This window comes from Flavobacterium aestuarii (assembly GCF_040049115.1).
Classification (GTDB): Bacteria; Bacteroidota; Bacteroidia; order Flavobacteriales; family Flavobacteriaceae; genus Flavobacterium; species Flavobacterium aestuarii.
In genome coordinates, this window is sequence record NZ_JBDLZZ010000001.1 from 115,344 (window position 1) to 173,014 (window position 57,671).

General features: G+C 34.0%; 44 protein-coding genes and 1 other RNA gene (2 of these 45 cut by a window edge). 18 read left to right on the forward strand and 27 right to left on the reverse strand.

The features are described 5' to 3' along the window. Positions 1 to 1,601 carry the final stretch of a PAS domain-containing sensor histidine kinase gene (locus ABEG11_RS00405; protein WP_348822219.1) on the forward strand. The gene continues 1,669 nt to the left of window position 1, outside the view, so the window shows 1,601 of its 3,270 coding nt (coding positions 1,670–3,270); the start codon falls outside the window, past its left edge; it ends in the stop codon at positions 1,599 to 1,601. A 35-nt stretch (positions 1,602 to 1,636) separates the two neighbouring features. Beyond that, entirely contained in the window at positions 1,637 to 2,026 is a 390-nt protein-coding gene (locus ABEG11_RS00410; RefSeq protein WP_348822220.1) for a response regulator, read from the forward strand. 274 nt (positions 2,027 to 2,300) lie between these two features. Here ABEG11_RS00410 and ABEG11_RS00415 read toward each other — a convergent pair whose 3' ends face one another. The 6 genes from ABEG11_RS00415 to ABEG11_RS00440 form a co-directional block, all read right to left on the reverse strand. After that, positions 2,301 to 3,917 carry an ABC-F family ATP-binding cassette domain-containing protein gene (locus ABEG11_RS00415; RefSeq protein ID WP_348822221.1) on the reverse strand — a complete coding sequence of 539 codons (1,617 nt, stop codon included), beginning with the start codon at positions 3,915 to 3,917 and terminating at the stop codon, positions 2,301 to 2,303. 106 nt (positions 3,918 to 4,023) lie between these two features. Continuing rightward, the gene (locus ABEG11_RS00420; protein ID WP_348822222.1) at positions 4,024 to 5,112 is read right to left on the reverse strand and encodes a glycoside hydrolase family 18 protein; all 1,089 of its coding nucleotides are present in this window, start codon (positions 5,110 to 5,112) and stop codon (positions 4,024 to 4,026) included. A gap of 202 nt (positions 5,113 to 5,314) precedes the next feature. Further along, positions 5,315 to 7,387, reverse strand: a complete 2,073-nt coding sequence (locus ABEG11_RS00425; RefSeq protein ID WP_348822223.1) for a beta-N-acetylhexosaminidase — start codon at positions 7,385 to 7,387, stop codon at positions 5,315 to 5,317. A 103-nt stretch (positions 7,388 to 7,490) separates the two neighbouring features. Beyond that, entirely contained in the window at positions 7,491 to 9,428 is a 1,938-nt protein-coding gene (nagB, locus tag ABEG11_RS00430; protein ID WP_348822224.1) for a glucosamine-6-phosphate deaminase, read from the reverse strand. A 533-nt stretch (positions 9,429 to 9,961) separates the two neighbouring features. Next, complete coding sequence (locus ABEG11_RS00435) at positions 9,962 to 11,542, reverse strand: RagB/SusD family nutrient uptake outer membrane protein (RefSeq protein ID WP_348822225.1); 1,581 nt, start codon at positions 11,540 to 11,542, stop codon at positions 9,962 to 9,964. Between the two features lie 12 nt (positions 11,543 to 11,554). Further along, positions 11,555 to 14,602, reverse strand: coding sequence for a SusC/RagA family TonB-linked outer membrane protein (locus ABEG11_RS00440; RefSeq protein ID WP_348822226.1), 3,048 nt, complete (start codon positions 14,600 to 14,602; stop codon positions 11,555 to 11,557). Between the two features lie 272 nt (positions 14,603 to 14,874). On the opposite strand from ABEG11_RS00440, the gene ABEG11_RS00445 reads away from it, so the two are divergent. The 3 genes from ABEG11_RS00445 to ABEG11_RS00455 all read left to right on the forward strand — a co-directional run bounded on the left by ABEG11_RS00445 (position 14,875) and on the right by ABEG11_RS00455 (position 18,344). Next, entirely contained in the window at positions 14,875 to 15,915 is a 1,041-nt protein-coding gene (locus ABEG11_RS00445) for a sensor histidine kinase (protein ID WP_348822227.1), read from the forward strand. Beyond that, entirely contained in the window at positions 15,905 to 16,606 is a 702-nt protein-coding gene (locus tag ABEG11_RS00450; protein ID WP_348822228.1) for a LytR/AlgR family response regulator transcription factor, read from the forward strand. The genes ABEG11_RS00445 and ABEG11_RS00450 overlap by 11 nt, the downstream gene beginning before the upstream one ends. A 298-nt stretch (positions 16,607 to 16,904) precedes the next feature. Beyond that, entirely contained in the window at positions 16,905 to 18,344 is a 1,440-nt protein-coding gene (locus tag ABEG11_RS00455; protein WP_348822229.1) for an MFS transporter, read from the forward strand. 206 nt (positions 18,345 to 18,550) lie between these two features. On the opposite strand, the gene fsa is transcribed toward ABEG11_RS00455, so the two are convergent. The 3 genes from fsa to ffs all read right to left on the reverse strand — a co-directional run bounded on the left by fsa (position 18,551) and on the right by ffs (position 20,484). Further along, positions 18,551 to 19,207: a fructose-6-phosphate aldolase gene (gene fsa, locus ABEG11_RS00460; protein ID WP_348822230.1), complete on the reverse strand. Its 657-nt coding sequence runs from the start codon at positions 19,205 to 19,207 to the stop codon at positions 18,551 to 18,553. A 237-nt stretch (positions 19,208 to 19,444) separates the two neighbouring features. Beyond that, a complete protein-coding gene (locus ABEG11_RS00465; protein ID WP_348822231.1) occupies positions 19,445 to 20,248 on the reverse strand; it encodes an SDR family oxidoreductase in 804 nt (267 codons plus the stop codon). Positions 20,249 to 20,386: 138 nt separating this feature from the next. Further along, positions 20,387 to 20,484, reverse strand: an RNA gene (gene ffs, locus ABEG11_RS00470) — signal recognition particle sRNA small type. An 87-nt stretch (positions 20,485 to 20,571) separates the two neighbouring features. Between ffs and ABEG11_RS00475 the strand changes: the two genes are divergently transcribed. Together ABEG11_RS00475 and hutI are read left to right on the forward strand one after the other, a co-directional pair. After that, positions 20,572 to 21,621: a glutaminyl-peptide cyclotransferase gene (locus tag ABEG11_RS00475; protein ID WP_348822232.1), complete on the forward strand. Its 1,050-nt coding sequence runs from the start codon at positions 20,572 to 20,574 to the stop codon at positions 21,619 to 21,621. Positions 21,622 to 21,739: 118 nt separating this feature from the next. Next, positions 21,740 to 22,975 carry an imidazolonepropionase gene (gene hutI, locus ABEG11_RS00480; protein WP_348822233.1) on the forward strand — a complete coding sequence of 412 codons (1,236 nt, stop codon included), beginning with the start codon at positions 21,740 to 21,742 and terminating at the stop codon, positions 22,973 to 22,975. Between the two features lie 56 nt (positions 22,976 to 23,031). Here hutI and ABEG11_RS00485 read toward each other — a convergent pair whose 3' ends face one another. Beyond that, entirely contained in the window at positions 23,032 to 23,907 is an 876-nt protein-coding gene (locus tag ABEG11_RS00485; RefSeq protein WP_348822234.1) for a DUF8428 domain-containing protein, read from the reverse strand. Positions 23,908 to 23,994: 87 nt separating this feature from the next. Here ABEG11_RS00485 and ABEG11_RS00490 point away from each other — a divergent pair, with 87 nt between their 5' ends. After that, on the forward strand, positions 23,995 to 25,035 hold the full coding sequence (locus ABEG11_RS00490; RefSeq protein ID WP_348822235.1) for a formimidoylglutamase: 1,041 nt from the start codon (positions 23,995 to 23,997) through the stop codon (positions 25,033 to 25,035). Between the two features lie 108 nt (positions 25,036 to 25,143). Next, positions 25,144 to 26,394: a DEAD/DEAH box helicase gene (locus ABEG11_RS00495; protein WP_348822236.1), complete on the forward strand. Its 1,251-nt coding sequence runs from the start codon at positions 25,144 to 25,146 to the stop codon at positions 26,392 to 26,394. An 83-nt stretch (positions 26,395 to 26,477) separates the two neighbouring features. On the opposite strand, the gene ABEG11_RS00500 is transcribed toward ABEG11_RS00495, so the two are convergent. The 10 genes from ABEG11_RS00500 to ABEG11_RS00545 form a co-directional block, all read right to left on the reverse strand. Next, on the reverse strand, positions 26,478 to 28,679 hold the full coding sequence (locus ABEG11_RS00500; protein WP_348822237.1) for an ATP-binding response regulator: 2,202 nt from the start codon (positions 28,677 to 28,679) through the stop codon (positions 26,478 to 26,480). A 178-nt stretch (positions 28,680 to 28,857) separates the two neighbouring features. Beyond that, positions 28,858 to 30,111 (reverse strand): dicarboxylate/amino acid:cation symporter, encoded by a 1,254-nt coding sequence (locus ABEG11_RS00505; RefSeq protein WP_348822238.1) that lies wholly within the window; start codon positions 30,109 to 30,111, stop codon positions 28,858 to 28,860. Between the two features lie 96 nt (positions 30,112 to 30,207). Then, positions 30,208 to 31,269: a chorismate synthase gene (aroC, locus tag ABEG11_RS00510; RefSeq protein ID WP_348822239.1), complete on the reverse strand. Its 1,062-nt coding sequence runs from the start codon at positions 31,267 to 31,269 to the stop codon at positions 30,208 to 30,210. Between the two features lie 261 nt (positions 31,270 to 31,530). Further along, positions 31,531 to 32,664 carry an N-acetyl-alpha-D-glucosaminyl L-malate synthase BshA gene (gene bshA, locus ABEG11_RS00515; protein WP_348822240.1) on the reverse strand — a complete coding sequence of 378 codons (1,134 nt, stop codon included), beginning with the start codon at positions 32,662 to 32,664 and terminating at the stop codon, positions 31,531 to 31,533. A 235-nt stretch (positions 32,665 to 32,899) separates the two neighbouring features. Beyond that, complete coding sequence (locus ABEG11_RS00520; RefSeq protein WP_348822241.1) at positions 32,900 to 33,514, reverse strand: phosphatase PAP2 family protein; 615 nt, start codon at positions 33,512 to 33,514, stop codon at positions 32,900 to 32,902. 16 nt (positions 33,515 to 33,530) lie between these two features. Further along, a complete protein-coding gene (locus ABEG11_RS00525) occupies positions 33,531 to 34,013 on the reverse strand; it encodes an ABC transporter ATPase (protein ID WP_348822242.1) in 483 nt (160 codons plus the stop codon). A 155-nt stretch (positions 34,014 to 34,168) separates the two neighbouring features. Then, a complete protein-coding gene (locus ABEG11_RS00530; protein WP_348822243.1) occupies positions 34,169 to 34,960 on the reverse strand; it encodes a (Fe-S)-binding protein in 792 nt (263 codons plus the stop codon). A gap of 122 nt (positions 34,961 to 35,082) precedes the next feature. Further along, complete coding sequence (locus tag ABEG11_RS00535; protein ID WP_348822244.1) at positions 35,083 to 36,414, reverse strand: 4Fe-4S dicluster domain-containing protein; 1,332 nt, start codon at positions 36,412 to 36,414, stop codon at positions 35,083 to 35,085. Positions 36,415 to 36,418: 4 nt separating this feature from the next. Beyond that, positions 36,419 to 37,378: an MlaD family protein gene (locus ABEG11_RS00540; protein ID WP_348822245.1), complete on the reverse strand. Its 960-nt coding sequence runs from the start codon at positions 37,376 to 37,378 to the stop codon at positions 36,419 to 36,421. A 49-nt stretch (positions 37,379 to 37,427) separates the two neighbouring features. Then, positions 37,428 to 38,585 (reverse strand): N-acetylmuramoyl-L-alanine amidase family protein, encoded by a 1,158-nt coding sequence (locus tag ABEG11_RS00545; protein WP_348822246.1) that lies wholly within the window; start codon positions 38,583 to 38,585, stop codon positions 37,428 to 37,430. 127 nt (positions 38,586 to 38,712) lie between these two features. Here ABEG11_RS00545 and ABEG11_RS00550 point away from each other — a divergent pair, with 127 nt between their 5' ends. Further along, the gene (locus ABEG11_RS00550) at positions 38,713 to 41,385 is read left to right on the forward strand and encodes a putative LPS assembly protein LptD (RefSeq protein ID WP_348822247.1); all 2,673 of its coding nucleotides are present in this window, start codon (positions 38,713 to 38,715) and stop codon (positions 41,383 to 41,385) included. An 81-nt stretch (positions 41,386 to 41,466) separates the two neighbouring features. Continuing rightward, on the forward strand, positions 41,467 to 41,847 hold the full coding sequence (locus ABEG11_RS00555; protein ID WP_348822248.1) for a RidA family protein: 381 nt from the start codon (positions 41,467 to 41,469) through the stop codon (positions 41,845 to 41,847). Here ABEG11_RS00555 and ABEG11_RS00560 read toward each other — a convergent pair. From ABEG11_RS00560 to ABEG11_RS00580, 5 genes are all read right to left on the reverse strand, one after another. After that, positions 41,828 to 42,202 carry a methylglyoxal synthase gene (locus tag ABEG11_RS00560; RefSeq protein WP_348822249.1) on the reverse strand — a complete coding sequence of 125 codons (375 nt, stop codon included), beginning with the start codon at positions 42,200 to 42,202 and terminating at the stop codon, positions 41,828 to 41,830. The genes ABEG11_RS00555 and ABEG11_RS00560 overlap by 20 nt on opposite strands. Positions 42,203 to 42,205: 3 nt before the next feature. Further along, positions 42,206 to 43,057, reverse strand: coding sequence for an N-acetylglucosamine kinase (locus ABEG11_RS00565; RefSeq protein WP_348822250.1), 852 nt, complete (start codon positions 43,055 to 43,057; stop codon positions 42,206 to 42,208). 122 nt (positions 43,058 to 43,179) lie between these two features. Beyond that, a complete protein-coding gene (gap, locus tag ABEG11_RS00570; protein ID WP_348822251.1) occupies positions 43,180 to 44,184 on the reverse strand; it encodes a type I glyceraldehyde-3-phosphate dehydrogenase in 1,005 nt (334 codons plus the stop codon). A gap of 46 nt (positions 44,185 to 44,230) precedes the next feature. Next, a complete protein-coding gene (gene pfkA / locus ABEG11_RS00575; RefSeq protein WP_348822252.1) occupies positions 44,231 to 45,217 on the reverse strand; it encodes a 6-phosphofructokinase in 987 nt (328 codons plus the stop codon). A gap of 259 nt (positions 45,218 to 45,476) precedes the next feature. Beyond that, positions 45,477 to 49,868, reverse strand: a complete 4,392-nt coding sequence (locus ABEG11_RS00580) for a translocation/assembly module TamB domain-containing protein (RefSeq protein WP_348822253.1) — start codon at positions 49,866 to 49,868, stop codon at positions 45,477 to 45,479. 251 nt (positions 49,869 to 50,119) lie between these two features. Between ABEG11_RS00580 and tsaD the strand changes: the two genes are divergently transcribed. The 7 genes from tsaD (at position 50,120) to ABEG11_RS00615 (ending at position 56,651) form a co-directional block, all read left to right on the forward strand. Next, on the forward strand, positions 50,120 to 51,142 hold the full coding sequence (gene tsaD, locus ABEG11_RS00585) for a tRNA (adenosine(37)-N6)-threonylcarbamoyltransferase complex transferase subunit TsaD (protein ID WP_348822254.1): 1,023 nt from the start codon (positions 50,120 to 50,122) through the stop codon (positions 51,140 to 51,142). A 2-nt stretch (positions 51,143 to 51,144) separates the two neighbouring features. Next, the gene (locus ABEG11_RS00590; protein ID WP_348822255.1) at positions 51,145 to 51,852 is read left to right on the forward strand and encodes a 16S rRNA (uracil(1498)-N(3))-methyltransferase; all 708 of its coding nucleotides are present in this window, start codon (positions 51,145 to 51,147) and stop codon (positions 51,850 to 51,852) included. A gap of 9 nt (positions 51,853 to 51,861) precedes the next feature. Continuing rightward, positions 51,862 to 52,500 (forward strand): DUF4159 domain-containing protein, encoded by a 639-nt coding sequence (locus tag ABEG11_RS00595; RefSeq protein ID WP_348822256.1) that lies wholly within the window; start codon positions 51,862 to 51,864, stop codon positions 52,498 to 52,500. A 282-nt stretch (positions 52,501 to 52,782) separates the two neighbouring features. Beyond that, positions 52,783 to 53,733, forward strand: a complete 951-nt coding sequence (locus tag ABEG11_RS00600) for a zinc metalloprotease (protein WP_348822257.1) — start codon at positions 52,783 to 52,785, stop codon at positions 53,731 to 53,733. 75 nt (positions 53,734 to 53,808) lie between these two features. Then, a complete protein-coding gene (locus ABEG11_RS00605; RefSeq protein ID WP_348822258.1) occupies positions 53,809 to 54,900 on the forward strand; it encodes an AI-2E family transporter in 1,092 nt (363 codons plus the stop codon). Position 54,901: 1 nt separating this feature from the next. Next, the gene (locus tag ABEG11_RS00610) at positions 54,902 to 56,083 is read left to right on the forward strand and encodes a THUMP-like domain-containing protein (protein WP_348822259.1); all 1,182 of its coding nucleotides are present in this window, start codon (positions 54,902 to 54,904) and stop codon (positions 56,081 to 56,083) included. A gap of 1 nt (position 56,084) precedes the next feature. After that, positions 56,085 to 56,651, forward strand: coding sequence for a hypothetical protein (locus tag ABEG11_RS00615; RefSeq protein WP_348822260.1), 567 nt, complete (start codon positions 56,085 to 56,087; stop codon positions 56,649 to 56,651). A 90-nt stretch (positions 56,652 to 56,741) separates the two neighbouring features. On the opposite strand, the gene ABEG11_RS00620 is transcribed toward ABEG11_RS00615, so the two are convergent. Then, positions 56,742 to 56,879 carry a hypothetical protein gene (locus tag ABEG11_RS00620; RefSeq protein ID WP_348822261.1) on the reverse strand — a complete coding sequence of 46 codons (138 nt, stop codon included), beginning with the start codon at positions 56,877 to 56,879 and terminating at the stop codon, positions 56,742 to 56,744. A gap of 369 nt (positions 56,880 to 57,248) precedes the next feature. Further along, positions 57,249 to 57,671, reverse strand: partial view of a M15 family metallopeptidase gene (locus ABEG11_RS00625; protein ID WP_348822262.1) — the 3' portion only. It continues 231 nt past the right edge of the window; the window shows 423 of its 654 coding nt (coding positions 232–654); its start codon lies beyond the right edge, outside the window; its stop codon occupies positions 57,249 to 57,251.

The window sequence follows — 57,671 nt, forward strand, 5'->3', positions numbered from 1 at the left end:
TCTCGGGCAGAAAAGCCCTTCTAGAAAGCCAAGAGAGAATCAGCCTCATGATAGAACATTCTCCCGTTGCTATCTGCCTGTTTACAGGAATAGATATGAAAATTGAAATCGCCAATGATATCATGATCAGGTATTGGGGAAAAGACAAATCTGTTATAGGCCAGAATTTAGAGGAAGCAGTTCCTGAATTAAAAGGACAGCAATTTTTAAATATACTAAACGAGGTTTACCATACAGGCAAAACTTTTCGTGGCAATGCAATGCCTGCCCAGTTAAAAGTTGATGGTGTTTTGAATACATACTATTTTGATTTTAACTATACTCCGATAAGAGATTCCAAAGGTGAAATTTATGGAATAATGGATATCGCCATAGATATAACCGATCAAGTCATTGCTTCAAAAAAACTTGAAGAAGCAAGGATTGCGCTCGCTGGAGCTATTGAACTTGCCGAACTGGCAACTTGGAAACTAAATATAAACACTAATATTATTTCCTGCTCTAACCGTTTTATAAACTGGTTAGGCTTAGCTGATCACAATCCTCACAAAGACATCGTCTTTAATTTAATAGCTGCCACACACCGTCAAAAAGTTATAGATTCTATAGATGACGTCATAAAACCTGGAGCATCAGGTTTTTATGATTCTGAATTTCCAATTATAAATGAAATTACAGGACAAATCAGGATTATACACGCAAATGCGCAGATGATTTATTCGAAGGATGGCATACCAGAATACCTTAGCGGTACGGCACAGGATGTCACAGAAGAACGCGAACTGCAGGAAGAACTGAAATTTAAAGTAAAAGAACGAACAGCCGAATTGCATGCTGCCAATGCAGAATTGGAAATCAACAATCAGGAGCTGCAGCAGTTTGCTTATATCGCATCGCATGACTTACAGGAGCCAGTAAGGAAAATAACGATATTCACTGAAATACTTGAAAACAGCTTCGAAAAAGATCCTGTTAAAGCAAAAGTGTACATCAAAAAAATCATGGATTCTACCAAAAGAATGGAGAATCTGATTAAAGATGTTTTAGGATTTTCACAGCTTTCCAATCCTTCAGAAAAATTTGAGACAGTTGATCTTAATGATATAGTGAATGATATATTAAATGATTTTGATTTAACCATTGAACAAAAAGATGCAGTTATAACCACACAGGCTTTGCCGGTTATCGAAGCTATACCGCTACAGATGTCACAGCTGTTTGGCAACATCATTTCAAATGCGTTAAAATACAGCAAGGCAGATATTCCTCCAAAAATAAAAATTATTGGAAGTTCTGTATCTCATAGTTCTAAAAAAGAATTCAATCTGAATAAATCTGCCGATTATGTAAAAATTGCAATTGCGGATAACGGCATAGGTTTTAACCAAAGTTATGCAGAGCAGATTTTTAATATCTTTCAACGTCTTCATGGAAAAAATGAATTTGCAGGAACTGGTATTGGTCTCGCAATGTGCCGTAAAATAATGCAAAATCACAACGGAATAATCACTGCAGCATCAGAAGAAGGAGTTGGTACTGTTTTTACTATAATCATTCCTTTAATACAAGATAAAACAAAAACGGTTGACAATAATATATAAAAAAACTTATATTTGTTTTGATTTTAAATAAGAATATGAAAACAGTTTTTTTAATCGATGACGATTCTGATGACCGCGAAATATTTGAAGAAACTTTATTATCACTCAATATTGGTCTAAAATATGAAGAAGCAAAAAATGGTGCTGAAGCTTGGGAAAAATTAAATTCGGAGACTTTCCCCAAGCCTGATCTTATTTTTCTTGATCTTAATATGCCAATTATGGACGGAAGGCAATTTTTGAAACATCTGAAACAGGATAAAAAATTCAGTAATATTCCTGTAATAATCTATACTACTTCGTCCAATCAGCCTGATAAAGATTTCGCTTTACAAAATAATGCCCTATTTATGACTAAACAATATTCTATGACCTTGCTTCGTGCCGATTTGACAGATGCAATTAAAAAATTCATGGAACTGTAATTCTTCAAAGAAATTTGCCAAAAATTAATTAAGATACTTTACAGATAAATATCTAAAGTACCGCAGTCATCACTTAAAAAACAAATCCCAAAACGAGCTTCTACAGCCACTGTTTTGGGATTTGCTTTTTGAGATATTGCTTTGGGTTTTCTATTGCTAAATGCAGCAGAAAATCTTTGATTTTAAAACCCTAAGCAATATATGATCAAACAAAAAACTCCCGCAAAGCAGGAGCAGGAGTTCATTATTATTTTAGATACAGATAGTGTCATCTTTAAGAATACATCTTTTTTCTTTGTTCCTGAATTTTTTCATCATCCAGATATTCATCAAATGTCATGTAACGATCAATAACACCATTTGGCGTTAACTCCACTACTCTATTACCAACTGTTTGCGCAAACTCGTGATCGTGTGTTGTGAAAATTACCGAACCTTTATAATTTTTCAATGAATTATTGAATGCCGTGATTGACTCCAGATCCAAGTGATTAGTAGGTTCGTCCAGCATTAATATATTAGCGCGCTCCATCATCATTCTGGATAACATACAGCGTACTTTTTCTCCTCCAGATAATACTCTGCTTGTTTTTAAGGCCTCTTCTCCAGAGAATATCATTTTCCCCAAGAACCCTCTGATATAAACTTCGTCACGTTCTTCTTCCGTTTTAGCCCATTGGCGTAACCAATCCACCAATGTCAAGTCATTTTCAAAAAAAGAATGATTTTCTGCTGGCAAATACGCTTGATTAGTTGTAATTCCCCAATCAAATTCTCCAGTATCTGGTTTTTGATTTCCGTTTAATATTTCATAAAAAGCAGTTGTAGCACGAGAATCTTTAGAAAAAAGAACAATCTTATCGCCTTTTGCCATATTTAAGTCCACTCCTTTAAACAAAACTTCTCCATCAATAGAAGCACTTAAATTCTGTACATTCAGAATCTGATCTCCTGCTTCACGATCCTGATCAAAAATAATCGCTGGATAACGACGGCTAGAAGGCTTAATTTCGGAGATATTTAATTTGGAAATCATTTTTTTACGAGAAGTAGCCTGCTTAGATTTAGCCACATTCGCAGAAAAACGACGGATGAATTCTTCCAGTTCCTGTTTCTTTTCTTCGGCTTTCTTGTTTTGCTGGGCACGCTGTTTAGCAGCTAATTGGCTTGACTCGTACCAGAAAGTATAATTTCCTGAATAGTGATTTATTTTACCAAAATCAATATCAGAAATATGTGTACAAACAGCATCTAAGAAGTGCCTGTCGTGAGAAACCACAATAACAGTATTTTCATAATTAGCCAGAAAATTTTCCAGCCAGGAAATTGTTTCAAAATCCAGGTCGTTGGTAGGCTCATCCATAATCAATACATCGGGATTTCCAAAAAGGGCTTGAGCCAAAAGTACTCTCACTTTGATTTTTCCTTCCAGATCTCCCATCATGGTATAATGATTATCCTCTGTAATACCAAGATTGGAAAGCATTGAAGCAGCATCCGAGTCGGCGTTCCAGCCATTCATCTCTTCAAACTGAACTTGTAATTCCCCTATTCTATCAGCATTTTTATCATTATAATCCAAATAAAGCTCGTCCATCTCTTTTTTAACAGCATACAGCACTTTATTTCCCATCATTACAGTTTCCAATACCGTATGTTCATCAAACATATTGTGGTTCTGATTTAAAACTGACATACGTTTTCCTGGCTCCAAATGGATATGGCCTGAAGTAGGATCGATATCTCCTGCTAATATTTTAAGAAAAGTTGATTTTCCAGCACCATTGGCTCCAATTACACCATAAATATTTCCGTGTGTGAAGGTAGTATTTACTTCGTCGAACAAAATTCGCTTGCCAAACTGAACTGATAAATTATTGACTGTTAACATGAATGTCTTTTAATTAAAATTTTGTGCGAAAGTATGAAAAAATTACGAATTACGATATGAGATATACGAATTACAAATCCTAAATCGCAAATTTAGTCTTTACTTTTTATCTAGATTTTTTCACGCTGTTAATTGCATCAACCATTCCATTTTGATTTTTATCTAAAGTAAGCTCCCAAAACATAATTCCTCCTAGTTTCTTTTTGATGGCGTATTCTGTTTTTTCCTTTACAGACGAAATATCATCACCTGTGGCAAATAATTTTTCTTTCTCATTGTACCAGTAAGGAGCCTTAGCTTTATCATCCCAATAATAATTCCATCCGTTTTCTTTTGTAAAAGAAGTCTCAAAATCCTTAAAATCAACACTATTTGTTGCTACACCAGACTGATACAGCCCATTATTAACACTATTTACCTCCTTCCAAACACGGGTATAAAATGCGGCTCCAATTACCAGTTTTCTGGATGGTATTCCCAGCTTCAATAAATAATTGACAGCATGATCTGCTGAATCACCGCTTGAATTGGCGCTGAACAAAGGCGTATGATGCCCTGTAACTTTAGAATATCCATTGACTAAATCATAACTCATGATATTTACCCTATCAACTAATGGCATTATTTTTTCCCATTCGACAGCTTCATTTAAATATTTTTGAAAACCTCCTGCCGCAAAACTCAGCTCATTTCTGGTTCCTAATTCTTTGCGGAGTGATATAATTAATTGTGTAAAATTTTCCTTGTCGGCAGTTTGATATAAATGCCCAGGATAACCTTCGATTGCTGGATATTCCCAATCTAGATCTAAGCCGTCAGTTTTAAAATAATCATTAACATTCTTTACTGATTTTGCAAAAACTGTTCTTTTTTCAGCAATTGAAAAAACTTCCGAACAAGGCTCACAGCCTCCCCAGCCTCCTAAAGACAGCATAATTTTCAGCTTAGGACTTTTATCTTTTAAGGAGACCAGATGTTTTATTGCAAGTGAATCTTTTGCACTGTCTACGCTTAATTTTCCATCTTTTAGATGACAGAAACTGAAAATAATATGAGTCAGTTTTGACACATCAAATTTGTCAATTTGCTTGTCATCGCCCATATAATAAGCAATTACAGATAAATTCTGTTTGTTTTGGGCATTCGCACATAAAGGAAGTAAAAACAATAAAATATATATTTTTAAGCTTTTCATTTATTATAATTTAAAAGATTAACAGTCCATACTAAAAGCGATAGTTTAAAAACTTCAAGTAAAAAAACCTGATAACGAATTATCAGGTTCAGTATATTGTTTCTACAGAAAACAATACCAATTCAAAATAAAGAAATCATAGTAAAATATAAATAACCAAACTCAATCTTAACAATTTCAACTTTAATTTTTGAATTAAACTTTAGACTTGAACTAATTTTTTCAAGCTGTTATATACCGCTAATTCAACATCAGCGTGTTCTTTAGAATTACATCTCTCCAATAACTCATTCAATAGTGTGGCATTGACATTTTGCTTTTTTTCAATTTTCAGCAGCAGCTGCTGAGAAATATCATTCAAGTTTCTGGCCAATGGCAAAAGCGGCTGTACAAGAGGTGCATTATTGCTTAAAGCATTTAAATCAGAATTCATTTTTACCCATTTATTCAAATAACCTGTGACTACAGCTTGATTTTCGGCCGACTTATCATTTAAATAAGCAGCAACTGCTTGGTTAAAATCTAATGCATCAGATGCATCCGAAGTACAGGCATCTGCAAATAATGTTAATGGCGAGTACATTTTATATTCGGTGCCTTCACTATTACGAGTATAACCTTTTAGCGGTTCGCAAACATTTGACAAATCCAGCAAAGCATCATTTTTTTGATTATTACTGATGTTTCTTAACAATGCTTCCTTGCTTTTTAGATGTGTCAGTCCCAGTTCTTCTAATCTAAAAGAAATAGTTTTGAGCCTTTTGCGCAAGCTATTTATATCAGTAATCTTTTCATTAGACCAAAAACGTTCAGCAATTGCTGCTGTTCTAGGCCAAATACGGGAATCTATTGTAGCGGGGGTAACCAATTCGGTCCACATAGTAGCTTCGCCTCCCAAAATCCTGGCTTTTTGTTCACTAGTCAATGTGACACTCTTTGGCATTGGATCTACAGTATAATGATCCTCCACTGGATACATCAAATCAATATAATACCCATTGGACAAAACGGTTTTGTAACCGCCAGTTACTGCCTCAATTAATGATTTTCCTGCCGCAAGGCCTTCATTTGTGCCTTTCCAAGAATGAATTATTGCCTCTTTGGACATATTTTTGGTCATAATTTCTTCCCAGCCCATTAATTCTTTATTATGCTTTTTCAGCATCGGAATTAACTGCATGGTAAAATAAGTCTGCAATTCGTGATTATTTGCTAAATTATGTTTCTTTTTGAATTCCTGGATTTTTGGATTGGCGTCCCAGTCCTTTCCTTCATTTTCATCACCTCCTATGTGGAAAAATTTACCAGGAAATAATGGGCAGACTTCATCAAATATAGAACTCAACAGCTCATATGTTTTGGGGTTTGAAGGATCCAGCGTGGGAGTAAAAATTCCTGCGTTCCTTTCAAGATCATACTTTTGTATCTGTTTTAACTGCTGTGCTTTCTCACCATTTCCAAAATTTAAAATTTCAACCTTGCTTCCTATCTCCGGATAAGCAGTTAAAATGGCCGACCCATGACCAGGTACATCAATTTCTGGAACTACTTGTATTCCCCTGTCTGAAGCATACTTAATTATATTCCTGATTTCTTCCTGAGTATAATAATTGCCATCAGATGCCATCTGAATCAGCTTCGGGTGTTTTTTCATTTCGATTCTCCAGCCTTGATCATCAACCAGATGCCAGTGAAAAACATTCATTTTTACCGCTGCCATTGCATCTAGATTCCGTTTTATAACATCAACTGGCATAAAATGCCGTGCTGCATCAATCATCAGGCCTCTCCATGTAAATCTTGGATAATCGGAAGTTTTTGAAACTGGAAAATAAAAAGAACTGCTATTGTTTTGCAAAAGCTGCAAGAGCGTTTCCAGCCCATGCAATGCTCCGACATCTGTAGTCGCATTTAGAGTAATTTTGCCTGAAGCAATATCCAATGAATAACTTTCGTCTTCATAAAGCTCTATTTTTCCGCCTCGGACGCAATTAATCTGCAATTGAGCATCAGGAAATTCATTTAATCCTGTTATAAAACCTTGGTCAAAAAACATTCCTGTCCTCCCATCCAGCCGTCTCAAAAAATTAGTTGCACCTACAAATATTCTTGCATTTGGAGCGCCGGTAATATTTATTTTAAAATTCTTTGTCAATGCAAATGTGCCTTCATTAAGACTAATATTTTGAGGCCATGGCATAACATTTAACTGCTCGGCAGTAATTTGAGCCGAAGCGATAAAAGAAGCGAAGAAAAAAAATATTACGTATTTCATTTATAGAAAAATTGGATTAGAAAAAAAATCAGTGCTATCCTCAAGCTTAAGAGTCTGCAAAAACTTAAGTCCAGCACTTATTATTACAAAACAAAAACAAGTACTAGTACTCAAAACGTTTGAAAGCTTCGATAGCTTCATATTCGGCCAAACCTAAATCATCATATAGCTTGGCGGTATTTTTATTCCTGTCTTCGGCTCTAACCCAGAATTCTCTCGAATCATTGCCTTGAAACATTACTCTGTCTTTTTGTGACTGATGATACAAAATTGCCTGTCTTTTTAACAGCACTTCATCTGGACTTAACGGAACTGCCATATCAATTTCGTGAATATCCCATTCGTGCCAAGCGCCCCTGTATAGCCATAACCAGCAATCATTCATAAATGGTTTTGATTTTAATTCTTTCATTGCTGCAAAAATGGCATTCAAGCACACTTCGTGCGTACCGTGTGGATCGGCTAAATCTCCTGCAGCAAAAACCTGATGAGGCTTTATTTTCTCAATAATATCTTTTACAACGGCAATATCATCCGGCCCTAAAGGTTTCTTTTGAACCATTCCTGTTTCATAAAACGGCATGTCCAGGAAGTGAGTATTTTCATCTTTCAGTCCAATATATCTCGTAGCGGCATAAGATTCGCGTCTTCTTATCAATCCTTTTAACTTTCGGACTTCCAATGTATCGCTTTGCCCAATTGATTTTGAATTAATTGAATCTATTACTGATTGAAAATTAATCCCTGAATTATTCCCCTCAGTAAAATCATTGCAGACTTCGGCAAATTTTAAAGCCTCATCATCAGTAACTGCAATATTTCCAGAAGTCTGATACACCACATGTACATCATGTCCTTGCTTAATTAATTTTGCAAAGGTTCCCCCCATAGAAATAACATCATCATCTGGATGCGGACTAAACAGAATTACTCTTTTTTTAGCAGGATCAGCTCTCTCAGGGCGGTGGGAATCATCAGTATTTGGTTTACCGCCCGGCCAGCCAGTAATAGTATGCTGCAGTACATTGAACATATTAATATTCAAATCATAAGACGAACTGCCCGAAGCTAATAGATCAGACATTCCGTTATTGTTGTAATCCCTGTCAGTGAGTTTTAAAATCGATTGATTAGTATGCTGGCAAAGCCAGACGATTGCTTTATTCTTTAACTGTTCTGTCCAGATACACTCACCTACCAGCCAAGGTGTTTCCAATCGGGTTAAACCAGATGCGGCACCTTCATCTAAAACAAAAGTAGTATTATTATGATTCTGCAAAAATGTTGCAGGAACCTCAGAGCTGATATCGCCTTGAATCGTTCTTTTGATAATAGAAGCTTTGTTCTGCCCCCAAGCCATCAATACAATTCTCTTGGATCTAAGAATTGTTGAAACCCCCATCGTAATTGCTCTTTTAGGAACGTTGCTGATTCCGTTAAAATCTCCTGAAGCATCCACTTTGGTAATATGATCCAATGTAATAATTCTTGTTCCAGAGTTGATGTGTGATCCAGGCTCGTTAAATCCTACGTGACCTGTACGCCCGATTCCTAATAACTGAAAATCAAGTCCGCCAGCATTTTTAATATTCATTTCATAATCAACACAAAACTGATTCAGGTCTTCTAAAGCAACAGTTCCATCAGGAATATTAACATTTTCGGGTCTGATATCTACGTGATTAAAAAGATGCTGATGCATAAAATAATGATAACTCTGATTGCTTTCCTTGGGCATTGGATAGTATTCATCTAAATTGAAAGTAATAACATTATCAAAACTCAAACCTTCTTCCTTGTGCATGCGCACTAACTCCTGATACACTTTTATAGGAGAAGATCCAGTAGCCAAACCTAACACACATTTTTTATTTTTTTCTTGTTTGGAGCGAATTAAGTCCGCAATCTCCTGAGCAACGATTATTGAAGCATCTGCTGCATTTTTAAAAATTACGTTATGAATTTTTTCGAAACGGGTGTCCTCAAACTGACCTGCTTTTTTGAAGCTTATGTCATTACCTAAGTTTGATGTAGTTCTCATGATTTTGTTATTATATATTTAAATGGTGCAAAAATTATTGTATCTCTATTTTTTTATGTTAATTTTTATAAAGATACACATATCTTTTACATTTATAATTAATTCTTAATTAGGTTTTTTGATGCAAAACTGCTTGAGTTTTGCCTGTATATAAATTTTATTTAAAAAATAAAAAGAAATTTCGATAGTTATAAGCTCTTAAAAAATTAAGCAGAAATGCTTTTCAAATCGGAGCGGCTGGCTTTATTTGCCTTTGTTCAATTAAAAAATCCTGCAACATCATTTTTTAACTTTTTTTTGTTGATTGTAATGCAAATTTATAATGTCTTCAGTCTTCAGAAAAATAAATTAAACCAACACATCTTTTTTATAAACGAACGGCATTATTCAATCAACAATGCGTTTTTAATGATAATCTGCATCTTTTTAAATGCTTCATTAAAAACTTTCCCAACATCATTTTTCAATCTTTTTTTTAAAATCCAGACAGCCGATATAGACTGTCTGGAATAAAAAATAACTATTTGTGGTTATTAGAAATTAGGTCCGGTAGTATCCCACCAAAGCCTGGTTCCACCGTTATCAGGCCCTCCTAATTTTGCAAGGCCTGTTTCAATTCCACCAGGATTTCCGTCTTTTTCCGATTGTACAAAATTTACTCTTCGCGGTCCATATTGAGTAGTAATTGTTCCTCCGCTGGTATTATGCAATATTCTAAATAATTTAGGATATCCAGTTCTTCTATATTCAGACCATGCTTCCTGCCCTTCTGGGAAGTTTGCTATCCATTTTTGAGTAATAATTTTTTGCAGTTTCACCTCATTAGCAGCCGTACCATCCCAAGCGACAGTAACATTATTTACAGCTGCTCCATTATTTGCAGCATCTTTAGCATCAACAAATTTTTTGGCAGTCTTAACATTGTCAGCGATATAAGCTGCAGCACCAGAAGCACCATGCTGTGCGAATGAAGCCGTAATACCCGCTTCATATAAAGCCTGAGCTGTTCCCCCCATATTCCATCCTCTTAAAGCACCTTCAGCTCTTAAAAAATACACTTCAGCTGTAGTCATCAAGACTTTTTCATTTGATCCAACGATTGAACCAATTTCAGACATGCCCGTACGATCTGATTTTGCAATCATATTGATACCTGTACGGATTCCTCTGTACTGTCCAGGAAAATCTACAGATCCTTTAAAATATTTGGTAAGCCTTGGGTCTTCATATCCGCCCATTATCGATTCCATATCAGCAGACATTCTAATATCACCCCAATCTTTTGAAATTGTTAGAATAGGATCTATGAAATTTGGAATAATTATTTTAGCTATATCAGCATTTGTAGTCATCACTCCAAAAGTCTGGCTGATTGCTTTTTCTGCTTCAGTTTTAGCCAAAGCTGGTTTGATTTTAACAATTCTCATGGCTAAACGCAAACGAAGTGAATTTGCATATTTAATCCATTGTTTGTAATCACCTCCGTAGCCGCTCATATCTACTGATCCAAAAGTTGAAGCTTCACCAGCATTTACTCTTTTAGTTAGTTCAGTAACAGCAAAATCTAATTCAGAAAACATTTTAGTGTATACTTCTTCTTGTGAATCATATGGAATTGTTGCATCCGTAGTTCCAAATTGAGAATATACGATTGGTCCAAAAACATCAGTTACTCTGTGCATACCTTCCACTTTCAGAATCAATGAAATAGCATAAAACTGATCATATTTACCCTTTGTTCTCTGTTCGATTTTTAGAGTATTTGCCATTACATCAGTATAAGGCAGACTCCAGATAAAACCATTCCAGCCATCAACAAAATTATAATTTGAATTATCTCCTGCAGCTCCTTTAAAAGGAGTTGGTGTAGCCATATAACCTGACCAAATATCTGCGCTCAAGTTTTGCTGCAATTGGTATTTCCAGTGTGTTGTATTGAAAATACCTGTAAAAACTGTAGTAAAAGGAACTTTTACATGATTAAAATCCTGCTCAAGATCTTTAGCTGTAATCCCAGTGGGATTGGTATTAATTTCGTTGAAATCACTTGTACAACTTACTGCAGCTAGCAAGGAAGCACATATAGCAGTTGTTTTTATTTTATTTAGTATCATGATGATATAAGATTAAAAAGTTACATTTAAATTAAGACCGACACTTCTTGTTGATGGTGCAGCATAAACATCAATTCCCTGTAAACCATTCCCTGTACTCAAAGAAATATTTGGGTCAAATGGTGCATCTTTGTAGAAGAAAAATAAATTTCTACCAACTAAAGACAAATTAGCTGTCTTGAAAATTTTGCTGTTTTTAAGATCAAATGTATATCCTAATGACAATTCTCTTAAACTTACATTAGTAGCATCGTAAACATACTCTCCTGTAGCACCTTCTCTGCCTCCAACTTGGCTATAATAACTTTCTGCATTGTATTTTCCTGCAAAAGCTTGTCCAGCTTTTGTTGTACCTGGAGCATAAACTGCATCAATCGCTACACCTCCAGCGTCTCTAGCATCTCCTGTTGTTTTAGAAACTCCAAACTTATCATTTACAGCTTCAGTCAAGCTCATTACATCTCCACCAAAGCGTCCATCAATTGTAAAGTTTAAAAAGAAATTACCATATTTGAAGGAGTTAGAAAGCCCTAACATATAATCTGGATTTGCGTTTCCTACTTCTTCAAAACCAGTTTTTTGAATAGACCCATCTTCATTCAATAATACTCTGCCTTGAGCATCTCTTTTTAGGTTGATACCTTCAATAACTCCAAATGGACGGCCATTAATTAATGAATATCTATAGCTGTTTACACCTGGCTGTGTCAATATAACTGTTCCTCCCAATTCTTCTGGTAATCCAGAAACTTTGTTAGTGTTTTTTGAATAATTTACTGTAGCATCCCATTTAAACTTATCATTATCAATAATTTTAGCATTCAATAATACTTCAATACCATTATTTTCAATTACACCGCCATTGTAAGCGTAATTCTGGTAACCTTCAGCATTTGTAGACGGAGCTGGAATTGTTAGTAACTGATCTTCAGTTTTATTACTATAATAAGTTAACTCAATTCCGAATCTATTGTTAACAAATCTCCATTCAGTTCCTAACTCAAAAGAACCTTGACTTTCTGGCTTCAATGTGGTTCCTGGTCTTGGCCCTACAGTTGGATTTATATTTTGTGGGTTTGCAGCTGTATATGTATAAGTTGGTGAAGTGTAAAATGCAGGTACATCATTACCAACCTGCGCAAAAGAAGCACGAACTTTACCAAATGTAATTGCGTCTGGAAAAGTAAACATTTCGGATAAGATGGCTGTTGCCCCAACAGATGGATAAAAGAAAGACATATTTCCAGTATTAGCTAAGGTCGAAGACCAATCATTACGTCCTGTAACATCAAGGTATAACATGTTTTTGTAACCAAAATTTGCTGCTGCAAATACTGATTGCTGCTCTCTGCGATAGCCATAATTTTGATAATTACCAGTATTTGAATTAAAGTTATGAAGTGTAAACCAGTTTGCAATACCCAAACCAGATGGATCAGAATCTAAGACTGTTTCATCATTTATAGAAGTTTTTGTAAAACTAGTACCTATGTTTGCAAAAAAAGTAAAATCTTCATTGATTTTAGTATTAATTGTAGCAATCAAATCACCGTAATTTTGAGAACTCACATCATCAATACTGATATACCTGCCATTTGCATGAGACAGAGTTCCTTGTGTAGAAGCATAAATTTCTTTGTCAAATTGTGAAGTTACTCTATCATAATTATATCGTGATCCAATAGATAACCAGTTATTAACTTTATAGTTCAGACCTACAGATCCGTTTATGTACTGATTACCATCAACAGATTTATTACGATTCAATCCCCAATATGGATTCTGTTCAATGTCTCTGTTAGTCATCCAATTCTGAACCATCATGTTTCTTCCTGGATCAAATTTTTCAAAATTATTTTTATATTCGTTAAAATCATATCCTCTTGGCATCAAATATAAACCTGTAAGAGGATTAAAGTACAAACCGCTTGTTGGTCTGTTTGTTACATATTGAGAGGTATAATTTGCATTCGCATTAACTGTTAATTTATCACCGAAGAATTTCCCCATTTGTCTGATGCTAAAGTTATTTTTGCTCAAACTATTTGTAGGTATAACACCATTAGCAGTAGTATTGGCATACGAAAGATTAGTAGCTGAATTTTGAGATCCTGTAGAAAAACCAAAAGAAGATATTTGAGTCACTCCTGTTTCAAAAAAGTCTCTAGTATGATCTGGTGTGCTTTGAGCCGCTCCCCAAGACTCATCTGCACCTGGTTTTGCTATATACGAAGTCTGGAATTTAGGCAGATAAGCCGCAGTTTCAACTGTAGTATTAGAAGATGCTCTGAAAGACGAAACTCCTTCCTTTGCTTTTTTAGAAGTCAATAATACCACACCTCTAGCACCTTGGCTACCATATAAAGCCGTTGCCGATGCACCTTTAAGCACTGTCATACCTTCATAATCATCTGGATTTAATAACCCGATAACATCACCACCATCACGGTTACCACCTTGGGTAGAACCAAATGAATCATTTGGCTGAATAGAAGATATGTTCAGCATTGGAACTCCATCTACAACATATAAAGGATTGTTGTTTGTAGTAGATGAATTTCCACGAATAGTAACTTTTGTAGAACCTCCAGTACCACCAGCACTTTTAGTTACTGCAACTCCAGCTATTTTACCAGCTATAGTATTCATTAGATTCGGGTCTTTTGCTCTAACCAGATCTTCTCCTTTTAATTCCTGTGCAGAGTAAGTTAAAGACTTTCTGGATTTTTTGATACCCAATGAAGTTACAACTACTTCGGTCAAAGCTGTAGAACCTGCTTCATTCAATTTCACATTAATAGTCTGGGACTCTCCTACTGTTACACTTCTGGATTCATATCCTAAATATGAAATTTCCAGTACAGCTCCCGTTTTTGCCTCAATTGTAAAGCTTCCATCAAAATCAGTGGCAGTACTATTTGACTCTCCTTTCACGGTAACATTTGCAGATGGCAAAGGAACACCCTGTGCATCAGTAACCAGACCCTTGATTGTTTTCACTTGAGCAAGAGCAGCTTGCGTAGAAAAAATAACCATTGCGATTAAAAAAATTTTTCTCATTTTTAAATTATTTTGTTAGTTATTGGGTAAAATTATTCTTAACATACTGTTAAAAAAAATAAATTAAACCAACAGCACCCTTTTTTAAACCAACGACATAATTCAATCAATAATACGTTTCTCGAAAACGTTTTCTCTCTGAACATTTTTTACAATATTCACCTTTTTACAATTTTTTATTTACTGAAACTCCATTTTTAATAACAAAATGATTATTGTTGCATAATAATATCAGTATCTCCTATTAAAAAACTTATTATTCAGCCATTATAATGAAGAAAATAGATTTCCACATTAAACTCCAAAATCATATATGGTTCTGGCTAATTTATTTCATGCTCAACTTCTTAAGATGGGGAGCTTATTTTAACGATTATAACTACTCATTCAAATCTAATTTAATTGAGTTTGCACTCCACATTCCGCTGGTATATTTCAATTTATTGATACTCATTCCAATGTTTGTACTAAAATCGAAATATGTTAAATACACACTTTCATTAATTGCAAGCCTGGGTTTGGTATATTTGTTAAAAACTGGACTGACGTATTATATCATTTCGAAAAATATCTGGCCCGAAGCCAATAGAGATTACAGCCCATTCGAGATTAATCATATTGTTGCTGTTTGTATTGGAGAGCTTTATGTGCTTGCCGTTGCGTCATCTATTTATTTAATGCTGACATGGCTTAAGGAAAGAGACCGCAACAAAATAATTATTGAGAATCAGAATAAAATAAAATTAAAATATCTGAAAAATCAGATTCAGCCACACTTCTTTTTCAACACCCTCAATAATCTGTATGCACTTTCATTAGAATCATCAAGCAAAGTTCCAGATGTAATTATAAAGCTGTCCAACTTAATGGAATATGTATTGTATGATGTCGATGATGACCAATTTGTGCCTTTGATTAAGGAAATCGATTATATACAGAATTATATCGAAATTGAGAAACTCCGATTCCAAAATGTAGAAGTGAGAATCAATCTGGAATCTGACATTGACAATGTAAATGTTCCGCCATTATTATTCATATCTCTAATAGAAAATGCATTCAAACATGGCGGCGTGAACAACGACAGGCTTAAAATCAAAATCAATTTCAGGGTAAGAAATTCTCAGCTGGAATTTGAAATAATAAATAATTTTGTAATTTCACCACCAATTGGAAACAAAAAAGGAATAGGTTTATCGAACACCAAAAAAAGATTAAAACTTATTTTCAAGAATAATTTTGTTATTCAGCAAAAAATAAAACTCAACTTTTATAGTATCAAAATGCAAATCCCTTTATATAATGAAGATTAAATGTGTATTAATAGATGATGAGCCTTTAGCTATAAAAGTCCTGCTTAATTACTTTTCTAATTTTACAGATTTTGAGGTAATTGGTACATTCAATAACTCATTAGAAGGACTTGATTTTATTAATTCTAATAATGTCGACGCGGTATTTCTCGATATTAATATGCCAATGATGACAGGTTTTGAATTAATAAGCCTGCTCGAGAAAAAGACAAGAATCATTATTACAACTGCTTTCCGGGAATTTGCTGCCGAAAGTTATGATCTCGAAGTATTGGACTATTTAGTAAAACCAATTCCACTGCCACGTTTTATAAAATGCATTCATAAAATTGAAGCTGAACATCAGTTAAAAAACAATATTAAGATTGAAAATCATCGTATCGAACCCCATTTATTTATCAAAGTGGATAAAAAAATGGTAAAAATCAATATTGATGAAATTCTTTTTGTGGAGGGAATGAAAGAATACATTAAAGTAGTTACTCCCGAAAAAACATATATTACACATAAATCATTAACATCTCTGACTGATGAACTGCCATCGGATCGTTTTATGCGCATTCATAAATCCTATACAATTGCATTAAATAAAGTAAAATCTATAGAAGGAAACAGGATACAAATATTGTCATATACCATTCCTATTGGAAGAAATTACAGCAAAGAAGTCAAGACCAAAATCCTGGAATAACCCAGACCTCCATAATGGCAAAAAAAAACATTCCCCTGATGTTTTATTTAGTGTGTTTTTTACATTTATATTACTGTCAAAAACATTCTATTTTTTATATAAAAAATGCAGGTCTACAACGATTTTTTACTTTAAAAAAAGCAATAAAACTGCCTTTAGTTGACAAAATAATGCCGTTTATTTAAAAGTGTAAAATTTTATATCTTAAAATTTTTTTTTGAAATTCTTAACAAATATATTTACAGTCTTGCAGCATCAAAAAGTTAATAATAACCAAAAAAAAATTAAATTTTAAATTATGAGTTCAGAAAATTCACAAACCAAATGGGGACAGTTTATCCCCTTAGTTACCGTATTCTTCTTTTGGGGATTTGTCGCTGCAAGTAACGACATTCTTATACCTGTTTTCAAAAAAGCTTTTGATTTAACACAGGGAGAAAGTCAATTAGTTGCTTTTGCTTTTTACATCGCATATACTGTTGGTTCTCTTATATATATGGGAGTTTCATTTATCATAAAAGAAGATTTAGTAAACAGAATCGGATATAAAAATGGATTATCACTAGGACTGCTTATCTCTGCACTAGGAACACTTTTATTCTATCCAGCAGCAAATACAGGATCATTTACACTTATGCTGGCCGGCCTTTTTATTGTTGGTCTGGGTTTCTCACTTCAGCAGACAGTTGCAAATCCGCTTGCAATTGCATTAGGACCTATTAAAACGGGTTCGCAGCGTTTAACATTAGCTGGCGGTATAAACAATTTTGGTACTACAATTGGACCGCTGATTGTAAGTTTTGCTATTTTTGGATCAAGTACTAATGCCAATACAGATGCAAGTATTGAAAGCGTTAAAATTCCATATTTAATTTTAGGATTGGCATTTTTAGTTGTGGCAGTTTTATTAAAATTCTCTTCGCTTCCAGAGCGTCCAGAATTAATCGAAGAGGATGACTCACAGGATAAAACAGCAGTAAAAAAATCAGCATTGCAGTATCCTCAATTGGTTATGGGTATGATTGCAATATTTTTATATGTTGGTGTTGAAGTTTCTACAGCAAGTAACTTGCCAGCTTATATGGAAAGTAAATTAGGTTTTTTAACCAAAGACGTTGCTCCATACATCTCTTTATACTGGGCAAGTTTAATGATTGGACGCTGGACTGGAGCAGTTGAAGCATTTACCGAGAATATGAGTCTGCTTAAAATATTACGTTTCCTGGCTCCTTACTTGGCATTTGGAGTTTTCTTAGCAGTAAATGCATTGGCAAATCACGATTTAACTCCTTTTTACGTTTACGGATTAGTAATCTTAGTATTAATAGGGGCTGACATGGCGAGTAAAGGAAATCCAGCCCGAATGCTGTTGATTTTTTCTACATTAGGTATTCTGGCAACAGCAGTCGGAATGGTAACTACTGGAATGATCAGCGTTTACGCTTTTACTAGTGTAGGTTTGTTTTGCAGTACCCTTTGGCCTTGTATTTTTACTTTGGCAGTAAGCGGATTAGGAAAACACACTAGCCAAGGAAGCAGCTTCCTTATCATGATGATTATGGGTGGTGGTTTTGTAAGTGTATTTCAAGGAAAAATTGCCGAAATTATCGGAATACAATCAAGTTATATCGTTGGTATTATCTGCTTCGCTTATCTTGCATTCTATGCCTGGAAAGTAAGTGCTATTTTAAAAGCACACGGCATCGATTTTGATAAAAAAATATCTGGAGGACACTAAAAAAAATCCAGTTTATATATTCTAAAAATCCCATTTTCTTGGCTGAAAATGGGATTTTTATTAATCTTAAATCAAGTCAGTAAAAAAACTGAAACCTTTTTAAAAGTCATAAAAAAAGTCCCATTTCAAAATTGTGAAATGGGACTTTTTTGTAGATAAATGTTATATTGGCTGAATTCCTGCAGCCTGAAAACTGTATCCTGGCTTTATTTATTTCCTTTCTCGAAATCAGCAACAAACTGAGCCAATCCTATATCAGTCAATGGGTGTTTCAACAAACCATAGATTGCAGAAAGCGGTCCTGTCATAACATCAGCACCTAGTTTAGCACAATTTACAATATGCATAGTGTGACGCACAGAAGCAGCTAAAATTTCAGTTTCGTAACCGTAGTTATCATAAATCTCTCTAATTTCACTAATCAGGTTTAAACCATCTGTAGAAATATCGTCCAAACGCCCAACAAAAGGAGAAACATAAGTAGCACCTGCTTTGGCAGCCAATAAAGCCTGACCTGCTGAGAATACTAGTGTTACATTCGTTTTAATTCCTTTATCAGAAAAGTATTTTGCAGCCATTACACCTTCTTTAGTCATAGGAAGCTTAACAACGATTTGATTATGCAGATCAGCAAGTTCTTCACCTTCTTTCACCATTCCTTCAAAATCCAAAGCATTTACCTCGGCACTTACATCACCATCAACCAGATTACAGATATCAACATAATGTTTCAAAATATTGTTTTTTCCTGTAATTCCTTCTTTAGCCATCAAAGACGGATTAGTCGTTACACCATCTAAAACACCAAGAGCTTGTGCTTCCTTAATTTGAGCTAAATTAGCCGTATCAATAAAAAATTTCATAATATATTTATATTTAATTGTGTTCCATTCTTGGGCGTGTTTGCCGAAAAAGCAAAACAGGCTTTCCGCTGTATCTTTTATTTTTTAAAGAAAAAAATAAAAGGATGCCGCTTCAATCCTTCACGCAAAATCAGCTGCAAAATTACAAAATCAATATCAATAACAGCAGTAATTTCAATGGCAATTTCAATTTCAAAAAACAAAATTCAAATTCTAATCACTTTATTATTTTCAAATCTAAATTTTATAATGATTCATGAGCATTTTTTCATATATCTTGTCGGGCAGAATTCTCTTTAATACAATAGAAAACTTCTGCATAAAAGCACCAACTTTATAATGAATTTTTGGGTTTGGATTCTGAATAACCGCATAAACCGCTTCTGCCATTACATTAGGATTGCTTCCGCCGTCTACATGTTCATTCATGGTTTTTAAGTTATTTCCGTATGATGTCTCATAAGCCGAACCTTCTATTACCGGCGCATGAAAACGGCCAGCAGCGATATTAGTAGCAAAATCACCTGGCGCTATATTTGTAATCTGAATTCCGAATGGTTTTACTTCCATGCGCAGAGCCTCAGTTATTAACTCTAAAGCTCCTTTCGAAGCCGAATAAACACTGCGGTACGGCAGCCCCATATATCCCGCGATAGATGTAATATTAATAATCAGTCCAGATTGCTGCAAACGCATTTGTGGCAGCACGACTTTTATTACTTCTATTGGTCCAAAAAAATTGGTTTCAAAGTTATTTTTAATTTCTTCCATTGGAATTTCTTCCAAAGGCCCCGTAATACCAACGCCGGCATTGTTAATCACAACATCCAGTCTTCCTGAAATACCAATTACTCTGCTCACAGCCGACTGAATAGAATCAGTATTTCTAACATCTAAAGCAATTAATGGAAAAACTGAATTCAATACTTTTTCGGGATTTCTACTTGTTCCGTAAACAACGAACCCTTTATGATGCAAAAACTCACCTATAGATTTCCCGATTCCTGATGATCCTCCTGTAATTAATACTACTTTATTCATTTCTTGTTTGTTGTTATTTTTGTTTATTGTTTTTGTTTAACGCGAAACAATAAACAACAAACTTAGTAAAGGGTAAAAATAAAAAAATCCTCCCGAGGGAAGACTATATTCAAAAAATATTGGATTAAAAAAAGAAAAAAATGGCAAGCGATCTACATCGCACCGCTCAACCACGTACCCTTGCTATGTTCCCATCCTGGGGGAGTCTGCAGGAGCTGGTCGTGTAGGACTTGCCGGTGCAAATATACAACCTTTTTATATTTTTGCAAGCACTTTGCTCTAATAAAATAACGTTGTATATTGGTCTCTTTAAAATTAGAAACATGAAAAAACATAACTTATTAATTGCCATTTTATTAGGAGCCACATTAATTGGATGTGGAGATACGAAAAAAGGTGAAAATTCTATATTTACTATTGATGATTCAGCTTTTCCTGCCCATTTTACTACTCCAGAATCAGTTTCTATCGGTATTTTAAATCCAAAATCGAAAGAAATCGATAGTATTGCCTACTTTGTAAACGACAAAAAAGTGGGTAGCACAAAAGGTTCAGAAAAATTTAAATTTGAATTAAAAGACCAAAAATTAGGGTATCAATTCCTGAAGGCAACCGTGTATTTTGGCTCAGATTCATCAGATGCCACTAAAAGAATTGAAATAGTCTCCAATGTTACCCCAAAATTATTAAAATACAAAATCGTAAATACCTTCCCGCATGACACGGCATCGTTCACAGAAGGATTTGAATTTCATAATGACACTTTGTGTGAAAGTACTGGGCTAAAAGGAAAGTCTTATTTTAGAAAATACGATTATAAAACCGGTAAAATTTACAAACAGATTGATTTAGATTCTAAATATTTTGGGGAAGGCATAACTTTTATTAATGGTAAATTATACCAATTAACATGGCAGGAAAAAACTGGTTTTGTATATGATGCCAAAACGTTAAAACTAGAAAAAACATTCACATACGATAAAGATATTGAAGGCTGGGGAATGACTAATGACGGCACCTATATTTACCAGACTGATAAAACAGAAAAAATCTGGAGAATGGATCCGGCTACGCAAAAAATGATTGATTATATAAATGTATATTCTGGAAATTCGAAAGTTAAAGCCATCAATGAGCTGGAATGGATTAATGGAAAAATATTTACTAATGTTTTCGAAAAAGATGCCATTGCAGTTGTAGACCCAAAAACAGGTGCTGTTGAAGGGATTCTGGACATGTCAGGATTGCGAAAATTAGTGAATGTTACTGCTGGAGATTTTTTAAACGGAATTGCTTATAACCCAAAAACCAAAACCATTTTTGTTACTGGAAAAAATTGGGACAAAATGTTTGAAATAACAGTTTCTGAATAACAAAAAAATAACACAAACACGAATTTCACAGATTTCACGAATTATTACGTGATAATTTGTGACTCGACCGAAGGGAATAGGCGGAGCAAATTTGTGTTTTATATAATATCAACAAAAAATGATTACTCTTATTATCAATATAAAAGAACTGCTTCAAATTCGCGAAAATACTATTTTAAAAGTTTCTGGAGCAGACATGGCTGTTTTACCAACAATTAAGAATGCTTTTTTATTGATAAAAGACGATTTGATTGCTGATTTTGGTTCTATGGATGATTTACCAAAAGCATCAGCTGATAACACTATTGATGCAGCTGGAAAAATGATATTGCCCTCATGGTGCGATAGCCACACTCATATTGTATATTCAGGAAATCGCGAACAGGAATTTGTTGACCGGATTAATGGTCTGACTTACGAAGAAATAGCCAATCGTGGTGGTGGAATATTAAATTCGGCAAAAAAGCTGAACGAATCCTCAGAAGAAGACATTTACAACCAATCCAAAGAACGTCTTGAAGAAGTTATACAATTGGGTACAGGAGCGGTCGAAATCAAATCTGGTTACGGACTGACCGTTGAAGGTGAACTCAAAATGCTTCGCGTTATCCAGCAATTAGCTCAAAACTATCCAGTAACCATAAAAGCTACTTTCCTTGGAGCACACGCCTTCCCTGCTCTTTTCAAAGAAAATAAAAAAGAGTATATTGATTTAATCATTAATGAAATGCTGCCAGAAATAGTCAAAAACAAATTAGCAGATTTTATTGATGTTTTTTGCGAAACGGGTTATTTCTCGGTCGAAGAAACGGAACAGATTATGCAAGCGGGAATTCAATTTGGCTTAAAGCCAAAAATCCATGTCAATCAATTCAATTCAATTGGCGGCATTCAAGCTGGGGTGAAACACAATGCCCTTTCTGTAGATCATTTGGAAATTATGAATCCTGAAGATATAGAAGCTTTAAAAAATACCGAAACAATGCCGGTAGCCTTGCCTTCTTGTTCCTATTTTTTAAGTATCCCTTATACTCCAGCGCGTGAAATGATAACTGCTGGTCTTCCTTTGGCACTGGCAACAGATTATAACCCTGGTTCTACTCCATCTGGAAATATGAATTTTGTAGTGGCCACAGCCTGTATTAAAATGAAAATGACTCCTGAAGAAGCCATAAATGCTGCAACTATAAACGGGGCTTATGCAATGGGAATTGCTGAAACACATGGAAGCATTACAAAAGGCAAAAAAGCCAATCTAATTATTACAAAGAAAATCCCTTCCTACTATCAATTACCATATGCCTTTGGAAGTAATTTAATTGATTATATAATTTTAGAAGGCAAAATATACTAACAAAAAAAGAGCGATACTCTTAAAGAATACCGCTCTTTTTATTATTGTTTACTCCATTATTTTAAGGAGAAGCTAGTACTTGAAACTAATTGGTCTTTATCAAATACATTTACTGCATATAAACCTTTAGCAAAATCTTTTCCTGCTAAATCTTGAGAAACCTGAACTGTTTTATTTTCATATTTCACACTTGAAACAAAGCTGTAAGTCAATTCTTTCTCACCAAAAGTCACTCTTTTGGCTTCTCCCAAAACATTATTTTTGCTGTCGATTACCTGCACGTAATAATCTTTATCACCCGATTTTGCAATTGAATTTTCAGCTATAGTAAAACTAATTTTAAGAACATTTGCTCTGCTCGCTTTATCGGTTGCTATCTCTTTTCCAGAGCTTTTTAATTTATAGGCTGCAGTCTGCAAGTTTAAAACAGATAATTTACCACCTTTTTCAACAGTTTTAGATAACTCTTCATTCTGACCAACTAAAACTTCATTGAATTTTTTTGCTTCGCCTAATACAACCACTGTACTGTCACGTTGTGAAGTCAATGTAACATTCTGTTTTTTAAGACCTTCGTTTTCAGCCATCAATTCTTTCATATGGCCTTGGAGAGATTTCACCTGGTTTCTGTATTTAGACATATCGCCATTTGATTTTTTAAGCTCATCCATCAAGTTTACTACTTTGTCTCTTTCCTGCAGCAGCTCTTCAGACATAGATGTGTTTTCAGACAAGGCGGCATCATAAGTCGCTTTAAGATCCTGCAGATCTTTCATTACAGACTCTTTCTCAGAACCTACTTTTACAATCTCAGTATGCACTGTTTCAACCTCTGAAGACATTTTAAAAATATAAACTAAACTACCTACTAATAATATAGCCAAAACAGCTATTACAGCTTTTAGACTTGAATTGTTTTTTTGATTTTCCATGTTGAAATATAATTGTTTTTTACAAATTTAATAATATATATAACGCAACTTAATTCAATTATATTATTTTTGAAAAATATTTTTTTTATGGAAAAACTTATTACATTCAGTATAAATGACCTTGCCAAAATAACAAGCCATAGAAGTGGCGAAATTAAATTTGGAGAGAAAATAATTGTCGTACCAAAAGATGCAGAACCCTTTAATTTCATAAAAAACAGTGAAGCCAGATTCGTTTTATTTGGCATACCTGAAGACATAGGAGTCAGGGCAAATTATGGAAGACCCGGAGCCGCATCTGCATGGCAGAGTGCAATACAAAGTATTGCTAATATCCAGCATAACCGATTCTCAAAAGGCAATCAGATTATTATTCTGGGGCACCTGAATCTGCAGCAGGAAATGAAAGAAGTCGAAAATCTTGACTTTAATGACATTGATGACAGATCTAAATTAAGCCAATTAGTAGAAAAAATTGACAAAGAAGTTTCCCATATTATCTGCAAAATCATTCAATCAGGCAAAATTCCAATAATAATTGGCGGTGGCCATAATAATTCATATGGCAATATAAAAGGAGCCGCTCTGGCTAAAGGAAAAGCAATAAATGCTGTTAATTTTGATGCCCATTCCGATTTTAGAATATTAGAAGGACGGCATAGCGGCAATGGTTTCTCATATGCTTTTGAAGAAGGTTTTTTAAAAAAATATTTCATTTTTGGCTTGCATGAAAACTACACTTCCAAAAATGTTTTAGATATCATAAAGAAAATTGAAGACAGAGTTCGATACAATACCTACGACAGTGTCAATATCCGAAAGGAGAAAATCTTTTCTGAAGAAATGACTGCAGCTTTAGACTTTATTAAGAATGACCCATTTGGCATTGAAATCGATCTGGACGCTATACCAAATATAGCAAGCAGCGCAATGACTTTGAGCGGTTTTTCAATTGAAGAGCTTCGTCAATTTGTTTCTTTTTTCGCAAAAAATAAAAATGCTGCTTATTTGCATATCTGCGAAGGTGCACCAGATTTAGGAGAAGATAAAAACAACCATTTAATTGGCAAGCTTATTGGCTATTTGGTAACCGACTTTATGAAATCAAATAATTCGGTTGAAGCATAAATTACAGAAAATTACATCTTAAAAGCAAAAAAATTTTCATCCAAAATAATAACACTATCTTTGCGACCTTATCTATGTACTAAATACAGGATATTTAATATCAAAAATATGTTATTCGAAGATTTATCACTTTCAAAAAGTATACAAAAAGCCGTATTTGAAGAAGGCTATACACAAGCAACACCTATTCAGGAGCAATCCATACCAGTAGTTTTGGCTGGAAGAGATCTGATAGGCTGTGCTCAAACCGGAACAGGAAAAACAGCAGCATTTGCCATTCCAATTATACATCAGCTGCATCGTATAGTAGGCTCATCCAAAAAAGCAAAAGTAATCCGGGCACTTGTAGTCACTCCTACAAGAGAATTAGCTGTTCAAATTGGGCAGAGTTTTGACACTTATGGAAAATACACTAATCTGACGCAATTAACGCTTTTTGGCGGTGTATCTCAAAATCCTCAGGTAGACGCCTTAAAAAACGGAGTAGACATTGTTATAGCAACCCCAGGACGTTTATTAGACCTGCACAAGCAAGGTTTTATAGATTTGAATCATTTGCATACACTCGTGTTAGATGAAGCAGATCAGATGCTGGATATGGGTTTTGTAAATGATGTAAAAAAAATTGTAAAGCTCACGCCAAAAAACAGACAGACTCTTTTCTTTTCGGCAACCATGCCAATAGCTATAAGAGAATTGGCCGAAATGTTTCTGACAGATCCTGAAACCGTAACAGTATCACCAGTTTCGTCTACCGCAGAAAATGTGGAACAGCGTATTTATTTTGTTGAAAAAACAGAAAAAAGAAACCTCCTTTACCATCTGATAAAAAATGAAAATTTATCTAATGTACTTGTTTTTTCCAGAACAAAACATGGCGCAGACAATGTGGTAAAAGCATTAAGAAAGAAAGATATTCCTGCCGAGGCTATTCATGGTGATAAATCACAAAACGCAAGACAACGTGTTTTAGATGCATTTAAAAACAAAGAAGTTGGAGTGCTGGTAGCAACAGATATTGCTGCCCGAGGTATTGATATTGATCAGCTGCCTTTTGTCATTAATTTTGACTTGCCCAATATACCCGAAACGTATGTTCATCGTATAGGAAGGACTGGCCGTGCTGGAAATGGCGGAATAGCAATTTCTTTTTGCAGCAAAGACGAAAAAGATTATTGGAAAGACATCCAAAAGCTTATAAAAGTAAATGTTAACACCATAGATAATCACCCATACCCTTGGCATTCTGGAAATCCTGCTTCAGATAACAATCCTCCTAAAAATTCAAACAGAAGCGGAGGCGCTCACAAATCCAGAAAATCGAATGCGTCAAAGCAAAATAAAAAGCGATGGTACTAGATAGTTAAAACCTTGTGATAATAATTTAAAAAGCATCTTTAAAAAAATTAAAGATGCTTTTTTTATAGTCAATACATTAATTATCAGACAAGGCTTTTGGATTTCATAATAAGGCTGTTCAATACTTTAAATAATTGAACAGATTCAAATGGCTTCACAATAATATCATTGATTCCTGCCATTATCGCCTCATCTGTTATTTCGTTTTTATCAAAAGCTGTCAATGCAACAATAGGAGTCTGAATATCCATTAATCTGATTCTTTTCGAAGTTTCAAATCCGTTCATCAAAGGCATATTGATATCCATCAAGATAATATCAAACTCTTCTTTTTCCAGAATTTCTAAAGCTTTAAAACCATCATCAACTACTTTGCAGGAATAGTTGTTTCTTTCGATAGTTTTCCTCGTTATCATCTGATTGATGTGATTATCCTCGACAACAAGCACTTTAAACATTTGATTAGAGGTCAAATCGACCTGTATGTTACTTATAATTTCATTATTTTTCATAGAATTATATTCAAAATCAATACAAAATGTAAACACTGTACCCATTCCTAATTCGCTTTCAACAGTAATATCACTGCCAAAAAGCTCTAACAATCTTTTCACTATAGAGAGTCCCAGCCCAGTACCCTGATAATCCAGTTCTTTGCGGCCTACTTGGACAAATTTATCAAAAATTTTATTCTGATCTAAAGAAGCAATACCTATTCCGTCATCTTTTATCTTAATCTCTATAGAATGAATAGCATCTTGAACTCTAAGTTGTTTAGCTATTATTTCAATCTTGCCATTTTTTGTAAATTTTAAAGCATTGCTGACCAGATTCATCAAAATTTGGGCAAATCGAAGTTTATCACCAATTAAACTCTCGGGAATCAAAGGGTCTATATCAATAAATATATTATTATTGTTTTTTTTTGCAATGAAGGATAGTGAATTTTTTATCATATGACATTCATCACTTAAGTTAAAAATCATTTTATCCAAAACAATTTTATTTTCCTCGATTTTATTAATCTGCAGAATATCATTTACTAATGATAATAAATAACGTGCCGAAAATTTCAAAGAGTTTAAGTGCGGGCTTTTAGCCAGTTCTTTGTGTTCTTCCAGCAATAAATCAGCAATACCTACTACTCCATACAAGGGAGTCCGCAGCTCATGGCTTATTGTAGAGACAAATTGTGTTTTTAACAAGGCAGATTCTTCAGCTTTTTTATTAGCAATAATCAGCTCTTCATTAGCAAGCAATAAATCTGCATTGGACTGCAATCTGAATTTATTATTCTTAATTAAGGAATTTAAAAAAAGCAGTAAGACAAATATGGCTATTATGAAAAGTAAAACAATAATTCTTGATTTTTTTAAGCTCTGAAACTGAAGATCTTTTTCATTTTCTATCTTATCAATAGTCCTCTTATACTCATCCAGCTGAAAATTAATTCCTTCAACATTCGCTTTTTCTAACTTTTCTTCAGCATAAATATCTTCATTGAGGCGCGTATATGCATCTAAATGCTCATAAGCCTTTTTATAATCTTTTAATTTTAACAAAAGCTTGGAGTATTCTAAATGTGCATATGATAAATCTGATTTTTCATTTAACTTTTCACCTAGCCGAATTGCTTCATTAAAGTACAAGCCTGCTTTTAAATCATCATTTTTAAAATTATAATACATGCCGTTAAGCATTTTCAGCACTACAACAGTAAGATCACTTCTATGTCTGTCATAATATGCATTAATATGCTTTAAGCCCTCCTCCCCCTCTTTAAAATTCCCAATATCAAAAAGTGCCCAGGTGAGATTGAGTGTTGTAAAAGCCAATTGAGAAGAATCGGAAATTTTTTTACCGTATTCAATAGCTTTTTTATAGTGGAGAATCCCAATGTCGTATTTCTTTTTTTCAAAACAATACATATTTCCAAGGTTATTATTAACCCTTTGCTTAATTGTATCGTCTTGAGTCAGATTGGCATAATTCAAAGCTTTTTTGTAGTAAAAAATGGCTTTGTCAAATTCTGCAAGAGCATTAAAATTTGCCGCTACATTATTATAATTTTTAGCAATAAGGACATTGTCTTTACATAATATTGCCTTGCGCAAAGCTATCCTTGAAATCAATAGTGATTTTTCAAAATCTCCAGCTTCTCTATGCTTAATTGCAGATGAAATTAATTTGGAAATTTCTTTTTTAGGAGATATCGTTTGCCCAATTGCAATCCCAAAAATATTAAACCACAAAGCAATTATTAAAACTATCCTTATTAGGGGCATAATAGAAGTTTTTTTTCAAATATACATTAAAATATAAAATTTATTAGCCTTAAGTTGAGAATATTTTAGAATAATCATTAGTTTATAAATTAAAAAACAGCACATTATGAAATGGGCTGCTTTTTATAATTTTTGTATTTAGATTTTAAATCAAAATAGGCTGGAAATATTCATCCGTTTATTCATCTTCCCATTTTCCTATTACAGATGTTGCCAATGCATTTCCCAAAACGTTCGTAGCGCTTCTGAACATATCGCAAAAATGATCAATAGGCAATATTAACGCAATTCCTTCAATAGGGATTTTAAACATGCCACATGTTGCTGCCACAACCACTAAACTTGCCCGCGGAACACCAGCAATCCCTTTGCTTGTTAACATCAAAACAAAAAGCATCGTAAATTGTGTAGGATAGTCTAGATGAATTCCATAGGCTTGAGCAATAAAAATACCTGCAAAAGTCATGTACATCATGCTTCCATCAAGGTTAAATGAATAACCTAAGGGCAGCATAAAAGAAACGATCTTGTCTTTTACTCCAAATCGTTCTAATTCCTCTGTTAGCTTAGGAAAAACTGCTTCAGAGCTTGTAGTTCCAAAAGCAATAATCAGCGGTCCTATTATATGTTTCAATAAGATTTTCATTCTGCTTCCCAGAAAAATAAATCCGATAACAATGAGTACAATCCATAATGTACTTATTCCAATTAGAAAAGAACCGAAAAATTTAAAGTAAGTTATTGCTAATTCCTGGAAATCCCTGACAGCAAAAACTCCTGCAATTGCTCCAAAAACTCCTATAGGCGCAAATTTCATTACGTAATTTACCATTTTCAATACGATATGGGATGATCTATCTAAAAAATCGATTACAGGTTTCGACTGCTCTCCCATTGAAGCTGCCGCTAATCCAAAAAAGATAGAAAAAATTACAATCTGTAAAATTTCATTGGTCGCTAAGGCTTCAAAAAGACTTTTTGGCACAATATGTTCTATGAAATTTTCAAAAGATAAGCTTTGTGTTTTTGCCGTTACATCCGAAACGCTTGCCAAATCAACATTGGATAAATTTAAACCAACACCCGGCTGGAGTAAATTAACATAGAGCATTCCTATTAACAATGAAAAAAATGATGCCGTAAAAAACCATCCCAAAGCTTTTCCTCCAATCCGTCCAACTGCTTTTATATCTCCCAATTTTGCAATTCCAACAACCAGAGTGGTAAAAACTAACGGAGCAATAATCATTTGTACTAACCTGATGAAAATTGTAGCCAGCATTTTTATTTTGGTGCTAAATTCCTGTGCGGTTTCTGCCGTGGCTGAGTTGTGAATTATAATCCCCAGCACAGCTCCAATGAGCATTGCGATAAGTATTTGACCAGTTAATCCTTTAAAAAATGATGTTTTTTTTGTTTCAGGCGTATTCATTTAATTAAATTCAGGGTTGATTTTCAATATTTAGCTCGTCAAAATACTGAATATTTTTTTTCTTCTTTATAAATAAAACTCTATATAATTCTTGAATTACAAGTACGTTTTATTTAAAAGAAAAAAATCTGCTATAACCATTGCTGCCATAGCTTCTACAATTGGTACTGCACGGGGAACAACACAAGGATCGTGACGCCCTTTACCGGTCATCTCCGTAATATTTCCTTTGTTATCTAATGAATCCTGTTTTTGCATTATCGTTGCTACGGGCTTGAAAGCTACTTTAAAATAAATATCCATACCATTGCTTATCCCGCCTTGGATGCCGCCAGAACGATTGGTTTTAGTAGTTCCGTCTGGATTGTATAAATCGTTATGCTCGCTCCCTTTCATTTTAACACCTTCAAAACCGCTTCCAAATTCAAAACCTTTCACGGCATTTATAGAAAGCATTGCTTTGCCTAATTCGGCATGCAGTTTATCAAATACTGGCTCGCCAAGACCGATAGGCACATTTTGAATCACGCAGGTAACAGTTCCTCCAACAGTATCTCCTTCTTTACGGATCTGGCGGATATATTCTTCCATAGCAGCAGCCGATTCTTCGTCTGGACAGCGAACCGGATTATTTTCAATTTTAGAAAAATCCAATTCGTGATATTCTTTATTTAAAAAAATTGGTCCTACAGAAGAAACATAAGCATTGAACTTAATATCAGGCAGCATCTGCTTTGCAATAGCACCAGCTACCACTCTGCTTGCCGTTTCGCGGGCAGAACTTCTTCCACCGCCTCTGTAATCACGGAAACCGTATTTTTTATCATACACATAATCAGCATGACTTGGCCTGTAATTATCTTTAATATGCGAATAATCGTCTGATTTCTGATTGGTATTTGGGATTATAAAACCAATTGGTGTTCCAGTAGTTTTACCCTCAAAAATTCCAGATAAAAACTGTACATCATCTGGTTCTTTACGCTGTGTAACTATTGCCGATTGACCAGGTTTTCTTCTGGACATTTCGAACTGAATTGCATCCAGATCCAGCTGGATTCCAGATGGACAGCCATCAATAATGCCTCCTAATGCTTCTCCATGTGATTCGCCAAAAGTGGTTACTCTATATAGTGTTCCGTAGCTATTTCCTGCCATTGTATAAAATTTTAGGCAAATGTAAGTTTTATGAATTAAACTAAAAATTATAAATTAGTAATATTTTGCACAAAGCACATATAAAATCTTTACAAAATCACTAATTTTTAAAGCAGGCGACAATTATGTCTTAAATTAACAAATAATGCTTTATACATCAATTCTCCCACAGATAAATACAATAAGACGCAGAATTATACAAAAAAACCACCCCGGTTTTTAAAATCAGGGCGGATTCTTTTATAACGAAACCTTAATCAATTATTTATACTTATTAATCGCCTTTTGATATAGAGCTTCATAAATAGGCAGAATATTCTTGATATCGAATTGTTCAGCAACATGCAATGCATTCTTTTTGAATTCCTTTAGAACACTTTCTTCTTTTAAAATTTTTAAAGCATTTTGAGCCATCTCATTTACATTTCCAACATTGCTTAAATAACCAGAAACACCATCACTATTAACTTCTGGCAATCCCCCAGAATTACTTGATATTACTGGTACACCGCAAGCCATAGCCTCAAGAGCAGCCAAGCCAAAGCTTTCGGTCTCAGAAGGCAGAAGAAATAAGTCAGTCAGATATAAAATCCGGTCAATTTCATTACTGTTTCCAAAGAATATTACCCTGTCCTGAATACCATATTTCCTGCACATTCTTTCAGCTTTCTCTTTTTCGGGACCATCACCTACCATCATTAATTTGGCTGGGATTTCTTTTTGAATTTTATAAAATATTTTAATAATATCCGGAATTCTCTTTACTTTTCTAAAATTACTGATATGTGTAATTATTCTTTCATCAGCATTGGCCATTACTGAACGGCTGCAAGGAATTGCAGGATCATACTCACTCTTATTTAATTCAATAAAATTAGGTATTACCTGAATCTCATTTTTTATATTAAATAATTTTAATGTATCATCTTTCAGGCTTTGAGAAACCGAGGTCACATAATCAGATTTGTTGATACTGAAAGTAACTGCTGGTTTATAGAATGGATGATTCCCAACCAAAGTAATATCGGTTCCGTGCAATGTTGTAACCATAGGAATATCAATCCCTTCGTCTTTCAGCATCTGTTTTGCCATGTAACCTGCATATGCATGCGGGATAGCATAATGTACATGCAAAAGCTCAATTTTATACAATTTAACCATATCAACCAATTTGCTGGACAAAGCCAGCTCATACGGCTGAAAATGAAAAAGAGGATATTCTGGAACGATTACTTCGTGATAATGCACATTAGGATTCAATAATGCCAAACGCACAGGCTGGCTGTACGTTATAAAATGTATTTCGTGTCCTCTTCTAGCCAGTTCCAAACCTAATTCTGTTGCAACTACTCCACTTCCGCCAAAAGTAGGATAACAAACAATTGCTATTTTCATATATTTTTTATGGATGTTTTTATTAATCATATTTCTTTGTGCACTCTATTTGATTCTGCTTTAAATCGATTTTATGCCAATTTGAAATATAATTTTAAAGTGTAACGAAAGTAAGGAGATTAGGAGCGTTTATTATGAAAAAAAAGTTAAATTTTAACATTTTTAAGATATGCAAAAAATGCTGATCAAAAAATAATTACATCTGCGATGCCTTTAGCAAGGTGTGTTTTTGCAATTATTCCCAGAGCTTTTTTTGATGCGGAGCTCGCTTTTTGTTAATCCACTTATTGAGTTTATAACACAAAAAAGCAGAACCACTCCCTATCAGGGCTCCCGCTAATACATCTGAAGGATAGTGAACGCCCAGATGCATGCGCGAATATCCTACAGCACCAGCCCAAACAAAAGATGGAGCTATTACATACCATTTGGGATAGGCCATGCTTAAGGATGTTGCCGTGGCAAAAGCTGATGATGTATGTCCCGAAGGAAATGAATAACTGGACTCCTCAACAACATTATCTATTTGAGGATAAGTCTCGTAAGGCCTGTCTTTTTTTATAGAATTTTTTAAAGCATAAGTTATAAATGCTGAAACGGCCAATGTTTCACCAATGAAGATTGCTTTTTTCTTTGTTATACTGTCTTTTTCTATCAATCCGACAGCATAAATAATAACTGGAGTTCCAATGCTTATTGGGAAAGCACTATTGGTAACTCCTTTCATAAGAGGATCTAAATTAGTATTTCTATTGAGATTGATTTTTTCTAAAAGATCAATATCCGGATTTTGGGCATTGGAAATCGAAAAAAAGAATAGGAGAATAAAAAGATAAATTAATTTAGGCATTTTTCTTTTTTTTGACTTAAAAAAAACGGCTATGCCAGCTATCTAATGCAGGTACTTCCCAAGATTCATTGAACTCTTCAATATTGTTAACCAGATTATTGAAAACAATTGTGTTTTCGGTAACTGCTTTGTCTTTCACCATTTTCTTGAAATCAATTAATGGCTTATATGCAATATGCTCACCCAGCTTGAAAGTTACATTCATTTTATCCAATAAATCTACATTGTATTTTTTTTCAAGGCCTTGAATAAACTCTACCGAGGAATCAATAGAACAGCCCGTAGCCGCCTGTACTTCCTGATTTACAGCCAAAATTATAAAACGATTGTATTTTAACAGATAAGAAGATTCAAGACTAGTACCGTGTGCTGCCCATTCGTTAAGAAAAGACTGCAGGTCAGTTTCAATTTCGGAAAACTCAGCATCCGAAAATTTTCTATTCGATTGATAGATCCAAATTTTAGATTCTCCAGGTAAATTTTCAAAAGGAACGTACATTGTATTTATGATTTTAGAATGCAGATTTTAGACTGCAGATTTATAATTTTAGGTTTAGACTGAGAAAAGTTTAAAGTTATTTAAGGATTGTTTAAAATAGTTTAACATTCTTTTTTTCAAACCATTAAACATCAAACTCTTAAACAATTAAACTTTTACAGATCCTGAGCATTTGCAATTAACTCAGCGATGTCCATTACTTTAACGTCATTTTCTCTCTCTTTATTTTTAACGCCGTCTGTGAGCATGGTATTGCAGAAAGGACAGCCGGCAGCTATGATATTTGGTTTTGTTTCCAAAGCATCTTCTGTTCTTTCTATATTGATTTCCTTACTTCCGGGTTCAGCGTCTTTAAACATTTGCGCTCCGCCGGCACCACAGCACAGCCCATTTGCTTTTGACCGCTTCATTTCGACTAATTCAGCATCCAGTTTTTGGATTAAATCTCTTGGTGCTTCATATACATTATTGGCTCTGCCTAAATAACAAGGATCATGAAAAGCAATCCTTTTTCCTTTAAACTGTCCTCCTTCAATCGTTAATCGGCCGGCATCTAATAATGATTTAAGGAATTCGGTATGGTGTACTACTTCATAATGTCCGCCTAATTCCGGATATTCATTTTTTAACGTATTAAAACAATGCGGACATGCTGTTACAATTTTTTTAGTTTCATAAGCATTCAGCACTTCGATATTCATCATAGCCTGCATTTGAAACAAAAACTCATTTCCTGCTCTTTTTGCGGGATCTCCTGTACAGCTTTCTTCTGTGCCAAGAACTGCAAAAGAAACATTTGCTCGATTCAGAATCTTCACAAATGCTTTGGTTATTTTCTTTGCTCTATCGTCAAAACTTCCTGCACAACCTACCCAAAATAAAACTTCCGGCTGTTTTCCCTGGGCTAGCATCTCGGCCATTGTTGGCACTATTAAATTTTCTGACATAACGTTAAGTTATTTTGTTTATGGTTTATGGTTCATGGCCTGTTCTATAATTTTATAAATATTTGTTTTATCTTTTGTCAAACCAAAAACTACAAACTATAAACAACAAACCATTAACTATTTTAGTCATTTTTCCAATTCAGACGGTCCTGCTGGCTGTACTGCCAAGGAGCGCCATTATTTTCAATATTGCTCATCATCGCATTGATAGGCATTGGAGCAGCACTTTGTTCCATTACCAGATAACGTCTCATATCCATAATAATCGAAAGCGGACTGATATTTACCGGGCATTCCTCTACACAGGCATTGCAGGATGTACAAGCCCATAATTCCTCTGGAGTAATATAATCGTTCAATAGTGTTTTATTATCTGGCACAAAAACACCTTTGTTGGCATCGATATTTTTTCCAACTTCTTCCAGCCTGTCTCTTGTATCCATCATGATTTTACGCGGAGACAATTTTTTACCAGTCTGATTTGCCGGACAGGATGATGTACAGCGGCCACATTCGGTACATGTATAGGCATTCAATAACTGAATCCAATTTAGATCCTGTACATCACTGGCACCAAATTTACTTGGAACTTCATTTTCCGAAACCGGCGCTGCTGCAAATGGATCGGCATTAGGATCCATCATCAGTTTTACCTCTGTCGTTACCGAAGCTAAATTATCAAACTTTCCCTGAGGATTTAAATTGGCAAAATAAGTATTCGGAAAAGCCAATAGAATATGAAGGTGTTTTGAAAAATATAAATAATTCATAAAAACCAAAATACCGACAATATGCAACCACCAGAACGCTTCATTCAGCAGCATCACCAATTCGTTTGACATTCCATCAAAAACTGGAGCTATAAACTGGCTGACTGGGAAAGAACCTGCTTTTATAAAATGTGAAAATCCTCCGGGTACATTCTGCAAATGCAGATCGGAAGCATTCATCAATAAAAACAAAGTCATTAAAGTAACTTCAAAATATAAAATGTAATTAGCATCACCTTTTGGCCAGCCTTTCAAATCCGAATGAATAAATCTTTTCAGCTTGATAATATTTCTTCTTATCAAAAAAACGGTAACCGAAATTAAAACTAAAACGGCCAGAATTTCGAAAGAACCGATTAAAACGTCATATACTGCTCCAAGCGGTGCAAATATTCTATGAGTACCAAATAACCCGTCAATAATGATTTCCAGCAATTCAATATTGATAATGATAAAACCGGCATACACTATAATATGCAGTATTCCGGCAACGGGTCTTTTTACCATTTTTGACTGCCCGAGAGCGATCATAGCCATATTTCGCCATCTTGCTTTTGCATTATCTTTACGATCTACATCAATGCCAAGATTAATATTCCTTATTATTTTTTTGACATTCAAATAGAAATAACCGAATCCAATAATCAATATAACCGCAAATAAAATACTGCTAAGATAACTCATGAAATTAGTTTTTTACGTTTGTAATAGAATCTTTTGGAGCCACGTAGGGTTTATTTTTCTTGCCAAAAACAGATACGTTGACATATCGGGTTGGATTCAGTCTCACATCCTGTAAAAGCAGCTCTAATTCTCTTGATGTTTTAGCTAAATTTACGTACAAGGCATCATCTTTCATTAATTTGCCCATTGTACCTTTACCAGACTCTATACCTTTCATTATACCGTCAACTTTAGCCAATGTTGTGTTCAGGTTTCTCACAGCAAGGCCTAAATCTGCCTTGTTTAATGAATCTGATATCTTAACAAAATTATCCGAGACTTTATTAAAATTAGAAACAACTCCTTTCAGCTGTCCCTTATTTTCTTCTAAAATCACATTTGCATTTGCAGCTGCTTTATGAAACTGTTCCATAGTAGCACTAAGTTCAGCTAAGCTCTTCTTTAAATCTGCTTTGCCTTTGGCATCCAAAACTTCATTGAAACTCACAACTAACTGATCGGCACTTGTCATCAGCTTTTCAAGTTTTGCCATAGCAGGGCTGACTTTATTCCCTAATGAATCCATTAGACCCAGTTCTGTTGCGCCTTTTAAATAGTCCCCACTCTCAGCAATATTCTTATCAGCATAATTTGGATGAATAGCCAGCTGTTTGCCTCCGATAAGGCTTGCATCATAAATTACAGCAGTACTGGTTTTTGAAATTGGAAAATCAGTATTAATTTGTAATTCGACTAATAAAGTACCTTTTTCTGTAAGGTTTATAGCTTTTACTTTGCCAATGATTAATCCGTTTATAGTTATGGGAGCTGATGGAGCAAGTCCTTCCACGTTTTGATATTCAACGTAAAAAAACTTATAACTGTTAAAAAGGTCTTTGCCTTTTAAATAACTGTATCCCCAAATGAACAATAATATTGATGTTATAACTAGAATTGCAGTCTTTATTTCTCTTGTAATTTTCAAAATTTTGTCTTTTAATGGGTAAATTTAATATAAAATATTCGATCTAAAATTATTTGATAGCTTCTTGAATGCTTATTTTTTTGCCATTCCTAAACGCAATCAAAAAGGCAGAATCATATCCTTTGGACTTTACATCCTGCAGCTGGTTCTTTGCTTCCTCATAATCAGTTGTTTCACCGTAAGTGTATTTATAAATATTATCTTCATAAACAACTGATACATTTTTTAATCCTTTGAAATTTTTGGATTCTAAGGCGATTCTTTTTTTACTTGCCGAAAGCTGAATTTTATAAATGGAGCCTAATGTATCTTTTTTAATAACGGCTTTATTAATTTCAGGAACTGGAGTGCTTTTTACAGGAGTTTCAGAAGTTTTTACAGGATTTTCTTTTAATATCTGAGAAGGTTTTTCACCGTAGGTTTCAGCTCCTCCATCCCCAAAATACTCATATTTATAACTGATAATTGCATTTGCAATAGCTTTGGCAATATCATTTTGGCCTTCTTCTGAATTTAATAATTCTCCTTCGGCAGGATTAGAAATAAATCCTGTTTCAATCAGCACTCTAGGCATATATGCTTTGTGCAAAACCATAAAAGGTGCTTGTTTTACCCCTCCATGACGTAATTTTTTGCCTAATTTGGCAAATTCATCTTCGACCTTGCTGGCTAATGAAATACTGTTTTCTAAATATTCCTCTTGCATAAGAGTCATACCAATCATTGTTTCTGGCGAGTTTGGATCAAAACCTTCGTATTTTTGCTTGTAATCCTTCTCCATAGTAATTACTGCATTTTCCTTTTTGGCCGCTTCAAGATTAGAAGCAATCTTATTCATCCCCATAACATAGGTTTCAGTACCATCTGCTGCAGTATTTTTATTGGCATTTAAATGTATTGAAACAAAAATATTGGAATCGGCTCTATTGGCAATATTGGCTCGTTCTACCAGATCAATAAAAACGTCAGTTTTCCGGGTGTAAATAACATCAATCTTTGGATATGATTCTAATATTCTGCCTACCTTCAACACAATTGCCAATGCGATGTTTTTTTCAACTCTTCCGCTATAATTGGCTCCAAAATCATGAGCGCCATGACCTGCATCTAAAGTAACTTTAAAATTATTGGATTGACTATATCCATCAACTATCACCATCACAATTAAAAATGTGAATGCAATTTTTATTTTTTTTGATATATTCATCTAATAGTTAATTTTATTACAAGAGTTCTATTATAAATTTATGTTTTGATTATTTTTGCCGAAAATTATAGTAATTTTGGCTCAAATATATTCGAGTCTTCATTTTACAAAAATAGTATTTAAACCTTTGCATACAAACTTATTTAATATCGTTTTACTATCAATTTTCCTGTCATTAGGCTGTTCTGATTTATATTCTCAAGATATAAAAAAGAAACAGACTGCTATTTCTCCTAATAAACAAGAAGTTAAGAAACCCGCTGATAACGCTGTCAATAAAAAACCAATTGCTGAAACCACAGCTGATACTGTCAAATTAGACACTATCAAAGTTAAAAAAGTTTTCCTAAACGGTCAGGTTAAATACAAAGCCGATGACTATGCCAAAATCGAACAAAAGAAAAAACTCATCACTTTATACGATAAAGCCGAACTATATTACCAGGATGTTGAATTAAAATCGGGTATTATAGTTATGGATTATGAAAAAAATGAAGTCTACGCTGGCCGAATTAAAGATTCGCTTGGCAACTATACCCAATTTCCAAATTTCAAGCAAGGATCCAATGTTATTGAACCCGATTCCATACGTTTCAATTTCAAGACAAAAAAAGCTTTAATATGGAATTCCAGAACAAATCAGGGCGAGTTTAATGTAAAAGCTGCTATTACCAAAAAAGAAAATGATTCTGTATATTTCCTTAAAGGAGCAAGATTTACGACAGCAAAAGACGTTGATAATCCAGAGTATTATTTTCAGACCAATAAAATAAAATTCATTCCAAACAAAAAAATAGTTACTGGCTCCACTTATATGGTAATTGCAGGAGTTCCAACACCAATATATCTGCCGTTTGCCTATTTCCCATTATCAAAAGAAACCAGTGTTTCTGGAATTATATTGCCTTCCTACAATGATTCCAACACCAAAGGTTTTTCGCTGCAAAATGGAGGATATTATTTTGCACTGAGCGATCATTATAATTTGACAGTTATTGGAGATTATTATACCAATGGAAGTTATGCTTTAGGAATGCAATCATCGTATGCAAAAAGATATAATTTTCAAGGCAATGTCAATATCAGGTTTGAAAATAATATTATTAGCGAAAGAGGATATCCTGATTATTCTAAAACAAAAATATATAATATTCAATGGTCACATTCTCAAGATTCAAAAGCCAATCCAAATTCTACATTTTCGGCCTCCGTGAATTTAGGGAGCAGTGAATATTTTAAGAAGACCGTCAATCAGGTCAATGTAGGATCTTCATTAAACAATACACTGACTTCATCTGTTTCCTACAGCACTGTATTTCATACAATTCCAGAAAGCCGAATATCGCTTACAGCAACACACTCACAAAACACGAATACAAAAGTAATAAATATGACGCTGCCCACGCTGCAATTTAGCGTAGACCGTATTTATCCTTTTGTTAAAAATGATGCAGCAAAAAAAGGCTTCTTCAAAAACATCAATTTACAATACAATCTTAACGGAAAAAACAGCTTCATAACAACTGATTCATTGTTTTTTAAGCCAGAAATGTTTCAAGATGCTGATATTGGGTTTCAGCACTCTATTCCCTTAAGTACCAACTTTAAAGTCTTTAAATATTTTAGTGTCTCAACATCTTTAAACTATGATGAAGTATGGTATTTTAAAACTATCGAAAAACATTATGACGACCAATTAGCTAAAGTGGTTACCACAGATGTAAATGGTTTTGATGCTTACAGAACATACAGTTCTTCCACGAGTATTGGAACAACAATATATGGGACATTTAATTTTGGTGCCGATAAAAAAATAAAATCAATCAGGCACGTTATGAGACCCGCAATTTCACACAGCTATACGCCTAGTTTCGAAAAATACTATGATACCTACGCCACTGATGGCAGTGGAACCATGCAAAAAGATTATACCCGATTTGAAGGAGGTATGTATGGATCACCTGGGCTAAACAGTTCGAACTCTATTGGTTTTAATTTAAGCAACACTTTTGAGGCAAAAGTTACTGACAAAGACACTACCAAAACAGAAGCAAAGAAGATAATGCTGCTGAATAACTTAAACTTTTCAACCAGTTATAATGTTGACGCCAAAACACTAGCATGGGCACCTGTAAGAATCAGTGGAGGAACACAGTTTTTTAACAATAAATTAAGCGCTAATTTTGGGACAACATTAGATCCTTATGCCATTGATAATTCTGGTACCCGAATCAATACTTTCAACATCAATAATGGCGGCAGTCTTTTTAGAATGACAAGTGCCAATTTGACAATGAATTACTCACTTAGCAGCAAAGGCGAGAAGAAAGAAAAAACTGATTCTCAGGCAGCTAGAAATGGTGGCCGGGAAGATGATTTATTTGGCTCGGATATAGATACAGGCAGTTATCGGAAAAACAGCCAATTTACCGAAGATGACGAAACTGAAGATGTGGTTAGTGAATTTTTTAAATCGAAATTACCTTGGGATATGACATTTGCCTATTCCTTAACTTATGGAAACAATAATAGAGAGAAAAAAATAACCGGAAATTCTATTATGATTTCAGCCAACACCGATTTAACACCAAAATGGAAAGCTGGTGTATCTACTGGATATGATTTTGTTCAAAAAGGGGTTACATTTACCCAATTGCGTTTTGAAAGAGATTTAATGAGCTGGAGAATGGATTTTAACTGGGTTCCATTTGGTCCAAACACAACATGGAATTTCTATATCGGAATTAAATCGGGTATTCTTAGTGATATTAAATGGGAAAAAAGAAATCAGAATTTCTAGCCTCTAAGCCCAATTCACAATATAAGTACACACGCTTGCTGAAAGTAATCTTTAATTTTAAACTATTCTAAATTCATAAACATGAAAACAATAATTTACACTGAAAATGCTCCAGCACCAATTGGGCCTTATAATCAAGCTGTATTAAAGGGAAATACTCTGTATACATCTGGACAGATTGCATTAAATCCATCTACAATGGAATTAGTGACAGATACAATCGAATCTGAAACTAAACAAGTAATGGAAAACATGAAAGCAGTTCTTGAAGCAGCAGGAATGACTTTTGAAAATGTTGTAAAGACTTCTATTTTTATTTCTGATATGAATGATTTTGGAAAAATCAATACTGTTTACGGATCATATTTTAATGAAAAAACCGCTCCAGCTCGTGAAACGGTTCAAGTGGCATGTCTGCCAAAAAATGTAAATGTGGAAATTTCTATGATTGCTGTGCTATAGCATTTATTAACAATTGTGCTGTTGCTTCATTTGTTGCTAACGGTATATTGTGTACATCGCAAACACGTATAAGCATGTTAACATCTGCTTCGTGAGGGTGGCTAGAAAGAGGATCTTTAAAGAATAAAACCATTTGAGTTTTACCTTCAGCAACTCTGCCAGCAATTTGTGCATCGCCACCAAGAGGACCAGAGAGCATTCTTGTGGTTTTAAAACCAGCTTCTTCTGCTCTGCCCCCAGTTGTACCAGTTGCTATAAACTGTATTTTTTCTTGACTCAGCAGTTCACGATTTTTGATGAGAAATTTTACGATATCCTCTTTTTTACCGTCATGGGCAATAATTGCTATCTCCATATCTTAACTGTTTGCTACGTGGTAAGCAATTAATCCATCAATAGGTCTCCTTAAAACAGTTCCTAGCTGAAGCTCGTATTTTTCAAAGATTTCAGCTAATTCATCTTTTAGATAAAAAGCTATCGAACCTACAAAATTAACTGGTATCTCTCTGCAATTTTCAAATTGCATAATATAATTTTTAATGAATGATTTCATCGCTTTAAAAATTATCTTACGGCAAAATGCGTGCTCTTTATTTTGAATTAAAAATTTTGCAAAAGTAGCAAGATAAGCATTTGGATTTGGTTCTTTGTATAGTTTATTTTTAATATAATCTGGACTTAAATCATATTCATTTTCAAATACTTCAGCCAATTCTTTTGGCATTTTATTAAAGTAGTATTTTCTGATTAATTCTTTCCCAAAAACGTTACCACTGCAGTCATCCATAACAATGTAACCTAATGACTGTACTCTTTGTTCTAAAACCTTACCATCAAAATAACTGCAATTTGAACCAGTACCAAGAATACCTACAATAGCTTTTTCACCTTTTGGAGTAGTAGCAAAAACAGCAGCATATGTATCTTCTTCCACAACTACTATTGCATTTGAAAAATAGTCCTTAAAAATTTCAGAAAGCATCATCTTCATTCTTTCAGTACCACAGCCGGCTCCATAGAAAAATAAATGGGTAGCTGTTTTTTTATTTTGTAATATATCAAAACGGTCATTCAAACGTTCAACTATCTCTTCTCCGTTAAGAATTTCAGGATTTAATCCTAGTGTTTGTGTAGTAAACAAAACTTTTCCATTGTCATCAATTGCAATCCAATCAGCTTTTGTAGAACCACTGTCAACTATTAATTTCATATTATTTGGTTTATTGGTTATTATTTTTTGTTTCTATATCAATTTTGTAGATTCTTATAAAGAAACAAAATAACAAAAATCCCATTAACATAAATTAATGGGATTTTTCAAAATTATGTGTTTTATTTTAATGAAGTGATATGTACAGCCAAATCAATTAATTTACTTGAATATCCATACTCATTATCATACCAAGAAACTAATTTGAAGAAAGTTGAATTCAATCCAATACCTGCAGTTGCATCAACAATAGAAGTTCTTTTGTCAGAAATAAAATCCTGAGAAACAACAGCATCTTCAGTATATCCTAAAATTCCTTTTAACTCATTTTCAGAAGCTTTCTTCAAAACAGCCATAATTTCTTCGTATGAAGTTTCTTTAGCTACTTTTACGGTTAAATCTACTGTAGAAACGTCAGCAGTAGGAACACGGAAAGCCATACCTGTTAATTTTCCATTCAAATCTGGGATAACTTTTCCAACAGCTTTTGCAGCTCCAGTTGATGAAGGAATAATGTTAATAGCAGCTGCACGACCACCTCTCCAGTCTTTTCTAGAAGGTCCGTCAGCTGTCATTTGAGTTGAAGTTGTAGCGTGAACTGTTGTCATTAAAGCTTCAACAATTCCGAAATTATCATGAATTACTTTAGCTAATGGAGCTAAGCAGTTTGTTGTACAAGATGCATTAGAAACCACTAAATCAGAAGCTTTTGCAGTTTCGTGGTTAACACCCATTACAAACATTGGAGCATCAGCAGAAGGAGCTGAGATAATTACTTTTTTAGCTCCACCTTTGATGTGCTCGTTTGCAGTTTCAATAGTTGTAAAAATACCTGTACATTCAGCTACTACATCAACACCAACTTCATTCCATTTTAAGTCAGCTGGGTTTCTTTCAGCAGTGATACGGATGTTTTTACCGTTTACGTATAATTTTCCTTCTTTTACTTCTACAGTTCCGTCAAAACGACCGTGTACTGAATCATATTTTAATAAATAAGCCAAGTGATCAACATCTAATAAATCGTTGATTGCAACTACTTCAATATTATCTCTGTTGAAAGATTCTCTGAAAACAATTCTTCCAATTCTACCAAACCCGTTTATTCCTAATTTTACTTTTGACATTGTATTTAATTTAAATTATTTTTATTTTATTTTACTTTCTTTTTTTTTAAATAGACATAATATCTGATACACGGAGTAATTCCTGATCGATTTCTGAATCTCCTTTAATCGCTTGTTCTAAAGGAGTAAGTACGATCTTATCAGCTAATAAACCAACCATATAGTTAGATTCGCCTTCTAATAAAGATTCTACAGCTTTTACTCCCAAACGGCTGGCTAAAACTCTATCAAAACATGATGGAGCGCCTCCACGCTGCATATGTCCTAATACAGATACACGCACATCATATTCAGGGAAATTGGACTCAACATAATCTTTTAATTCAAAAACAGTTTTACCAATTTTATCACCTTCCGAAATAACTACAATACTTGATGATTTTCCTGCTGCCTTGCTTTTTCTCAAAGAATCTAATAAGCGATCCAGTCCTAAATCTTCTTCTGGAATAAGAATTTCTTCGGCGCCAGCACCAATTCCTGCATTTAATGCGATATGACCAGCATCCCGTCCCATAACTTCTATCAGAAACAGTCTGTTATGTGAACTTGCCGTATCACGAATTTTATCAATTACTTCAACAACAGTATTAAGAGCTGTATCGTAGCCTAAAGTATGGCTTGTCCCATATATATCATTGTCAATAGTTCCAGGAATTCCCATTACCGGAAAATTGTACTCAGAATTAAACAGTAAAGCACCAGTAAAAGAACCGTCTCCGCCTATAACAACTAAAGCATCAACGCCAGCTTTTAGAAGATTTTTGTGGGCCTTTTCACGTCCTTCTGGAGTTTTGAAATCCATTGACCGTGCCGACTTTAAAATAGTTCCTCCTTTGTTTACAATGTTGTTTACACTACGGGGTCCCATTTCTTTAAAGTCCCCTTCAATCATTCCTTGATAGCCTCTATAAATACCAACACATCCTATATCATGAAAAGCACATGTTCGTACAACAGAACGAATGGCTGCATTCATTCCTGGAGAGTCTCCTCCAGAGGTCAGTACACCTATCTTTTTTATTGTTTTTGACATTTTTTTAAGTATTAAAGTGTAAATTTAGCAAATATCAAAGATATTTTAGGGGTGCTTTCTAACATTTTAATAAATTATTTGAAATTCAAACGTTTTCGTTGATAAGTTTTCTGGAAGCAAAAAAAACAGCAATATCTGCTCTTTTAAAACCCTGAAAACCTGCTGTAAGATAAGTATTCCATATACAAAAAGTCCTTGAAAAAATTAAACTTTTCCACTCTTAAATGTTATTCTTTGCTAACAAGATATTAAATAAAAATCAATCCTCTTCAGGAAGAACTGCGTCTTGATTAACTTTGGGCTTTTCTTTTTTTGGAGGAGCTGGTTTTGTAAAATTTATAAAATCGGGGCTTAAATTAGAGTCTGAATCCACCTCTTTTACGCTTTCCTTGTTTAGCCTATTCAACTTATTACTGCTAAACATCTTATCTACCAGCTCACTAAAAGTATCAAAATCGACTTCATACGAAATTCCTACGCCTTGCGTATATCCAATATCCTGTCCTATATAATTGATATCGTTCTCTTTATTAAAAAAATGCAGATTGAAGGTACCATCTTCATTCATTCTATATTTAATATCAATATCACCAACCACAGAAGATTCATGTACACCTCCAAATGGAACTCCAATCTTTCCATTTATAGTAATTCTTTCGTTTACTTTTGATGAAACAATTGCCTCAAATCTGCCATCGGTTTGCGAACTTGGCCTATTGTCTGGCGAAACAACATTGAAATTCATTGCAAACTTCTCGTCTGATGAATGAACAATATCTCCCAGCATGCTCGAAGCAGTTTCATACAAACTGGAAGCCATTGCCTGGCTAGACCCATCTTTACTCAAAAAACTGCCTGTTGACAATAAATATAATGCTTGTGTCTGTCGTACATCTTTATCGGACAATTCACTTTCCAGTTCTGATTTCATGACACTCTTAATAGTTGGAAACTCAATCATGAAATCTGGTTCGGGATGAGCTAAATCACCATGGATTCCGATAACCACTTCAACATCAATTTTCTTATTGACACTCGAATTTTCAAGAAGCAAGGCAGGATTTGCAGATGTTTTATAAACTGCCTCCAGATTTAACTGTGCTCTCATAGGATTACCTTCCCAAATGATAGATCCTCCTTTTTTGACATTGAATTTTTTATCAATAAGACCGCCATATTTGAAATTATAAGTACCATCATACGGCAAAAAGTCACCCCACATATTAAAATTGCCCAGCGTGTTTATTTTAAACAACAGTGTCCCATTTCCCCTTCCTTTCATTCCATGTCCAGAGTTTCTGTCCAGAATAACTTCAACTTCAGCATTAGGTGTTATCTCTAAATCAAATTCCAGCTCCAATCCATTATAATTTCTTGTTTTTTCGACTATTCCTTTTTGCAGATTGAATTTTTCCTTCGGAGTAATAAAATGAATGAAACTGTTTTCGCTGACACTCTCGGCATTATTAATTGGTATTTTGAGAATGGATCCTTTTTCCGATTTTGCATCAACCTTGATAACTAATCCGCTTGTAGGTCCTTTTATTGTTGCATTTCCATTAATAAAAGCAGTACCAAAATAAGCTGCGTCTTCACTGTCTTGAGTATCCAGCACAAGAAGCCTTTTGCTGCCTATAGCCAAATCCAGTTTCCAATCTGAAAAATTCTTGTGTTCTATTACTCCATTCAAGGTTCCGGTGGTCTTGAATTTAGTATCGGTTAAAGTATTGTTTCTAAACAGAAATTTCTCATCAGTCAGATCAATTATAGTTCTGTCTTTTAAAGCATAATCGACATTTAGATAGGGTATGCTCAAGCCACCGTCACTAACAAAAAGACGTCCATTGATATCAGGCTTTTTAACAGTACCGCCAATGGTCGCATTACCAGAAACCATTCCGCGTATATTGGAAATAACATCGCCTCCCAAGGAACTCAGAGTAGCCAGATTGAATCGGTCAAATTTAAAATTTAAATCAAATAATGTCTCTTTATTTACAATTTCAAAATTTCCATCGGCACTGAAAGATTCAAAATCATTGTTTTCGATAGTAGAATATAAAGTGAATTTTTTGAGGTTCTCATCTCCTTTTATATCAAATTTCAGCACACCCAGATCATAATTATTAACCTTTAAGTTATCAATAACCAGTGAAGCTGTGGGCTTATAAACAAGCTTGTTTTGATTAAAGTTAATTTTGCCATTTAAGTTTCCATTGATATCAAAACTTTCCTGAGCAGATGTTAACGCATTGATATCAAAATCCTTAAATTCCAGGTTCACATCCTTGTATGTGCTTCCCTTGAATTCTCCATTTAACTTTATTTCCTGTTCCTTATTAGAGAATATAAAATCATCTAGCTTAAAATCACTTAATTTTTTATCAAAAATCACTCGGTTATTTGCGGAATTTGATTCGTTTATAAACCAAAGGCTGTTTTTTAATTTGATCTCGGATTTACTGAAACCAACAATGTTTTTATTGTTCTTATCGATAGTATGGTATAAATCAAGATTGAAATAATCCTTTCCTTTTGTACCTCCTTTAAATTCAGTCCTGAAAAACAAAGTATCTTTTGATGTGACATTAATCAAGCTGAAATCTCTAATTTTATACATCTTGGTCTTAATGCTATCCAGTTCGATATATGCATTATAAAGCGGATTTTTGTTATCGATAGAAACCCTGATGTTGTCAAAAGAATTATCTGATGCAGTTATTGTTGGCGAATTAAAATTGAACTTAAATTCATTATTATCTGAATTAATAATCCCTTTTACTACTGTATTTTCGCTGATCTCCATTTCAGGAAAAAACAGTTCGACAATTTTATTGTAAACTTCGAAGTTAAACTTTAAAAACTGTCCTTTTTTTACTTTTACCGGCTTGTAATTTGTGTAAAGGCTGCCTAGGGAATTTGCAATAAGTCCATTCAATTCTACAAATTTAAAATTCCCCACAATTGTACCATTGGTTATATCTGGAGCAGTAACTTTTATAGTGCGGATTCTTCTCTCATCAAAGCTTGAGTTTAAATTAAAATCATTAAACTGATAAGTGTTTTTAGAATTTAAATAAGTTGCATTATTAATATAAATATTCCCGTGCAGGTTTTCAATCGAATTTCCCTGTACATCAACAATGGCCTCTCCGTTAAACTTAGAAATGGTATCGTTTACAAAATGCAGTTTATTCAATTCGGCATTATCAACTTTTATCTGAAAATCATATTTGCTTTCTTTATTGCTTAAATTAACCAGCCCATCAAAATTCATCTTCAAATTAGGATCATCAATAATTATCGCTCCTTTATATAAGGGCAGCTTAAAATTGCCATTTACTTTTATGTTCTTGTAATTATAACCATTATAGGCAAATTTAGATATATCACCTTTCAATGAAGTATCCAGATACTTCTCGGAAAATCCTTTTCCATCAACATCCAGATTTAAGCTTACCAATGATAAATTTTTATTATCCAAAAGATTGCCAATATTAAATTCGTTCAAAACCACATAGCCATTATAAGCAGCTTTGTCGCTTTGATCCATATCTATAATTGTAAATTTAGATGTTACTTTTCCTAAATCTGTTTTAGCGTCAAGGTTTGCATGTATTGAAGTTGTGGTAAGCTGCGTATTGCCCACCAACGTAACATTTCCAAATTTCTTTATAATTACAGGCAGTCTTTTGCCTAGTACATTGGGCAGTATTTTTACTAAATCAGTGTAATTAGTACTTAAATGATCAAATTTTCCATTCATATAGAACTCCTGATCCTTATCTCCCAGAAGGTTTTTAAAATTGATAAAACCCATCAAACGGGTGCCTTTATTATCATTCAGGCTAAGATCCAAAAATTTTAAATTATTAAGAGGTCCTGTTATATGGCTTCTAAGCTTAAATACTTTATTTCTTCCCAATTCATTATAAAAACAGCGGATATCGTTGGACGCAATTTTTGCGGATTTAAATTTAAAATCAAACTCTACCTTGTTTACAAAGTCTGAAAAATCTTCAATTTCATAATTCAAGGCGGCATAACCTTTAATACTAGACTCTTCGGTTTTTAACTCCATTTTATCTAATATCATATGCTGCTGTGTGAAGCTGTAATTCCCTTTTAAGTTTTTAATATACACGCCTCTATGATCCAAAAATGACATTTTCTGAATATTGGCATATATTTCCGGACCATAAACTTTGAAATTTGTAAGCGAAATTTTCAGCCTCGTAAAATCGACCGATGTTGGAGTCTCATAATTTTCATCAGACAAGATGAACCTTCCATTTGATAAGTCAACACTGGAAGCTGTCAATAAAAATTTTTTCTTAGAAGGGGTTTTGCTTGTCCCAAAAGCATCTACAAAATAATCGAGATTGGTTTTTCTTTCTTTTTTGTAGGTTTTTAAATTAAAAAGAACACCATCCAGTGCTATATCACTAAAAATTAAATCACCATCTAATATTTTTTTTGCACCGAGCACAGTTGTGTTAATTCTTTTAACATAAATCAATGTATCTTTATGATGATCAATAATTAAAACTTTTTTAAGTTTTACGCCACCAAAAACAGTGAGCTGCACTTCATCAACATTCATGTGTATCCCGAAGTCCTCATTTATGCTTTTCATGAAGTACCTAGCCATCTTTGTTTGGACAAAAGGCATAGTAAGAGCTATAAAAAGTACTAGCAAAAGTAATATTAGTCCAACGAAAGTACGGAATACTATTTTTTTTATCTTTTTGATACGTCTTGTTTTTGTTTTTTTGGTACAAATAAATAAATTGCCCTTGGAAATGGTAATATCTTAACTAAAAATATTTAATTTTGGCACAGCTGTAAAAATACTATTTTTATAGTAATTCATCAAATATACTTCAAAATTCATCTGTTTATATGCAAATTCCTGAGGTTTTTATACTTGCAATAGAAAGTTCATGTGATGATACTGCTGCTGCTGTATTATGTAACGATAAAGTATTATCAAATGTTGTGGCCAATCAGTTAATACATAATCAATACGGGGGCGTAGTGCCTGAACTTGCATCTCGAGCTCATCAGCAGAATATAGTTCCTGTAATTGAAGCTGCATTAAACAAAGCAAATATTAAAAAAGAGCAATTATCTGCAATAGCCTTTACACAAGGCCCTGGACTTATGGGATCCCTTTTGGTTGGCAGCTCATTTGCAAAATCAATGGCATTAGTATTAGGAATACCATTAATAGCAGTAAATCATATGCATGCTCATATTCTGGCTCACTTTATAGATGAAGAAGGTTTTGATAAACCGGAGTTTCCTTTCCTGGCATTAACCATTAGCGGCGGACATACCCAGATTGTAAGAGTTGATGATTTTTTTGACTTAACAATTATAGGAGAAACTACAGATGATGCCGTGGGTGAAGCTTTTGACAAAAGTGCAAAAATATTGGGACTCCCCTATCCTGGAGGGCCTCTGGTTGATAAATATGCACAATTGGGAAATCCAAAAGCTTTTCCTTTTACTAAGCCAAAAGTTCCTGGGTTAGATTTCAGCTTTTCGGGTCTGAAAACAGCAATTTTATATTTTATTCAGAAGAAAAAAATTGAAAATCCTTCCTTTATAGATGAAAATATAAATGATATCTGTGCATCCATTCAGCATACAATTATCGAAATTTTAATGGATAAATTAAAAATGGCTGTAAAAGAGACTGGTATTAAACAAATTGCCATAGGTGGCGGAGTATCTGCCAACTCAGGAATTCGAAATACTCTGAAAGCAGCAGAAACCAAATACGGCTGGAAAACTTTTATCCCCAAATTTGAATACACAACCGATAATGCCGCAATGATTGGAATTGTAGGTTATCAAAAATTTTTATCTCAAGAATTTGAAACTGCCGATGTTGTTTCAAAAGCAAGAATACAATTTTAATTATGCAGTTATTTTATAATCCATCCATAAACGAAACTACCACCGCTTTCTCTTTTGACAAAGAAGAGAGTAAACATATTATTAAAGTCTTACGCAAAAAAGACAGCGATATTTTATTTGTTACAAATGGCCAAGGATTATTATGTAAGACAGAAATCACTTTAGCATCAGATAATAAATGTACTGTTGAAATAATATCTATTGAAAAAACTGAAGCCCCAAAATATAAATTGCACCTTGCGGTTGCTCCAACAAAAATGAATGACCGCTATGAATGGTTTCTGGAAAAAGCAACCGAAATTGGCATACATGAAATTACGCCAGTTATTTGTGACCGCTCCGAACGAAAAGTAATCAATATTGAACGGTTTGAAAAAATTATTCTTTCGGCAATGAAACAGTGCAATCAAATGTTTCTGCCTAAATTAAACCCTGCAATTCCGCTGAAGGAATTTGTCAAGCTTAAGCAGAACGGAACATTACTAATTGCTCACTGCGAAGAAACTAATAAAAAATCGCTGAAATCAGCCGTTTCACCCAGCACCGATTACACCATATTAATTGGTCCTGAAGGTGATTTTTCTACGAAAGAAATCGCACTGGCACTTGAAAATAACTATATACCAGTATCATTGGGCGAAACAAGATTACGTACCGAAACTGCCGCCGTAGTGGCCTGTCATAGTGTTGTCTTTACTAACGAAGCTTAGATTTACAGTATGAAAAAAGCATTTTTTGCATTATTATTCATTTCATTCTCTTGTTTCTCCCAAGAAATTGCTTTGTTAAAATACAATGGTGGCGGAGATTGGTATTCGAATCCAACTTCATTGCCTAATTTAATAAAATACTGCAATGCAAATATAAATACCCAAATAAAACCAAAGCCCAGAACAGTAGAACCCAGCAGTCCCGATCTGCTTTCTTATCCATTTGTTCACATGACAGGACATGGAAATGTAGCATTTAGCGATGCTGATGTAAGCAATCTTCGGAAATATTTACTCGCTGGGGGTTTTCTGCATATTGATGACAATTATGGCATGGATCAATACATTCGTAAAGAAATAAAAAAGATATTTCCAAACGAGAATTTGATTGAAATACCATCAAATCATCCAATATTTCAAAAACCATTTGTTTTTGCTGACGGCTTACCCAAAATTCATGAACATGATGGCAAGAGACCACAGGCTTTTGGAATTTTTATAAAACAAAAACTGGTATTGCTATATACATACGAATGCGATTTAGGAGATGGCTGGGAAGATGCCGAAGTTCATAACGACCCAATAGAAGTTCGTGAAAAAGCATTAAAAATGGGAGCCAACATCATTAACTACATTTTCACAAATTGATTTAACACTAACAGTGCTTTTCAAATCATTTCTTATACTTTTATTTGAAAACCATTATAGTATTCTAATTGGTAAATCAATTTTTGAGTTTTGAAGTGTAAACCAACTGTTGTTTTAACAAATACAAACCTACGTAATTTCACCCAATTTACTGATTACAGACCCTGTAAAATAACGTATTCGTAAAAAACAGTAAAAAATACGCTTGTTAATTGGAGAATATTGTTATAAAATTGTAAAATAATTAACCAATCAAACATTTTTATAACAAAAACCACAACTATGAAAAAATTAATTTTATCAGCTGCTGCTGTACTGATGCTATTTTCGTGTCAAAATGAACAAAATGAAATTGCAGCGCCCGAAACAAATGCCATGGCGCAACGGAAATGTGCTTCTCATGAAGTTTTAGAAGAACAATTAAAAGCCGATCCCACCTTGATTATCCGCATGAATGAGATCGAAGCTTTTACAAAAAATGCATTATTAACGAGAAGGCTTGTAAATGGAAAAGTAGTAATTCCAGTAGTTGTCAACGTATTGTATAAAACTGCTGCTGAAAACATTTCGGACACACAAATACAATCTCAGATTGATGTATTGAACAAAGATTTTACCGCTACAAATTCAGACTTTTCAAGTACTCCGGCAGAGTTCGCAACTGTAGCAGCAAACGTAGGCATAACCTTTGAATTGGTGCAGATTAATAGAAAAGCGACAACTAAAACCTCATGGGGCACAAGAGATGCTATGAAAAAAACCAAACAGGGAGGATTAAATCCTACATCCCCAGCAACAAATCTTAACTTATGGGTTTGTACCATTGGTGGCGGGATACTTGGCTATGCTCAGTTTCCAGGCGGATCTTCGGCTACCGATGGAGTGGTTATAGATTCCAAATACTTTGGCCTATCAGGCTCAGGAAGCTATCCCTATAATTTAGGAAGAACAGCAACTCATGAAGTGGGACACTGGATGAACCTTAGACACATTTGGGGTGACGCTTCCTGCGGAGACGATCTGGTTGCAGACACACCTGTCGCAAAAACATCAAACTATGGTGTACCAGCTTATCCGTATGCAAGCACATGTCTTCCTGCTCATAACGAAATGACAATGAACTACATGGACTACACTGATGATAGAGGAATGTTTATGTTTACAAATGGTCAAAAATCAAGAATGACTGCCTTATTTGTTGCTGGTGGAGCAAGATCAGGATTCGGACAATAATTTATTTTAATTTTAAAATTGTAAACTCGCTGCTTGTTAGCGAGTTTTTTTATCTTTATAAACTAATAAAACGGTATGATTACAACCAGAATTATAGCAAATGGTATAGTCCGCGCTATTGCTATTCTGATTTTAGCAGCAATAGCACTTTATTTTTTATATCAAATCCAGAATATATTAATTTATGTCTTAGTTTCATTGATTCTGACTTTGATTGGCTCACCAATTTTAGGTTTTTTGGAGAAAAAGCTGAAATTCAAGCACACTATGGCCACTATAGCAGTTTTATCTATCTATTGTTTAATCATATTGATTTTTATGATGTTATTTATTCCATTGATAATTTCTCAAGGTCAAAATTTGTCTCTGTTAAACACAAGTGAAATAGAAAAAAACAGCCTGCAGCTCATGCAGCAGATAAACACTTTTCTGGAACAGCATCATATTGATGCTTCTAAGATTTTTAATCCAAACAGCTTTAAATCTTTTATTAATTTTAATACGGTGCCTAATTTTTTAAATTCAGTTATTGGAACCATCAGCGGTTTCGGGATGGGATTCGGATCTGTTATGTTTATTACATTTTTCTTTCTTAAAGACCGGTCTGCTATTTTGGAAGGTGCCAAATTATTAATCCCAGACTCACACGAAGAAAAAATTTTAAACTCTGTAGAGAAAATAAACCTATTGCTGTCAAGATATTTTATCGGATTATTAATCCAGTTATTTATTGTTTTCATATTGTATACTATTGTTTTATTTATTTTTGGGATACCAAATGCATTAGTAATTGCTTTTTTATGTGCAGTTTTAAATATTATCCCCTATCTAGGGCCATTAATTGCATCGGTGTTTGCTGCAGTTTTAACTATGCTAAGTAACTTGGGTTCTGATTTCCAATCCGAAATACTGCCTACAACCATATATGTACTGATTGGATTTTGGGTTGTACAGTTAATTGACAATAACTTTTCTCAACCAATTATTTTTTCCAAAAGCGTCAGCTCTCATCCACTCGAAATATTTCTGGTAATATTAATCGCAGGTTTCTCATTTGGAATATTAGGAATGATAATTGCGATCCCGCTTTACACAATTTTGAAGGTAATCTGCAAAGAATTTTTCCCAGATAATGAGTTTATTCAACATTTAACAAAAAACATATAAATTGAACTTAGAAATTTTAGAGCCTAAAATACAGGAATTTATAAACTACAATATTGGGGTTTCTGTTTCTAAATTAGCACTCCAGAAAAATCCATTTCCATCTGTTGAATGGATTTCCATTTTAAACCAAATCGCAGCAAAAACTAAAGCAAAAGATAAACTGCCCACTTGGTTTTCTACTCAAAATATAATTTATCCAAGCAGAATTTCGGTCGAGCAGACTTCCTCAGAAATAACTGCATTATACAAATCATCAATTGTTTCTGGAGAAAACCTGATTGATTTAACAGGAGGTTTTGGTATTGACGATTTCTATTTTTCCAAGAAAATAAAAAATGTAGTGCATTGCGAAATCAATGACGAACTATCATCGATTGTTAACCATAACTTTAAGCAATTAAACAACGGCAACATTCAGTGCTATTCGGGTGACAGCCGTGATACATTATTAAAAATCAATACAAAATGGGACTGGATTTATATTGATCCTTCTAGAAGAAATGATACAAAAGGCAAAGTTTTTATGCTGAAAGACTGTTTGCCGAATGTTCCCGAAAATTTAGATTTCTATTTTGAAAAAACAAATTCTATTTTAATAAAAACAGCTCCAATACTTGACATATCTGCTGGTATCAGTGAACTGAATCATATTAAAACCATTCATATAATTGCAGTTGACAATGAAGTAAAAGAACTGCTATGGGAATTGCACAAAAGTTATAGCGCATCTATCAACATCAAAACTGTAAATATTGCAAAGGAAAAAACCGAAACTTTTGAATTTAATTTAGATGACAATCTGCAGCAATCAATTTTCAGCTTACCGCAAAAGTATCTATATGAACCCAATAGTGCTATTATGAAGTCGGGCGCATTTGATCAAGTGGGACAATTTTATGAATTGAACAAGCTCCAAAAACATTCACACCTTTATACTTCGGATAATTTAATTCCGTTTCCTGGGAGAATTTTCGAAATAGAAAAATGTATTCCTTACAGCAAGAATGAAATGAAACAGCATCTGGAAAATCAAAAGGCAAATATCACTACCCGAAACTTCTCTGACTCTGTTGACAGCATCCGCAAAAAGTGGAAAATAAAAGAAGGCGGAAATTTATATTGTTTTTTTACAACTGATGAAAATAACAGCAAAATTGTTTTAATTTGCACCAAAATAAAATAAAATGAAATACATACTGATCCTTGCATTCTCCTTCTTAAGTTCATCGCTATTAGCTCAAAAACCTTGTGAATATGCTACAGATGTTACCGATTCTATTGGTACTTACAAAGCCACAAAAGAATATTTAATAAGTGAAAAAGTCTTTGGTGGAAATTCAAGTTATATTTTTTATTCGCTTGCATTAACTGATGGATTGCCTACTTTGACAGTACAGTTTATTCAAAAAAGCAAAGATTTTGTAAAAGCAAACTGTTTTGATAAAAATTCAAAAATTTTTCTGCAGTTGCAAAATGGCAAAATAGTCACTTTACTGCATATTGATAAAGAAAGCTGCGGTACTTTAATCCGCGATGACAAAGGTTTTGATAATAGAGTAAAATCAGGAATCTTTATGTTTGGCAAAGAAAATTTCGACGAGCTGAAAAAATCACCCGTAACTTTAATGCGGATAAAATATTTGACAGATACTGAAGATTATGTATTTAAAAAAGAATTCACTTCAGAATTGGACGGGAAAGTGTATGAACCCGAAACTTATTTTATCAAAAACATCGGCTGCGTAGAATAAAGCTACTAACGGCTGTAAATAAAAAAAACATTTTCAAATGAGAATATCTCTACATTTGAAAATGTTTTTTTTTATACTTGATTACTCATTTTATTTATCAGTGCTAATAACATATTTTTTAACATTCCGCACAACGGCAGGAACTAATACGCCGATAACCATAACCTCTACAAACGTAATTCCAGATTCATTTTCTGGAGCAATGCATTTCTGTAATATTCTTTTCATGTAACGATTTCTATGTAATTTTTATTTTGAAATAAATGGGGACATAAATCGATTTTTTCAAAATAAAAAAAATAAATTAATAGCTTTTGCGGCTCAATAAACAGTCACTCTTTAAATCATTGTCTATAAATGATTTGTGACGCAAAAATAACATAGAATTCAATAAAACAACAATTTAGTCGATGAAATGCAACATTTTTTAATGTTTTTAGGTTAAATCTTACCGATAACATAAAACACACCCCCTTAGCTACTTATAAAATGAAGGAAAAAAGTCAACCTTTTTAAGTATCTGTATTTCTTTAACAGAGAGAATTCATAAATTGAAAAAACAATCTTAAAATAACAGCAGAAAATTATCTGCAGGAGCTATTTACACTGCCATTTAAAATTGGATACTTTATCAGTTAGGCCAGCCCTCAAATTGTAGTGCCACCATTCTGAATCAAAAGAATTAAAATGCTCTTTAAGCATAATTTTTTTCAGCAGATTTCTGTTAAATTTAATCTCTTTAGAAAAATCAGGGAAATTATGGCTTGCTTCTTTTCCAAAAAAATCAAAAGAAGTTCCCATATCCAGTTCTTTTCCATTAAAATCTACGAGCGTTATATCTATAGCCCCTCCTCTATTATGAATGGAACCTTTGGCAGGATTTGCAACATATTCAGGATTGGGAACAATTGCCCACATTTTTTTTTGAATATCTAACGGCCGATAACAGTCAAAGAGTTTAATCTTAAAGCCTTTCTTCATAAATCTCTTATTGGCTGCAATGAGTGCTTTGACGGTCTT

What these genes read in the sequence shown, in the direction of transcription:
- ABEG11_RS00410 (WP_348822220.1), top strand. Translation starts at nt 1,637, where the DNA reads ATGAAAACAGTTTTTTTAATCGATGACGATTCTGATGACCGCGAAATA.
- ABEG11_RS00415 (WP_348822221.1), bottom strand. Translation starts at nt 3,917, where the DNA reads ATGTTAACAGTCAATAATTTATCAGTTCAGTTTGGCAAGCGAATTTTG.
- ABEG11_RS00420 (WP_348822222.1), bottom strand. Translation starts at nt 5,112, where the DNA reads ATGAAAAGCTTAAAAATATATATTTTATTGTTTTTACTTCCTTTATGT.
- ABEG11_RS00425 (WP_348822223.1), bottom strand. Translation starts at nt 7,387, where the DNA reads ATGAAATACGTAATATTTTTTTTCTTCGCTTCTTTTATCGCTTCGGCT.
- nagB (WP_348822224.1), bottom strand. Translation starts at nt 9,428, where the DNA reads ATGAGAACTACATCAAACTTAGGTAATGACATAAGCTTCAAAAAAGCA.
- ABEG11_RS00435 (WP_348822225.1), bottom strand. Translation starts at nt 11,542, where the DNA reads ATGATACTAAATAAAATAAAAACAACTGCTATATGTGCTTCCTTGCTA.
- ABEG11_RS00440 (WP_348822226.1), bottom strand. Translation starts at nt 14,602, where the DNA reads ATGAGAAAAATTTTTTTAATCGCAATGGTTATTTTTTCTACGCAAGCT.
- ABEG11_RS00445 (WP_348822227.1), top strand. Translation starts at nt 14,875, where the DNA reads ATGAAGAAAATAGATTTCCACATTAAACTCCAAAATCATATATGGTTC.
- ABEG11_RS00450 (WP_348822228.1), top strand. Translation starts at nt 15,905, where the DNA reads ATGAAGATTAAATGTGTATTAATAGATGATGAGCCTTTAGCTATAAAA.
- ABEG11_RS00455 (WP_348822229.1), top strand. Translation starts at nt 16,905, where the DNA reads ATGAGTTCAGAAAATTCACAAACCAAATGGGGACAGTTTATCCCCTTA.
- fsa (WP_348822230.1), bottom strand. Translation starts at nt 19,207, where the DNA reads ATGAAATTTTTTATTGATACGGCTAATTTAGCTCAAATTAAGGAAGCA.
- ABEG11_RS00465 (WP_348822231.1), bottom strand. Translation starts at nt 20,248, where the DNA reads ATGAATAAAGTAGTATTAATTACAGGAGGATCATCAGGAATCGGGAAA.
- ABEG11_RS00475 (WP_348822232.1), top strand. Translation starts at nt 20,572, where the DNA reads ATGAAAAAACATAACTTATTAATTGCCATTTTATTAGGAGCCACATTA.
- hutI (WP_348822233.1), top strand. Translation starts at nt 21,740, where the DNA reads ATGATTACTCTTATTATCAATATAAAAGAACTGCTTCAAATTCGCGAA.
- ABEG11_RS00485 (WP_348822234.1), bottom strand. Translation starts at nt 23,907, where the DNA reads ATGGAAAATCAAAAAAACAATTCAAGTCTAAAAGCTGTAATAGCTGTT.
- ABEG11_RS00490 (WP_348822235.1), top strand. Translation starts at nt 23,995, where the DNA reads ATGGAAAAACTTATTACATTCAGTATAAATGACCTTGCCAAAATAACA.
- ABEG11_RS00495 (WP_348822236.1), top strand. Translation starts at nt 25,144, where the DNA reads ATGTTATTCGAAGATTTATCACTTTCAAAAAGTATACAAAAAGCCGTA.
- ABEG11_RS00500 (WP_348822237.1), bottom strand. Translation starts at nt 28,679, where the DNA reads ATGCCCCTAATAAGGATAGTTTTAATAATTGCTTTGTGGTTTAATATT.
- ABEG11_RS00505 (WP_348822238.1), bottom strand. Translation starts at nt 30,111, where the DNA reads ATGAATACGCCTGAAACAAAAAAAACATCATTTTTTAAAGGATTAACT.
- aroC (WP_348822239.1), bottom strand. Translation starts at nt 31,269, where the DNA reads ATGGCAGGAAATAGCTACGGAACACTATATAGAGTAACCACTTTTGGC.
- bshA (WP_348822240.1), bottom strand. Translation starts at nt 32,664, where the DNA reads ATGAAAATAGCAATTGTTTGTTATCCTACTTTTGGCGGAAGTGGAGTA.
- ABEG11_RS00520 (WP_348822241.1), bottom strand. Translation starts at nt 33,514, where the DNA reads ATGCCTAAATTAATTTATCTTTTTATTCTCCTATTCTTTTTTTCGATT.
- ABEG11_RS00525 (WP_348822242.1), bottom strand. Translation starts at nt 34,013, where the DNA reads ATGTACGTTCCTTTTGAAAATTTACCTGGAGAATCTAAAATTTGGATC.
- ABEG11_RS00530 (WP_348822243.1), bottom strand. Translation starts at nt 34,960, where the DNA reads ATGTCAGAAAATTTAATAGTGCCAACAATGGCCGAGATGCTAGCCCAG.
- ABEG11_RS00535 (WP_348822244.1), bottom strand. Translation starts at nt 36,414, where the DNA reads ATGAGTTATCTTAGCAGTATTTTATTTGCGGTTATATTGATTATTGGA.
- ABEG11_RS00545 (WP_348822246.1), bottom strand. Translation starts at nt 38,585, where the DNA reads ATGAATATATCAAAAAAAATAAAAATTGCATTCACATTTTTAATTGTG.
- ABEG11_RS00555 (WP_348822248.1), top strand. Translation starts at nt 41,467, where the DNA reads ATGAAAACAATAATTTACACTGAAAATGCTCCAGCACCAATTGGGCCT.
- ABEG11_RS00560 (WP_348822249.1), bottom strand. Translation starts at nt 42,202, where the DNA reads ATGGAGATAGCAATTATTGCCCATGACGGTAAAAAAGAGGATATCGTA.
- ABEG11_RS00565 (WP_348822250.1), bottom strand. Translation starts at nt 43,057, where the DNA reads ATGAAATTAATAGTTGACAGTGGTTCTACAAAAGCTGATTGGATTGCA.
- gap (WP_348822251.1), bottom strand. Translation starts at nt 44,184, where the DNA reads ATGTCAAAAGTAAAATTAGGAATAAACGGGTTTGGTAGAATTGGAAGA.
- pfkA (WP_348822252.1), bottom strand. Translation starts at nt 45,217, where the DNA reads ATGTCAAAAACAATAAAAAAGATAGGTGTACTGACCTCTGGAGGAGAC.
- ABEG11_RS00580 (WP_348822253.1), bottom strand. Translation starts at nt 49,868, where the DNA reads ATGGCTAGGTACTTCATGAAAAGCATAAATGAGGACTTCGGGATACAC.
- tsaD (WP_348822254.1), top strand. Translation starts at nt 50,120, where the DNA reads ATGCAAATTCCTGAGGTTTTTATACTTGCAATAGAAAGTTCATGTGAT.
- ABEG11_RS00590 (WP_348822255.1), top strand. Translation starts at nt 51,145, where the DNA reads ATGCAGTTATTTTATAATCCATCCATAAACGAAACTACCACCGCTTTC.
- ABEG11_RS00595 (WP_348822256.1), top strand. Translation starts at nt 51,862, where the DNA reads ATGAAAAAAGCATTTTTTGCATTATTATTCATTTCATTCTCTTGTTTC.
- ABEG11_RS00600 (WP_348822257.1), top strand. Translation starts at nt 52,783, where the DNA reads ATGAAAAAATTAATTTTATCAGCTGCTGCTGTACTGATGCTATTTTCG.
- ABEG11_RS00605 (WP_348822258.1), top strand. Translation starts at nt 53,809, where the DNA reads ATGATTACAACCAGAATTATAGCAAATGGTATAGTCCGCGCTATTGCT.
- ABEG11_RS00615 (WP_348822260.1), top strand. Translation starts at nt 56,085, where the DNA reads ATGAAATACATACTGATCCTTGCATTCTCCTTCTTAAGTTCATCGCTA.
- ABEG11_RS00620 (WP_348822261.1), bottom strand. Translation starts at nt 56,879, where the DNA reads ATGAAAAGAATATTACAGAAATGCATTGCTCCAGAAAATGAATCTGGA.